Below are 55,514 nucleotides of genomic sequence, written 5' to 3'. Positions count from 1 at the left end.
CCCCGGAAGTCCGCGATGCGCTGGGCTTGAAGGAGGGCGATCCGATCCTGTTTTCCGTCAAGGACGGGCAGGCGGTCATCCGCAAGGCACCGGCCAGCGATACGGCCTACCTGCGCGCGCTCGAAGGCAGCCTGTCCGAATGGTCGTCGCCGGAAGACGACGAGGCCTTCGATGATCTTTGATCGCTGGTCGGTCGTGGTCGTTCCGTTTCCCTTCACCGACCACAGCACATCGAAGCGCAGGCCAGCTCTGGTGTTGTCGTCTGCGGATTTCCAGAGAACACACGGGCATATTGTTTGCGGCATGATCACCAGTGCCGCGCAAAGCGATTGGCATTCAGATGTGATGCTGGAGGCCTATGGCGACGCTGGCCTGAAAAAGCCCTGCAAATTTCGCTGCAAGCTGTTCACACTCCAGGACAATCTCGTGCTTTACGGACTGGGCACCTTGGCGCCGGTCGATCAGGCCGCCGTGACGTTGGCCGTCACGGACCTTCTGCCCCACTGAATCACCATTGCAGACACAAAGGCCGGAACCCTGGCGGGTCCCGGCCTTCGCGTGCGGGGGATCGGGGGCTGTCCCCCGCGGGGGGAGGGTCAGGCCTCCACCGACTCCAGGGTCGGGTAGTCGGTGTAGCCCTTGGTGTCGCCGCCGTAGTAGGTGCTGCCGTCCGGCGTGTTCAGCGCCGCGCCGCGGCGGAAGCGCTCCGGCAGGTCCGGGTTGGCGATGAAGGATTCGCCGAAGCTGACGGCGTCCGCCAGGCCGCTGGCGATGGCCTCCTCGGCCTTGTCCTTGGTGTAGCCGCCGTTGATGATGAAGGGGCCCTTGTAGATCTTGCGCAGCGTCGCCGCCACGTGCGGCGCGCCCTCCGGCGGGGCCATGCGGTTGCCGGGCAGGCCCTCGATGACGTGCAGGTAGGCGAGGCCGAAGGGGTTCAGGACCTCGGCGAGGTGGCTGTAGAGCGCCACCGGGTCGCTGTCGGCCATGTCGTTGAAGGCGCCCGTGGGCGACAGGCGCACGCCGACGCGGTTGGCGCCGATGGCGGCGGTCACCGCCTCCGCGATCTCCAGCAGGAAGCGGCAGCGGTTCTCGATGCTGCCGCCGTAGCGGTCGGTGCGCTTGTTGGTGCGGTCGCGCAGGAACTGGTCGATCAGGTAGCCGTTGGCCCCGTGGATCTCCACCCCGTCCAGGCCGGCGTCGAAGACCGCGCGCTTGGCCGCGTCGGCGAAGGCCTTGACGAGGCCGGCGATCTCGTCCGTCTCCAGGGCGCGCGGGGTGGGGAAGGGCTTCATGCCCTGGCCGGTGTACAGCTCGCCCGCCGCGGCGATGGCCGACGGGGCGACCGGCGCGGCGCCGTTCGGCTGGAACAGCGGGTGCGAGATGCGGCCGACGTGCCAGAGCTGCGCGACGATCCGGCCGCCCTTGCCGTGCACGGCTTCCGCCACGCGGCGCCAAGCGAGCGTCTGCGCGTCCGTGTGGATGCCCGGCGTGTTCGGGTAGCCCTGCGCGGTGTCGTTGACCTGGGTCGCCTCGGTGATGATCAGGCCGGCGGAGGCGCGCTGCGCGTAATACTCCGCCGCCAGGGCGGTGGGGACGTTGCCCTCGCCCGCGCGGCTGCGGGTCAGCGGCGCCATGATGACGCGGTTCGGCAGCTCGATCGCGCCAAGACGCAGGGGCGTGAAGAGATCGGCGTGGCTCATTGGTGCGGTGCCCTCTGGTTCGGTCCGCCCGTTCGACGCGGCGGTTGGTATGTATGCGCATACATACTTGCTACGGAGCCCGCCCTTGTCAAGTATGCGCTTGCATACCTATTATCAAAGAGGCGCGACGCTACGACGCGGCGCCGGGAGCATGGGCCGAGAGCAAGGGTTATGGGGACGCCGACCGTGGACGAGACGACCGCCGACGCACATCGGGACGCTGGCAATTCGGATACCGGTGATGGCTGTTGCGCCGTCGGTCCGGACGCGCCGGTCCGCAAGCGCGACCGGGAGGCGACCAAGGGCGCCCTGCTCGACGCCGCCAAGGCGGTGTTCGCGGAACGCGGCTTCGACGCCGCGACGACCCGCGACATCGCCGGCCGGGCGGGCGTGAACGAGCAGCTGATCCAGCGCTATTTTTCCGGCAAGGCCGGGCTTCTGCTGGCGGTGGTCGAGCGATACGGCCGGGAGGAGGGGAACGGCTGCGACCTGCCGCCGCCGGGCGACGACCTGGAGGCGGAGATCGCCGCCTTCCTGCTGCACCAGCTCCAGCACGCCTGGAAGTGCCGGGACTTCACCAAGGTGGTGCTGGACCGCGCGCTGATCGATCCCGCCATCGCGGAGGAGATGGGGCGCACCCTGTCGCAGAACCGCATCCCGTGCCTGGTGAACCGGCTGGAGACGTTCCGCGACCGGGGCGCCATCGCGGCCGACGCCGATCTCGCCAACGTCGCGGCGGGCATCGCGACGCTCAGCTTCGGACTGGGCTTCCTCGACCAGGTGGTGTTCGGGCGCTGTCCGGAACGGGTGGGCGATGTGGTCCGCACGCTCGCCCACACCATGGCCCACGGGCTGGCGCCGCGCGGCGGCGCCTGAGCGCCGTCCTTACTCGGCAGCGGTCGCCGCGCGGATCCTGTCGCGGCGGGCGAACAGGGCGTCGGCGGAATAGAGCGCCAGTGCCGCCCAGATGCAGGCGAAGGCCATCGCGTGGGACGCGGTGAAAGCCTCCCCATAGACCAGCACGCCCAGCAGCAGCTGGCCCGTCGGCCCGACATATTGCAGCACGCCCAGCGTGGACAGCGTCAGCCGGGCGGCGCCGATCATGAACAGGACCAACGGCACGGCGGTGACCGGGCCGGCCATGACCATCAGAAGGTCCGTGCCGATCCCGTGCATGCCGAAGTTCCCGGTGCCGTTGGCGCTCAGCCACAGCAGGTAGCCGAGCGCCGGCGGGACCAGCAGAGCCGTCTCCACCATCAGGCCGATCATCGGGTCGATGGCCGCCTTCTTGCGCACCAACGCGTAGAAGCCGAAGCTGAGCGCCAGCGCGAACGCCACCCAGGGCACCGACCCGTAGGACAGCACGAGGCTGAGCACGCCGGCCGCCGCGATCAGCACGGCGATCCCCTGCCGGCGCGACAGCCGCTCGTTCAGGAAGGCCATGCCCAACAGGACGTTGATGATCGGGTTGATGTAGTAGCCCAGGCTCGATTCGACCAAGCGGCCGTTGCCGATGGCCCAGATGAAGACGGTCCAGTTGGTGGCGATCAGGGCCGTGGTCACCAGGAAGACGCCCAACCGCCGCCAGCTTCCCACCCCCCGCAGGATGCCGGACAGCCCGCGGGTCGGCAACAGCCAGGCACCGACCAGCACGACGGTCCAGACCACGCGGTGCGCGACGATCTCGACCGCCCCGATGTCCCCCAGCTGCTTGAAGTAGACCGGCGCGAACAGCCCCCAGATCATGAAGGAGCTGAGCGCGGCGACGAAACCCAGGGTGGCGGGGCTGTGCCCGCCGCCTTGCGGCGTGGTGGGGGAGGGGGACTGGGCCATGCACCCCGTTTACCATGGGCGGAGGCACGGCGCGATGCGCGGCCATTCATGCCCGGGCTGCGCGCCGGGAATGGCGCACAACCTATGGGAGGGTGCGCCACCGCGCCCGGAGCGGATCAGCCGCCGCCCCCGCCGCCTCCACCGCCTCCACCTCCGCCGCCGCTGGCACCACCGCCGCCGCTGGCGCCACCGCCGCCGGATGCGCCGCCGGAAGCACCGCCGCCGGCTCCACCGGCTGCGCCGCCCATGCTGCCGGCCCCGGTGCCGCCAGCGCCGGCGTTGCCGGGGCCGGTGCTTCCGGCCGGCGCGGAGGAAGACCCTGTGGACCCGCCGGCGGCACCCGATCCGCCTCCCGTTCCGCCCGCCGTTCCACCTTGGCCCAGGGAGCCGGGGCGCCCGCCGACGCCGATCTCCCGCACCATGCCGCGGGCCTCGCGCAGGCGGTTGAGGCACCCGTCCGTATCGCCACGGCCAGCGGCGGCGCGGGCGTCGTCGAGCATGCCGCGCAGCTTGTTCTTCTGATCGCCGGTCAGGTTCGTTCCGCCACGTGCTCCGGCGATCGGCTGGTCGCCGAGGAACAGGTTGGAGAAGCGCGTGACCTCGTCACGGCAGGCCGACTGGCGTTCCTGCTTCGACGGCTGGGTTTGAGTCTGGCCTGTCTGGGCCTGCCCGGGAACCGGCAGGGCCGCCAGCGCGAGCAGCCCGCCGAGAAGGACCAGCGTGGAAGAGATTCGTTGTGTCATGGCTGGATCCTCCTCTCGCCGGGTGCGCCCGGTTCCGCGTCGGGCGCGGGGTAGACGCCGGCCCGCACCGTTTCGCCGCGCTTGGCCTCCACAGCGGTTGACGGGGGAGCGGTCGCCGCGCCGGTGTTGACGCTGCGCATCGCGGCGGCGGCCGGGCCGAGGTTCCCGGCGCGGGCCCCGTCCGGTTCCAGGATGGCCAGCGCGCGCTCCACCGCGTCCACGCGGGTCAGCGACACCACCACGAGCGCCCCGCCGAGCCGCACCGCCTCGGCGTAGTCGTGCGCCTCGCCGTCGGGCACGCCCCAGCCGGTCAGCAGGGACCACAGCCCGCCATGCCCGTCGTTCGCGCCGCCGAAGCCGCCGTCGAACACCACGTCCACGGTCAGGTCGTCGAACCCGGCGTCGAGCAGCTCGCGGCGCACGGTCTCGGCCTCGCTGCGCTGGTCGTACAGCGCGACGATCGTCTTTCGTGCCATGGGCGGCCTCCCTCAGCGCAGAAGGACGAGCAAAATCGCCGCGATCACGATCGCCGCGACCACCATCAGGACCGTCCGCGACTGCGCGCGCACCGTCCCGGCCCCTTCATAGACGCCCAGCTTGCGCGGGCCCGATCGTCCCATCGCCATGGCACCACCTCCGCCTGTTTTTTGGCCGCCTGTGTTCCGGCCGCCTGCATCCCAGCCGGCCAATTGCCGGTTGTTGTCGGTTGTGGAAAAGGAACACGGGGCGGCGGCGGCCGGTTCCTCCCCAAAGGGTTCCTCCGCAAAGGAAAAGGGCCCCGCCGAAGCGGAGCCCTTTTCAGAACCATCAATGCTTGGTCGTTCAGGCGTTGGCGCCGGTGGCGACGCCCTTGTCGGCCAGCAGCGACTGCAGCTCGCCCGACTCGTACATCTCGCGCACGATGTCGCAGCCGCCGACCAGCTCGCCCTTGACGTAGAGCTGCGGGAAGGTCGGCCAGTTCGAGTATTCCTTCAGACCCTGGCGCAGGCCCGGATCCTCCAGGATGTTGATGCCCTTGAACTTCACGCCGACGGTGCTGAGCACCTGGACGACGGCGGCGGAGAAGCCGCACTGCGGGAAGACGGGCGTGCCCTTCATGTACAGCACGACATCGTTGCCCTTGATGTCCTGCTCGATCCGTTCCTTGACGTTCTGGTCAACCATGTGTCCCGACCTTTTCCGATGTGTGCGTGGCTCGCTGGGTGCTGTTCCAACCGCCGCTTGGCGAATTTCTATTACGCGCCTTCCGGCACGGCGGTCGTCAGGGCCAGCGCGTGCAGCTCTCCGCCCATCTTACCCTGAAGCGCGGCGTAGACCATCTGATGTTGCTGCACACGAGACTTGCCTTTGAAGGCGGCGGACGTGACGAGCGCCGCGTAATGGTCGCCGTCGCCGCGCAGATCCGCGATCTCCACGGTCGCGTCCGGAATGCCTTCCCTGATCAGCTTTTCGATCACCGCGGCTTCCATCGCCATGGCCGTCATCCCGTTCCGTCAAACCCAGGCCCATCCGGGCGTCGCCGGTATAATTAGGCGCGCCGGTTGAGTTTGTCACCGGGGAAGCGTCGACAATCGGTGGAGTGCTTCCTTGGCCGACATCACCCGGCGTTCAGCGCCTCCGCCGCCAGAGGCACCGTGAAGGAGAAGGTCGCGCCCTGGCCGGGGGCGCTGTCGACGCGGATGTGGCCGCCGAGATGCTCGACGATGCGTTTGCAGATGGCGAGGCCCAGGCCGGTGCCCTGCGGCTTGTCGGTCATGGTGTCGCCGACCTGGCGGAAGCGCTCGAAGATGATGGCTTGGTGTTCCGGGGCGATGCCGGGGCCGGAATCGCGGACGGACACGGTGACCTCATGGCCCGCCACGGCGGCGGACACGGTCACCCGGCCGCCGGGCGGGGTGAATTTCGCGGCGTTGGACAGCAGGTTCACCACCACCTGCACCAGCCGGTCGTGGTCGCCGCGCACCGGCGGCAGGTCGGGGGGAAGCGCCACCTCCAGCCGGATCCCGCGGTCGAGGAAGAGCCGGCCGGTCGCCGCCGCCGCCTGTTCCACCGCCGCGCCCAAATCCATGGGGGCCACCTGCCAGTCGATCTCCCCGGCCTCGATTTTCGCCATGTCCAGGACCTGGTTGATCAGGCGGGTCAGGCGCTCGCTCTCCGTGATGACGGTGCCCAGGAACTCCTGCCGCTGCTCCATCTCGATGTCAGGGTGGTCGAACAGGATTTCCGTCAGCGCGCGGATGGAGGTCAGCGGCGTGCGCAGCTCGTGCGTCACGGTGGACAGGAACTCGTCCTTCAGCCGGTCCAGCTCCGTCAGCCGCAGGTTGGCGGCGCGCAGCGCGGCCGAGGCGCGCTCCAGCTCGGCGGTCTTGTGCTCCAGCTGGCGGCTGTACTCGATGACGTGGCTGGTCTCGTCCAGCATGCGCATCAGTTCCGGATAGCTGACCTCGCCCCCTTCGACCGCGGAGGCCAGCGCCACGCGGGCGGAGGCGCCGCCGATGGCTCCGGCGAGCAGCCGCTCCGCCCGGCGGACCAGCTCCGCCCCGGCCCGGCGCCGCGGGTCGATGCCGGCGAAGGCCGTCTCCGCCCGGTGCGGGCCGAGGAAGCGCGCGACGATGCGCTTCAGGTCGCCCACCGTGGCGGTGCCGCGCCACTGCATGTCGTCCACGGGAACACCGGTCAGGGAATTGGCGCCCAGCGACCCGTCGCTGTGCCGGAAGACCTCCACGAAGGCGGTGGCCTGCGCCCGTTCCCCCAGCCCCGGCCGGTCCAGCAGGGACACGACGGCGAAGGCGCCGACGTTCAGCAGCAAGCTCCAGAACAGCGCGTGGGTCAGCGGATCCAGCCCGTCCATCCCGAACAGGGCGTAGGGGCGCAGCAGGCCCACGCCCCAGGGGCCGGCCTCGATGAACGACCCTGGCAGCCAGCCGGACCGGGCGAAGCTGGGCAGCAGCAGCGTGTAGGCCCAGGTCAGGATGCCGGCGGTCAGGCCGGCCAGGGCGCCGCGCCGCGTCGCGCCGGTCCAGTAGATGCCGCCGAGCAGCGCCGGGGCGAACTGCGCCACCGCCGTGAAGGAGACCAGGCCGATGGCGCTCAGCGCGTAGGCAGAGCCGGCGAAGCGGAAATAGGCGTAGCCGAGCATCAGGATCGCCACGATGGCGGCGCGGCGGATGGCCAGCAGGAGCGGCGACAGGTCGTGCAGCCGGTCCAGCCGCGCGCTGCGGGCGCGCAGCAGAAGCGGCATGACGAGGTCGTTGGACACCATGGTGGACAGCGCGATGGCCTCCACGATGATCATGCCGGTGGCCGCGGACAGCCCGCCGATGAAGGCCAGCAGGGCCAGCCAGCCCTGGCCCTCGGCCAGCGGCAGGGCGACCACGAACATGTCCGGGTCAACCGACCCTTCCGGCAGGCGCATCAGCCCGGCCGCCGCCACCGGCAGCACGAACAGGTTGATCAGCAGAAGGTAGAGCGGGAGCAGCCACAGGGCGCGGGTCAGGTGCCGCTCGTCCACATTCTCGATCACCATCACCTGGAACTGGCGCGGCAGGCAGAGCAGCGCTGCGGCGGCCAGCAGCATCGTCGTCGCCCAGGACCCGTCGGCCAGCGCCGGCGCGGCGGTGAACAGGCGCCGGATGTCCGGATCCTCCGCCGCGCGGGCGAACAGGTCGGCGCTGCCGTCGTAGAGCCCCCAGACCACGACCCCGCCCAGAGCCAGGAAGGCCACCAGCTTGACCACGGACTCCAGCGCGATGGCGGCGACCATGCCCTCGTGGTGCTCGGCGGCGTCGATGTGGCGGGTGCCGAAGACGATGGCGAAGGCCGCCATCAGGATCGCCACGTAGAAGGCGTTGTCGAACACCACCGGCAGCGACAGCCCGCCGGTCAGCCCCGACGGATCGGCCCCCGACAGCACGTCGAAGCTGACCGCCACGGCCTTCAGCTGAAGGGCGATGTAGGGCGTCACCCCGATCACCGCGGTCAGCGCCACCAGCCCGCCGAGCCCTTGGCTGCGCCCGTAGCGGGAGGCCAGGAAGTCGGCGATGGAGGTGATGCGTTGCGCCTTGGCGATGCGCAGGATCTTGCGCAGCACCAGCGGCCCCAGAAGCATCAGCAGCGTCGGGCCGAGGTAGATCGGCAGGAAGCCGATGCCCAGCGACGCCGCCCGCCCGACCGACCCGTAGAAGGTCCAGGTCGTGCAGTACACCCCGAGCGAGAGCGCGTACACGTACGGCGACGCGATGACGCTGCGCCCCCCGTCCGCCCGCCGGTCCGCCCACCAGGCGACGGCGAAGAGGAGGAACAGGTAGGCGAAGCTCGCGGCGACGATGGCGGGGCCGGGCATAGGCTTAGGCCCGGGGGGTGGGGTGGGGAGTGGTTGAGTGGGGCCCCCACAAAGTCTTCGCGTTGGGCCCCCACCCTAACCCTCCCCCATCTTCGACGGGGGAGGGAATCTCTCCTCCCCCCGCCGCAGGTGGGGGGAGGTCGGGAGGGGGGCCCAGCGCAACCACGTCCCACATCGCCATCACCCCCGCCCCCCGCGTTCCAGCAGACGTGCCGACAGCGCGATCACCGCGGCCCAGACGCCCAGCACATACACGTACAGCAGCGGAAGCCCGAACAGCGTGTCGCCAGCACCGAAGACGCGCAGCAGCGGCGGGTTGAAGGCGACCAGCGCGAACAGGAACAGGGCGATCAGGCGGTCGGTGCCCGCTTTCGCGGGGGGCGGCGGGGAAGGCGGCGTGTCGGCCGCGCGGCTCAAAAGGCGCGCTCCCGCGCCGCCAGCTCCACGATCATGTTGGCGCCGCGGATGGCGTCGTCGAGCGTGTGGGCGCCGCGCTCCTTCAGCATCTCCACCATGCGCAGGAAGACCGCCGCGGTGACGAGGCTGTCGCCCAGCGCCGTGTGGCGGTCCACCACCTCGATCCCCAGCCGCTCCGCGATGCCGTCCAGCGTGTGGTCGCCGCCCTCGCCCAGCAGCATGCGCGACAGAAGCATGGTGTCCAGCACCGGGCTGTCGAACCGGACCCCCGCCGCCTGTTCCTTCATCTTCAGGAATTTCAGGTCGAAGGCGGCGTTGTGCGCGATCATCACCGCGCCGGAGACGAAGCTGCGGAACTGCGGCAGCACCTTGTCGATGGTCGGCTTGTCGGTGACCATGGCGTCGGTGATGCCGTGGAAGGGGATCGATTCCGGCGGGATGGAGCGCTTCGGGTTGACCAGCGCGTTGAAGGTCTCGCCGGTCAGGATGCGGCCGCCGACGATGCGCACGGCGGCGATCTGGATGATCTCGTCGCCGGTGCTCGGCGACAGGCCGGTCGTTTCGGTGTCGAACACCACGTAGTGGAGCTGGTCGAGCGGCGTGCGGCCAAGCTCGCTGGTCGCCAGCGGCTGGTGCAGCAGGTTGAAGTCGAAGAACTCCGGCCGCGAGGAGCTGCGCGCCGTGGTGTGCGCCGACGGCGGCTTCAGCGCCGGGGGCAGCGGCACGCGCAGGCGCGACCGGCCCTCCTGGCCCTTCACCGGCTCGCTCCACATCGTGCTCTTGTGGTGCTGGAGCACGTCGCCGACGGTCAGGCCGCCCAGTGCGTCCGGCAGCGGGTGGTCGAGCCAGCTGTCCACGATGCCGCTGGGCACCGCCGGCCCCTGCCAGCTGATGTCCAGATAGATCCACTGGCCCTCCGGCTCCACCGACAGGTCGTAGGCGGCGACGGCGGTCAGCGCGTGGACATACTCGATCAGGTAGCCGAACAGGATGACGAGGCTGTAGCTGTCGCCGTGCACCCACTGCGGCAGGCCGGTCAGCGTCACCCCGTACTGCGCCTCCGGACCGACCCGGTGGCGGATCAGGTTGATCAGGTTGTTGGAGTGGATGTCGCTCATCGGCCAGGAGCCGGTGACGACGGTGCGGTATTCCGCGGTGACGTGGGCCAGCCGTTCCGACAGCGTGTTGGAGGACTCCATCAGCGCGGCCTGGAAGGCGGCGCGCTCCTCCGGTCCCAGCTCCGGCGTGTCCTCCAGCGTTTCCAGCACGGCGCGCAGGTTGGCGATGGGCGCGCAGAAGCCTTCCGTCGCCTCGCGCAGCAGCGCGTCGCGCTGGCCGAGCGCCGCCAAGTCGCTGGTGGCGTCGGACAGGGTGATCACATAACCGGTGATGGAGGGCAACGCGTCGGAGCCCTCCGGCGCCTCCTGCAGGATCGCGCTCATGCGGCCGGCCAGCAGGATGCGGCCATCCGTGGTGGCGCCGACGAACTGGGCCGTGGTGCCGTGCTCGTGGTTGACGTGGCGCCCTTCGCGGACGCGCAGGGTCAGCCGCTCCAGCGTGTGGGTCACCGGCTCCGCCACCACAAAATGCAGCAGCGAGCGGCCGAGCCCCAAGTCGCCGGTCAGGTGCAGGATGTCCAGGGCTGTCTGGTTGTACAGCAGGATCTGGTGCTTCAGGTTGCAGACCAGCACGCCCTCGTGCAGGTCGCGCAGCACGGCGGCCAGCCGGGTCTTCTGCTCCTCCGCCTTGGCGGTCGATTCGGCGACGGCGCGGGCGGTATCGCGGCGGGCGGCGGCGAGCTTGTCCGACAGGTCGTTGATCGCCCGGGCCATGGGGACGAGGTCGCCGTAGCGGGCCAGCGGCACGCGGGCACCCATCCGGCCGTCCGCAGAGCCGTGCGCGATCAGCCCGGCCTCGCGGCTCAGCGTTTCCGACGCGCGGAGCAGGTGGCGGTCGACCGCCCACCACAGGCCCCAGACGCCCGCCGTCACCGCGGCGGTCATCACGACGGCGTAGGTGACGAAGGGGTCCTCGGACCCGGCGTTGTGCAGGGCCACCGCGGCGCCGATCGACAACAGCGGCAGGCCGAAACCGACGGCGCGGAAGGCCAGCGGGATGATCCGGCGAGGTGGCGACGCGCTCTGCGCGGACGCCGGAACCGCCTGCGCGCTCTCCGCCGGGACCGTCACGGCGCGGCCTCCGGTTCCAGGTACTTGCGGACCGTGGCGACGAGGTCGCGGGTCGAGAAGGGCTTGGTGACGTAGTCGGTGGCGCCCAGCGCCATACCTTTCTGCCGCTCCACGTCGCGGCTCTTGGCCGTCAGCATGATGATCGGAAGGTTCCGGTGGGCCGGGTTGGCGCGCAGCGACTGGCAGACGTCGAAGCCGTCGCGCTTGGGCATCATCGCGTCCAGCAGGATCAGGTCGGGCGGGCTGGCCTCCACGGACTGGAGCGCCTCCTCCCCGTTGCGGGCGATGCGGACGTCGAAGCCCGCCTTCTGCAACAGGACCTGAAGGGACAGGACGATGCTGGGCTCATCGTCGGCGACCAGGATGGTCGGCTTCATAACAGGGCTTCCTCCGATTCACCGGTCTGTTGCGCCGGTTTTGTTCGTTGTCGCGCTTTGTTTGCTTTTTGCTAAGCGTGCCCGATCAAAACCATGTTAGCGGCAAGGATAACGGCAGATCAAGACGAAGCCCGCCCGCAATACCGAAATTGCGGACGGGCCGGTCATTGAGAAAGAAGCGGAAATAACGGGGAAGAGACAGTTTGTCGCAGGCGCGGAACCACTCCGCGGCGTCTTCAGCGCGTCCCGACCACCAGGGCCGGAAGTCCCATCCTTGCCTTGAGCGAATCGGCGGCACGCTTTGCCGTTGCCCGGTCGGCGTAGCCGCCGACGCGCACCGCGTGCCAGGACCGCTGCTCCGCGTCGGTCCAGTCCACCACCTGGGCGGTGTAGCCGCTGTCGCGCAGCCGGCGCAGCAGGGCGTCGGCGTTGTCCGCGATCTGGAAGGTGCCGACCTGCACCGCGAAGTGCCCGTCCGGAACGGAGGGAACGGCCGGCGGCGTCAGCACGACCGGCTTGGGAGCCTGCGGCGGTGCGGCGGGGGGCGGCGCCGACGCGGACGGCTTGGCGGGCGCACGGGCCGGCGTCTTGGGGGCCAGCATGGCCTGGAGTTCGGCGGTTTCGGCCGGCTTGGCGGCCGGGACCGGCTTTGCCGGCTCCTCCGCCGGAGCGGGCAGCGGTGTCGCGGCCCTCGCGGGCTCCGGAGCGGCGGGCGCCGCAAGGGGCGCCGCAACGGGCGCGATGGTCGCCGTCGGCGGTTCGACCGGGGCGGCGGCCTGCGGGGGCTCCGGCGTCTTCAGGGCCGGGAGCGGCGTCTGGGGCAGGGCGACCGTGGGCGGTGCCGGGGCGACGAGCGGAGCGGCGGCCGGGGCCGGGGTGGCCGGCGCCGTGGAAACGGGGGCGCGGGCGATCAGCGGTTCGGGTTGTGCCGCGGGGGTGCGCGTCAGCGCGGGCGAGGCGCCGCCGGGGGCTGTGGTGGAGGGCGCGGCCGCGATCAGGGGCGGCGGCGCGGGCGGTGGGGCGTCGGCGCCCTGGTCGAAGATGACGATGGCGGCGCCGATGCCGGCGGCGGCGACCAGCGCCGCGGCGATCTTGCCGACCGGCAGATGCCGCTCCGCCTTCGCGTCGGCCTCGTCCTCCAGGACGGCGACGTCGTCGGCCGGGTCGGCCCTCAAGTCTTCGTTGAGGACGCGCAGAAGCTTGGCGATGTCATTGCTGTCCGCCTGGGTGGCCGGCTGGGCGGCCGATTGCGGGGCCGGCGCGGCGTCGCCCGCCTTCTTGCCGGCGGCCTTCATTTCGTCCTTGAACGTCACGGCGCAGCCCGCACCCCTGCAATTTCATTTCAACGGCCGAACGTCGCGGCCCGAACGGGCTACGACGCGGGTTGTAGCCCTTCTACTGTATTTCGGTGTTCGTTCAAACGGTCCTGCGACACCGTGGCGTGAGAAAGTTGTGGCTTTGCGCTGTTTCGGCTCCGATCAGGCCGATTTCCGGTAAGGATGTTCGGCCATCCAGTGCCGGGCGATGTCCAGGCGGGTGGCGATCCACACCCGGTCGTGCCCGCGGATGTAATCCAGGAACCGGGCCAGCGCCGCCGCGCGCCCCGGCCGTCCGACCAGTCGGCAGTGCAGCCCGACCGACATCATCTTCGGCTGGTCGGCGCCCTCGGCGTACAGCACGTCGAAGCTGTCCTTCAGGTAGGCGTAGAACTGGTCGCCGCTGTTGAAGCCCTGGTTCGTCGCGAAGCGCATGTCGTTGGCGTCGAGGGTGTAGGGCACGATCAGCTGCGGCCGGCCGAACTGGTCGTCCCAATAGGGCAGGTCGTCGGCGTAGCTGTCGGCGTTGTAGACGAATCCGCCTTCCTCCGACACCAGCCGCCAGGTGTTCGGGCTGCACCGCCCCAGATACCAGCCGAGCGGGCGGGAGCCGGTGACGCGCGTGTGGATGTCGATGGCGCGGTGCATGTGCTCCCGCTCCACCTCCTCCGGCAGGTGCTGGTAGTCGATCCAGCGGTAGCCGTGGGTGGCGATCTCCCATCCCGCGTCCAGCATGGCGCGGACGGCGTCCGGGTTGCGTTCCAGCGCCATGGCGACGCCGTAGACGGTGACGGGCATGGTCCGCTCGGTGAACATCCGGTGCAGCCGCCAGAAGCCGGCGCGGGCGCCGTATTCGTAGATCGACTCCATGTTCATGTGCCGCATGCCCGCGATGGGCTGGGCGCCGACGATCTCCGACAGGAAGGCCTCCGACGCGGCGTCGCCGTGCAGGACGCAGTTCTCGCCGCCTTCCTCGTAGTTGATGACGAACTGCACCGCCACCCGCGCACCGCCCGGCCAGTTGGCGTGGGGCGGCCGGGAACCGTAGCCGATCAGGTCGCGCGGGTAGCGTTCGGTCATGCGGGGACTCCGATGGCGGGCCAGAGATGGACGGTGGAAGGGCGGGATCGTTGTCTAGGAGGCCGAGGTCTTCTCGGCGGACTTGTCGGCCCCGGGTGTTGCGGCGGCGTCCGGCACTTGGTGGCGCAGGATCAGCGGGGCCTGCAGCGCGCTGAACAGAAGCGTCAGCGGCATGATGCCGAACACCTTGAAGTTCACCCAAGCGTCGGTGGTCATGGTGCGCCACACCGCCTCGTTCAGGGCGGCCAGCAGCAGGAAGAACCACGCCCAGCGGATGGCCAGCGTGCGCCAGCCCGCGTCGTCCAGGGTCAGGACCGTGCCCAGGATGTGCTTCAGCACGTTGCGCCGGGTCAGGTGCGCCGCGAACAGCACGGCGGCGAACAGCAGGTTGACCAGGGTCGGCTTGATCTTGATGAACAGGTCGTCCTGCAGCCACAGCGTCAGCCCGCCGAACAGCAGGACGAAGCCCGCGCCGACCACCGGCATGATCGGCACCTTCCGCTCGAAGTGCCAGGAGATCAGGACCGCCAGCGTGGTGGCGACCATGAAGACCCCCGTCCCGGCCATGATGCCGGCCTGGGAGTTGGCGATGAAGAAGGCGGCCAGCGGGCCGGCTTCGATCAGCAGTCGGGCGTACTGGTTCATGGTCCTGACATAGACCGATCCGCGGCGCGGATAAAGGGGGAAGCGGTGGGTGGGGACCTCCCCCCTCGGCGGGCCATCCGTTCTCGCACGCAGATCCCTTTCCTTTCTTGCGGAGAGCGACTACCACTTTGGTCATCCCGCATAAGGCGAGAAAGGCAGGGGGCGTCACACCCATGGAAGCGACCGAAGTCAAGGACATGATCGACGAGGCCGTGGAGCGCGAGCACGTGAAGGAGAAGGGCTCGAAGACCTCCACCGCCATCTACATCTCCGTCCTGGCCGCCGTCCTGTCGGTGGTCAGCGTGATGGGCTCCAACGCCAGCAAGGAGATGATGGCGAGCGCCATCGAGGCGTCGGACACCTTCGCCTACTACCAGGCCAAGACGCAGCGCCAGGTCAGCCTGCGCCTTGCCGCCGACCAGCTGGAGCTGCTGACCGACGGGATGCCGGACGCGATCCGCTCGAAGGCCGAGGCGAAGATCGCGGAATACCGCAAGAACGCCGACCGCGCCGACTCCCCGACGGAGGACAACAACCGCCAGTCCCTGATCGCCAAGGCGCGCGACGCCGAGCACCGGCGCGACCACGCCGCCGCGCAGGACCCCTATTTCGACTTCGCCGAGGCGCTGCTGCAGATCGCCATCGTGCTGGCCTCGGTCTTCGTGATCACCGACATGGCGCTCATCCTGCTCGCCAGCCGCATCCTGGGCGCCGTCGGCGTCCTGCTGGCGCTCGACGGCATCACCCAGTGGATCCCGCTGCCGTTTTTGTGAGGCGTGCATCCCGTAGGTCGGGTGGAGCGCAGCGCAACCCGACACACGTCGCCATGTCGGCAGTGTTGGGTTGCGCTGCGCTCCACCCAACCTACGACGCCACGAAACGTCAGAACTGGTAGGAGACGCGCAGGGAGCCGTAGTTGGTGTAGGACTTCTGCCCCTCGAACTCCGGCGACAGGAAGTTCTGGGCGTAGGTGACGCCGAAGCGGCCGTAGCGCAGGGACACGCCCAGCTGGAAGGCGGCGACCAGCGGATTCTTGTTCACCGACCGGCTGTCGCGGAAGGTGTTGCCGTCCAGGAAGATGTTGCGGGCGATGGCGCGCCCCTCCGCGCTGGCGTAGACGTACCAGGCGAACTCCGGCCGGCCGGCCCGCGCCTCCGTCGTGTCCTGGTAGGGGATGCTCATGGACGGGCGCATGATCAGCGCGCCGACCGGGGCCGGCATGTTGCCGCCCAGCCGCAGCGTCGCCCCTGCCCCGGCGAAGGTCAGCACATTACCGACGCTGCCCGCGACGTGCGGGCTGAGGTCCACCTCGAAGGGGCCGACGGTCCTCGGGCGCTCGTCGCGCCAGACATGCTCGTAGCTGAGGATGAGGCCGGGCTCGTTGTGCAGCTGGTAGCCCCAGCCCTCCGGCTTGCGGGCGCCCGGCACGATCTTGTGGACCGCCTTCTGCGTCTGCTCCGCCAGCGAGGCCGGCCCGACCACGCCGAGGTCCAGGTCGAAGCGGTCCACCTGCCGCGGCGCCTCCGCGATCACCGACAGACGGCCGTAGAGCCAGCCGGCGAAGGGCCGGTCGGTCGGGTCCGGGTTGCGCTTGGTGATGTCGCTCGGCGAGTACATGTTCTGGCCGATGGCGAAGCCGTAGCGCCGCACGCCGCCGGGCTCGATCCAGGGCACGAGGTTGGCCAGCCAGTCCAGGTTGCCATAGGTCGGCTTGTCGCCGGTGACGTAGTAGAACTGGAAGCCGTTGGTGTAGTAGCGGTCCGTCCCGCCGCCGAACAGGTCGTTGTCGATCCACGCGCCGATGCTGGGGCCGGAGCGCGGAGTCGTCCCCTCTTGGGAGGTCCCGTCCTGCGCGGTGGCCGGACCCGCCGCCGATCCCGCCGCCACACCCAGGGCAAGGACGCCCACCGCACGCCAAAGGCACCGCACGTTCATTCCCTCATTCGCTCCGCTCGTTGCGTCGCAACGCAACATGGAGCGTCGGCGCGGTTTTGCGCCTACCCGTTCGGGGGGAGGGAATGATCACTTACGAGCCAAGCGTCCAATTCATCCTTGGGGAGCGGATCGAAGAAGCTGTCGGTGACGGCGAATTCGCCCCGTGCGACGCCGGGTTGACGGTCGGGCGGAGGGGCGATGGCGGGCTCTTGGTCCGTCGTTTGGGGCTTGGTCACTGGAACGCGGCCTCCGCGAGGCTGCGCAGCTTGCGGGAATGCAGGGTCTCCATGCCGTGCTCGCGCAGCAGTTCCATGGCCAGCACGCCGATCTTCAGGTGCTGGTCGACCCGCTCGCGGTAGAAGCGGTCGGCCATGCCCGGCAGCTTCAGCTGGCCGTGCATCGGCTTGTCCGACACGCAGAGCAGCGTGCCGTAGGGAACGCGGAAGCGGAAGCCGTTGGCGGCGATGGTGGCGCTTTCCATGTCCAGCGCGATGGCGCGGCTCTGGCTGAAGCGCATCAGCGGCTCGCGGTGGTCGCGCAGCTCCCAGTTCCGGTTGTCGATGGTCGCCACGGTGCCGGTGCGCATGATGCTCTTCAGCGCGTAGCCGGACAGGCCGGTGACCCGCTCCACCGCCGTCTCCAGCGCGCGCTGCACCTCGGCCAGCGCCGGGACGGGCACCCAGGTCGGCAGGTCGGCGTCGAGCACGTGGTCGTCACGGACATAGCCGTGTGCCAGCACATAGTCGCCGAGCCGCTGCGAGCTGCGCAGCCCCGCGCAGTGGCCCAGCATGATCCAGGCGTGCGGGCGCAGCACGGCGATGTGGTCGGTGATGGTCTTGGCGTTGGACGGGCCGACGCCGATGTTGACCAGCGTGATGCCGTTCCCGTCCGGCCGGGTCAGGTGGTAGGCCGGCATCTGCGGCATGCGCGGCGGCTTGGACCCGTTCACCGGCACGTCGCCCAGGTTGCGGTTGTGGGTGACGATCTCGCCGGGTTCCACGAAGCGGTCGTACTGGCGGCGGTAGGTGGCGAGGTCCGGGTCGGCGGCGGGCTCCATGATCTCCCGCGCCATCCGGATGAACTCGTCCACGTAGAACTGGTAGTTCGTGAACAGGATGAAGTTCTGGAAGTCCTCCGGCGCCGTCGCCGTGTAGTGGCGCAGCCGGTGCAGCGAGAAGTCCACGCGCGGGCCGGTGAACAGCGCCAGCGGCTTCACCGCGTCCAGCGCCGCCTCGTAGGTGCCGTTGACGATGGTGTCGTCCATGCGGGCGAGGTCGGGCAGGTCGAACAGGTCGGGCAGGGTGGCCAGCCGCTCCGGCGTCAGGTCGCCCTCCACATGCATGCCGTTGGGGAAGGCGAAGTGGATGGGGATCGCCTCGTCGCTGACGCCGACCTCCAGCGGAACGCCGTGGTTGCGCAGCAACAGCGTGAACTGCTCCCGGTAATAGCGGTCGAACAGGTCCGGTCGGGTGAGCGTCGTGGAATAGGTGCCGGGCCCCTCGACGAAGCCGTAGGACAGCCGCGTGTCCACCGCCGCCGCCGACGCGGTGCTGAGCTTCACGTAAGGATAGCCGGCCTGGCAGCGCTTGTGGTCGTCCACGCCGCGCGTGAAGGCGGCGAAACGGTCGCGCAGGTAGGCGGTGTTGCGGCCGTAGATGCTCCGCACCGCGTCGAGCACGGCGTCGGGGCTGTCGAAAGTGCCGATGGGGCCGGATGGCAGGGGCGTGATCGGATCGGTCATGCCTTTACAATGGGGTCCGCCCCTGCCGGGCGGAAGGGGCGCGCAATCGGTCAGGGGTCTTTGGGAGGATTGTTACGCTCAAGCTCGCGCACCAGCGCTTTGAACGCCTTTGGTTGGCGTTTCATAATGGACTTAAGTTCCACCTTAAGCTCGTTCAATCGAATTTTTGCTTGTTCATTTTTAGTATTTTCAATCTCTTGCCATAGATCGCAAGCGATTTTCAAGACTTTTTCATCAGATGTGAGAGAGTTAAAATCTCCTTGAGCTGTTGATAGTCTCTCTTTTGCAATAACATTTATGGCATCCAGGATGGTGCCGATTTGCTTCCCATAGCTTGCTTCCTTAAGGACGGCTTTTTCAATGGATGGAGACGAGGAATTTGTTTCGTTTATATTGACAATCGTCCCCAGGTTCCAGTCGGGATTGATTGCCTGATCGAGATACTGAGGAGCCAACGCGAGTATTGGGAACCAACCACCCCGCCTTTTTGGGGTCCAGAAGCTCATCCAAAATTCGAACACCGGTGCATACGGGTTCGTCATGACGTCCTCCCTGAAGCCGCGCGCCGTTCATCCGCCTATGTCGCATGGACAGAGGCGGATGTATCGGATTTGCTATGGTCAGGACATTGCGCCATATGTCGCGCCTAGATTGCGCACGTCTGCGAGACATTCGCGTCGGATGAGTCGCGGCCGCTACGCGTCCAACCCCATGAGAGAGCGTGAGAACTGCTCGGCGTCGAAGGGGCGCAGGTCGTAGACGCCTTCGCCGACGCCGATGGCGTGGACCGGCAGCTTGAACTTCTCGGCCAGCGAGACCAGCACGCCGCCGCGGGCGGAGCCGTCCAGCTTGGTCAGGATCAGGCCGCTGACGTTGACCATGTCGCGGAAGACCTCGACCTGGCTGTGCGCGTTCTGGCCGGTGGTGGCGTCGAGAGTCAGCAGGGTGGTGTGCGGCGCCGTCTCGTCCAGCTTCTTGATGACGCGGACGATCTTGCGCAACTCCTCCATCAGGCCGGTCTTGTTCTGAAGGCGGCCGGCGGTGTCGATCAGCAGGACGTCCACGCCCTCGCGCCGCGCCTGCTCCAGCGCGTCGAAGGCCAGGCCGGCGGCGTCCGTGCCGGTGTCGCGGGCGACCACCGGGCAGCCGGTGCGCTCGCCCCAGATCTTCAACTGGCTGACCGCGGCGGCGCGGAAGGTGTCGCCGGCGGCCAGCATCACCGTCTTGCCTTCGGCGCGCAGCTGGCGGGCCAGCTTGCCGATGGTCGTCGTCTTGCCGGTGCCGTTGACGCCGACCACCAGGATCACGTGCGGTTTCAGCGCGGGGTTGATCTCCAGCGGCTTGGCAACCGGGCCGACGATCTTCGCCACCTCCGCGGCGAGCGTGGTCTTCACCTCCTCCGGCGAAACCTCCTTGCCGAAGCGGGTGCGGGCCAGCTCCGCCGTCACCTTGGCGGCCGTGGTCGGCCCCAGGTCGGCGGTGATCAGCAGCTCCTCCAGTTCCTCCAGCGCCTCGTCGTCGAGCTTGCGCTTGGTGAAGATGCCGGTGATGCCCTCCGTCAGCTTGGAGGAGGACTTGGACAGCCCCTCCTTCAGGCGGGCGAACCAGCCCTTCTTCGGCTTCTCCTCGTCGGCGGCGAGTGCGGCGACCGGTTCGGCAGCCGCGTCCTCCTCCGCGTCGGATTCGGCCTCGGCGGGAACGGTTTCCGGCTCGTCCTCGCGCTCCTCCGGCTTGCTCGGCGGGGCGAGGGGCGGGGGAGGGGGCGTCTCGACGGCCGGCGGCGGGGGCAACTCCGGTTCCGGCAGCGGTTCGGGTTCCGCAGGCTCGACGGCGGCCGGTTCTGGCGCCGGCTCGGGCGCGGGCGGTTGCTGGACGGCGGGCTGCTGCTCGTCCTTGCGGGCTTCTTCTTCGGGCTTCTTGCGGCCGAACCAACGCAGGATCATGGGAGGTCCACTGTCGTCAAAAGGGTGTCAAAGGAGCGTGCCGGTCAGCTTGCCGTCCCGCACGCCGGTCACCACCGCACGCTGGATGGAGCCGGCGGGCAGCGGCGTGCCCAGGCGGATTTCGGCGAAATGCTCCGTGCGGCCCAGGTCTTCCTTCTCGACCAGCACGGAGACCTCGTGGCCGACCAGGGCGGCCAGGGTGCGGGCCTCGGCTTCTGCGCCCGCCGCGCGCAGCCGGGCCGCGCGCTCCTTGCGGACGCCGCCGTCGACCTGCGGCATGCGGGCGGCCGGGGTGCCGGGGCGCGGGCTGTAGGGGAAGACGTGCAGCCAGGTCAGCCCGCACTCCTCGACCAGCCGCAGCGTGTTCTCGAACATCTCCTCGGTTTCCGTGGGGAAGCCGGCGATGAAGTCGGCGCCGAAGGCGATGTCGGGGCGAAGGCTGCGGACCTTCTCGCAGAATGCGATGGCGTCGGCGCGGCTGTGCCGGCGCTTCATGCGCTTCAGGATCATGTCGTCGCCGGCCTGGAGCGACAGGTGCAGGTGCGGCATCAGCCGCGGCTCGTTTTCGATCAGGCGCCAGAGGTCGTCGTCGATTTCGATGCAGTCGAGCGAGGACAGGCGCAGCCGCGGCAGGTCGGGCACCAGCGCCAGCAGGCGGCGCACCATCTGGCCCAGCGTCGGGGTCCCGGGCAGGTCCGGGCCGAAGCTGGTGATGTCCACGCCGGACAGCACCACCTCGTTGTAGCCGGCCTTGACCAGCGCCTGCACCTGCTCCACCACCGCGCCGATGGGGACGGAGCGCGAGGGGCCGCGCCCGTAGGGGATGATGCAGAAGGTGCAGCGGTGGTCGCAACCCTGCTGGACCTGGATGAAGGCGCGCGCGCGGTCCTCGAACCCGCCGACCAGATGGCTGGCGGTCTCCTTGACCGACATGATGTCGTTGACCAGCACCTTCTCGGCCGGCGGCAGGCCCCAGCTTTCAGGCTGGAGCTTCTCCTGGTTGCCCAGGACCTGGTCCACCTCCGGCATGGCGCCGTAGCGCTGCGGGTCGATCTGCGCGGCGCAGCCGGTCACCACGATGCGCGCGTCCGGCCGTTCCCGCCGCAGCTTGCGGATGGTCTGGCGTGCCTGCCGCTCGGCCTCCGAGGTCACCGCGCAGGTGTTGACGATGACGACGTCACCCAGCCCCGCGTTGCGGGCATGGGTGCGCATCACCTCGGATTCGTAGGTGTTCAGGCGGCAGCCGAAGGTGACGATCTCCGGCTCGTTCGACAGGGTCTCGCTCATGCTCACTCAGCCTAGCCGGCCGGCACCAGATCCGGCGACAGGCGCCCGGAGAAGCTCAGGGCGATCGGGCCGGTCATCAGGACGGTGCCGTCCTCCAGCCACTCGATGGTCAGGGTGCCGCCGTCCAGGATCACGTCGGCCTTGCGGCCGGTCAGGCCACGCCGGGCAGCGGCGACCGCCGTCGCGCAGGCGCCGCTGCCGCAGGCGCTGGTGATGCCGGCGCCGCGCTCCCACACCCGCATGCGGATTTGGGTGGGCGACAGCACCTGGGCGAACTCGACGTTGGTGCGTTCCGGGAAGGCCGGGTGATGCTCGAACACCGGGCCGACCTCCGCCAGGGGGACGGCGTTCACGTCGTCCACGAAGAAGACGGCGTGCGGGTTGCCCATGTTGACCGCGACCGGCCCATTGAAGCCGCCGTGCGCGACGTCGACGCGCAGCGTGTCGTCTGGCCCGGCCAGCGGGATCTGCGCCCAGTCCAGCCGCGCCGGGCCCATGTTCACGGTGACGCGGCCGCCATTGGGGCCGTTGTCGGCGCGGAAGGATTCCAGGATGCCCGCCCGGGTTTCGAAGGCGACGCGCTCCGCCCCCGATTCCTCCATAAGCAGCCAGCCGACGCAGCGGGACGCGTTGCCGCAGGCCGCGGCTTCCGACCCGTCGGCGTTGCGGATGCGCATGAAGGCCGCCGTGCCCGCCGTCTGCGCCGGTTCCAGCACGATGAACTGGTCGCAGCCCACCCCGGTCCGGCGATCGGAAATGGCACGCACCTCGGCCTCGGCCGGCGTGTAGGGCGTCTGGCGGGCGTCGATCACGACGAAATCGTTGCCGAGCCCATGCATCTTCAGGAATTCGCGCGTCATAGCCGCCGTTATATGGCGATGTGGCACGCGGAGTCCATGGCCGCTCCGGCGCGCGCGGCACAGAGTTGCAAAAAGCCGCGCGCCCCGTACCTCGGCCCACCCATCACCACGCCTTGGCGGGCTCCTCGGCCACGGCCGGGTTGCCGTCGGGGAGGACGATCTCCAGCGCGTCGATCACGTCGTGGAGGGTATCCTGGACATGCGCCCGCGGCGGCGTGCCGCCCGTGCGCTCCCAAGCCTCCACGTCCCATTGCTGGGCGCCGAGCGGAGCGTCCGGCAGGGTGAGGATCCGGTCGGCAACGATGGTGTCGTAGGGTTTCTTCGCTTGCGACAACGCGACCAGTACGGTGATCGACACGGCGATTCCGGCGATCCAGGCCCACAGCACGTCGCCATTCGTCATGGCGTCCTCCCCGGTCCCTGTTCGGGACCCAGCGGCATGGGGTATCGGTCCCGACGACTCTCGGACTTTTCTCGGCGGTGCACAATCCACCTTCGGACCATGCACCATCCGGCCAGGGGATGAGGGAGGAAGGCGTCAAGCCCCCTTGAAGACCAGATGCTTGGAGGCCGCGAAGTTCAGGAACATGCCGGCGACGGAGCCGGCGGCGACGGCCAGGAACGGGTGCGCCTGCACCACCGGCAGGGTGCTTTCCAGCCCGACCGACACGGCGTAGTTCACCACGCCGCCGACGGCGTTCGCCGCGACGAACTTGGCCCACTGGCGGTGCAGCGGATCGTCCCCGGCGCCGCGGAAGGTGAAGGCGCGGTTGAGGGCGAAGGTCGTGGAGGCGGCGGCCAGGAAGGCGGGGACGCGGGCGGCGAAGAATTCCAGCCCGGCGCCGAAGACCAGCGCGTAGACCACCGCCGTGTCGACCGCGAGGCCGATCACGCCGACGATGCCGAACTTGCCGAACTGGCAGGCGAGCCGGCCGAGCCGGCTGTCCAGCATGGCGTCGAGGACGCCGCTCATCAACGGGCCGCCAGGGGATTCGCGGCCGGACGGTGGGGATGCATGCCCGGCGCGGGAATGGACAGGTAGTGCATGCGCTTGGCCTCGCGGCGGCCGTGCGTCACCGTGTCCAGGATCAGGCCGCAGGTCAGGCTGAGGAAGGCGAGCAGCATCAGCCCCATGGACAGGACCGCCGTCGGCAGGCGCGGCACCAGCCCGGTGTGCAGGAAGGTGGTGACCACCGGCCAGGCGAGGGCCACCGCAACGGCGGCGAGCAGGGCGCCGAAGGCCCCGAAGAAGGGCAGGGGCCGCTCCTCCTTCACCAGGTTCACGATGGTGCGCAGGATGCGGACGCCGTCGCGGATGGTGTTCAGCTTGCTGTGCGAACCGGGCGGCCGGTCCTTGTAGGGCGTCTTGATCTCGGCGATGGGCATGCGCAGTTCCAGCGCGTGCACGGTCAGCTCCGTCTCCGTCTCGAAGCCGCTGGCCAGCGCCGGGAAGGACTTGATGAAGCGCCGCGAGAAGACCCGGTAGCCCGACAGCATGTCCTGGATGCGGTCGCCGAAGATGCCCGCGACCATGCCGGTCAGCAGCTTGTTGCCGAAGCGGTGGCCCGGCCGGTAAGCCTTGACGATGTCGGTGACGCGGGCGCCGTTGACCATGTCCAGCTGGTCCTCCCACAGCCGCTGCACCATCAGCGGGGCCGAGGGGGCGTGGTAGGTGTCGTCGCCGTCGACCAGCACGTAGACGTCCGCCTCGATGTCGGAGAACATGCGGCGCATGACGTTGCCCTTGCCCTGCAGGGGCTCGCGGCGGACCACCGCGCCGGCGGCCTTCGCCACCTCCACCGTTCGGTCGGACGAGTTGTTGTCGTACACGTAGATCGTGGCGTCGGGCAGGGCCGCCCGGAAGTCGCGCACGACCGAGGCGATCGCCGCCTCCTCGTTGTAGCAGGGGATCAGCACCGCCACGACGGGGGCCGACGACGGGTCCGGCGTCTGGACGGGGGCGGTGCCGGGCTCCGCGACGGGAAAGACGGCGGGGCGATCGATGGTGGAGACGGTCATGGGCTTGCGCTTCGGAACGGTGCGGATGACAGGATAAACACCACAAAACAGTCTTTTAATCCACCGGTACCCGCTCCACGGAGCACAGGTTCAGCGGTTCGCCGAGATTATTGGGGATAACCCGACAGGCGCCCTGGTCCACCCGCAAGCCCAGCAGCAGCGCCGCCTCGGCGGCGCCGGCCGTGTCGGGGATGGTGCTGAGCATCAGGAAACGCCCGTGGTGCGCCCCAACTTTGTCCTTGAGCAGCGCAAGGTAGCCGTTTCCGACCGAATCCGGCTGCAGGAAGTTGGACTGGATGCGCACGAACGGGATGCGCGGCGGGAAGGCCGGGATGACGTGGGAGATCGCCCAGTAGCCGCCCATCAGCACCATCGTGTGGTCCGGATCCTCGATGGGCGGCACCTCCGCCTCGACCCAGCGGTCGCTCCAGGCGACACGCCCCCAATCGGCCGGCCGCACCGTCGCCTGGACCAGCAGCAGCAGGACGGCGGCCACCACCACGGCGCCGCGGCGCGGCACCGGCAGCAGGCCGGCCGCCATGACGATGGCCAGCGGCGCCAGGATCTCCAGCGGCACGAGGTAGCGGTAGATGCAGAACATGACGACCCACAGCGCGTACATCACCGCCATGGCCGTCAGCAGGTAGCGGGTGGCGGCCCTATCGGCGAGGGTGGCCGGGCCGTGTTGCAGCCGGGATCCCTTGCCCAGCAGGGCCAGCGCCGCCGCCACCGGGACCAGAACGAACAGCACCAGGATCCGCAGGTCGAGGAAGGCAACCTCGCCCACCTTCAGCGGCGCAAAGGTGAAGAAGAAAGGAAAGAGGATCCGCTCCAGCGTGGAGGCCGGGAAGAAGCCGACGTTGACGTAGTCGGAGATGGCGGCGAAAGGGGACTTGAAGATGTGGTTCATGTGCGGGAACACCGGGTTCCCGTAGTCGTGCCACAGGTGCGCCATCCAGAAGCCGCCGAAGAGGGCGAGGCCGCCCAGAACGCCGACGCCGAAGAAGAAGGACAGCCACAGCCACCGCCAGGGGCGCGTCGGCAGAACCAGGAAGGCGAGGCACAGGCCGACCGCGTAGATCACGCTGGGATTCTTCAGCCCCATGGCCGCACCGGCCATCAGCCCGGCGGCACCCACCCGCAGGAAGGCGCCGCGCGCCCGCCCGCCGATCAGGCGCGGCAGGCCGCACAGCACCACGGCGAGCGCGCCCAGCACCCCCAGGCTGACCATGTTGTCGTGGAAGGTGGTGCCGAGCAGCCCCAGCGTCCCGCCGCCGAGCCCGCCCATGACCGCCAACCCCGCCGCGATGGCCACCCGCTGCCCCTCGGTGCCGATGCGCAGCGTGGCGCGGGCGATCAGGAACAGAAGCGACAGGTTCAGGCCCTGCAACGCGCTCCAGACGAACCCAGCGACCGGGGCCGGCAGGTGGTTGGCCAGCAGGAAGAAGGGGACGTCCAGCAGCGGGTTGTAGAAGCTGGGCATCTGCGCCGGCAGCATGTCCTGGCCGAGGCGGCCGGTCAGCAGGGCGTAGGCGTTGTACCAGTGGTAGTTCCGCAGGTCCCAGTTGGCGTCCATGCCCAGCGCCAGCCCCAGCAGGCCGTACAGCAGCGGGGCGAGCAGGAGGAACGCGGCGGAGGCCCGGCGCGCGCGGCGGCCGCTCGAAGGCGGGGCGAAAGGCGGGAGCGGCATGGAAGCGGGAGAGTCCTGGCGGTTGGTCGCCCCTTGGTAGGCGAGGGGCGCGCCGTCTTCAAGGCCGCGCTGCTGTGGCAAAGCTGTGCTGGGCGCCGTGGTGGAACCGGCCATGGGAAACTTCGTTGCGTCCAAGTGTGTTCCGGGATGCGGAATCGCGTTGCGCGCGCGGCGATTGCGGCAAGCTTCCTCTGGCAATGGCGGGACGGGTCTGCTATTCACCGGAACTCCGCATGCACACGCTTGCGCCTCTTTGCGCGACAGGATTCTGGCGATGGAAAAGTTTACGGTTCTCACCGGCGTTGCTGCGCCGCTGCCGATGATCAACGTCGACACCGACATGATCATTCCGAAGCAATTCCTGAAAACCATCAAGCGGACCGGGCTCGGCAAGCATCTCTTCGACGAGATGCGCTACACCCAGGACGGCCAGGAGATCGGGGACTTCGTCCTCAACAAGCCGGCCTACCGCAGCGCCAAGATCCTGGTGGCGGACGAGAATTTCGGCTGCGGCTCCTCGCGCGAGCATGCGCCGTGGGCGCTGGCGGATTTCGGCATCCGCTGCATCATCGCACCGAGCTTCGCGGACATCTTCTTCAACAACTGCTTCAAGAACGGCATCCTGCCGATCAAGCTGCCGAAGGAGCAGGTGGACCTGCTGCTCGACGACGCGTCGCGCGGGTCCAACGCCATCGTCTCGGTCGATCTTGATCGCCAAGAGATCACCGGTCCGGACGGCGGCAAGATCACGTTCGAGGTCGATCCGTTCCGCAAGCACTGCCTGCTGAACGGCCTGGACGACATCGGGCTGACGCTGCAGCAGGCCGCGGTCATCGACAGCTTCGAGGCCAAGCAGCGCGGCGGCGGCCAGCCCTGGCTGTGGGGCTGATCAAACCAACCGCGACCTGCGGGTCTAGCGCTTTGGGAAGGCTTCCCCTGCGCCGGGCCCGCCGTTAGACATTCTCGATGAAGTCTCCAGATGGGGAGTGCGTGCGCCATGCCCGCCAATAAGAAGCTTCTGTTTTTGCCAGGTGATGGAATCGGTCCCGAGGTGATGCGTCAGGTGCGCCGGGTCATCGACTGGCTCGACCGCAAGCGCAACATCACGTTCGACGTCACCGAGGGGCTGGTCGGCGGTGCGGCCATCGACGCCTACGGCGTGCCCCTGAAGGACGAGACGCTGGCCGACGCGCTGGCCGCGGACGCGGTGATGCTGGGCGCGGTCGGCGGCCCGAAGTGGGACAACCCGTCGGACTACACCAAGCGCCCGGAAGCCGGCCTGCTCTCGCTCCGCAAGGAGCTGGGGCTGTTCGCCAACCTGCGCCCGGCGGTCGTGTTCGACGCGCTGGTCGACGCCTCGACCCTGAAGCCGGAGGTCATCAAGGGCCTCGACATCATGATCGTGCGCGAGCTGACCGGCGGCGTCTATTTCGGTGAGCCGCGCGGCATCACCGACATCGGCAACGGCGAGCGCCGCGGCGTCAACACCCAGGTCTACACGACCAGCGAGATCCGCCGCGTCGCCCGCGTGGCCTTCGAGCTGGCGCGCAAGCGCAACAACAAGCTCCACTCGATGGAGAAGGCCAACGTGATGGAATCGGGCCTCCTGTGGCGCCAGGAAGTCACAAAGCTCCATCAGGAGGAGTTCTCCGACGTCACGCTGGAGCACATGTACGCCGACAACGGCGCCATGCAGCTGCTGAAGAACCCCAAGCAGTTCGACGTGATCGTCACCGACAACCTGTTCGGCGACATCCTGTCGGACGAGGCGGCGATGATGACCGGCTCGCTCGGCATGCTGCCGTCGGCGTCGCTGGGCGCGCCGGACGCCAACGGCCAGCGCAAGGCGCTGTACGAGCCGGTGCACGGCTCCGCCCCGGACATCGCCGGCCGCGACCTCGCCAACCCCTGCGCGACCCTGCTGTCCTTCGCGATGTGCCTGCGCTATTCGTTCAACATGGACGAGGAGGCGAAGCTGCTGGAGCGGTCGGTGCAGAACGTGCTGTCCGGCGGCATGCGCACGGCGGACATCATGGCGCCGGGCATGGCCCGCTGCTCCACGACCGTCATGGGCGACTCGATCCTGCGCGAGTTGGAGAAGATCGCGTCCTGATCGCCGCTCGCCTGAGAAGGCGATTTTGCAGAATCGCCTGATCGGGCGAGGACAAAAAGAAAAGCCCCTTTCCCGATGCGGGAGAGGGGCTTTTTCGTTTCGGCGGTCAGTCGCCCTCGCCGGGCCCGGCGGTGGCTCCGCGTCCGCCGTGACTCGCCTGTCCGCCTTTCCGGCCGGCTTCGGCCGCGAGCGACGGGTTGCGGGAGAAGCTGCGCGAGGATGCCGGTACGCTTCGTCCGCCCTTTCGGCCCGCCTCCGCGGCGAGTTCCGGATTCTTCGAGAAACTGCGCTTATCCGCCGGCACGCTTTCACCGCCCTTGCTGGCGATCTGACGTTGCCGGTCGCGATCCATCGACGCGAAGCCGCGGTTCGACGTGCGCCCGTTGTCCTTCGAGGCCATGTTTAACCTCCACCTCTGCCACGTGCTTGAAACCGGGCAAGCCGCAAGTTGGTTCCCGAACGAAAGGGCGCGAATCGTCGGGCATGGGGCAGCCGGAGGTGGCAGGCCGCGGCGGAGCCCTTCGCGCGGTGCGGGAAGTCGTTCGCTGTGCGGATTTTCCGTGTAAAGGCAAGGTTAGTTCGGGCGTTTGTGGCCTGATCTATGCAAAGCCTGAGCATCGGTGCTAATCAATGGCAATGAACATTGCCGGAGGGCTCGCGAAATGCTCAAAACCTCAGCGCTCGGGCTGTCGCTCAACTCCAAGGGAGCAACAAAAGTGACCGGAACTGCTTCGCACAGTGCGTTTGATAACGTGCAGGGGCAGGTTTTCGGGATCATTATGACCGCTTTCGGCATTTCGCTGCTGCACGCGGCAGGTTTGATCACCGGGCAGGCAGCCGGCCTGTCCTTCGTGATCTCCTACGCGACCGGGGCCGACTTCGGCCTGGTGTTCTTTCTGGTGAACCTGCCCTTCTACGCCCTGGCGGTGGCGCGCATCGGCTGGCGCTTCGCCGCCCGCTCGCTGGTCGCCGTCACCTCCATCTCGCTGCTGTCGGCGGTGTTCCCGCGGGTGATGAGCTACGACCTGTTGGAGCCGCACGTCGCCGCGGTGCTGGCCGGCTTTTGCGTCGGCATCGGCGTGATCGGGCTGTTCCGCCACGGGTCCAGCGGCGGCGGCGTGGGCATCCTCGCCTACTACATCCAGGAGAAGACCGGCTTCCGCGCCGGATGGATCCAGGCGATGTTCGACGTGGTGATCTTCGCGCTGGCCGTCTTCGTGATCGACGGCAAGGCGCTGCTCGCCTCCATGCTGGGGGCGGCGGTGCTGAACGCCTTCGTGTCCTTCAACCACCGGGCGGACTGGTACGTCGCCCGGTGATGGAAGGCGTGAAGGAGCGCCTTATCCCTCCAGCGCCAGGATCGCCGCGGCCATGGCGACCACGCGCTTGGCGTTCTCGACGTGCAGGTTCTCCACCAGCTTGCCGTCCACCAGCACGACGCCCTTGCCCTCCGCCGACGCGGCGGCGTGGGCGTCGATGATGCGGTGGGCGAAGGCGATCTCGTCCGGGTCGGGGGCGAAGGCCTCGTTGCAGGCGGCGATGGTCTTGGGGTGGATCAGGGTCTTGCCGTCGAAGCCCAACTCCCGCCCCTGGCGGCAGGAGGCGGCAAAGCCCTCGTCGTCGTTCAGGTCCAGATGCACGCCGTCGAGGATGGCAAGGCCGTAGGCCCGCGCCGCCAGCAGGCAGAGGCCGAGGCTGGTGATCATCGGCAGCCGGTCGCGCGTGTGGGCGGCGTGCAGGTCCTTGGCGAGGTCCGACGTGCCCATGACCAGCCCGCCGAGCTTCGGCGACGCGCCCGCGATCTCCTTCGCGTTCAGCATGCCGAGCGGCGTTTCCATCATGCACCAGATGGTCTGGCTGTCGGGCGAGCCGTTGGCGCGCAGCACCACCTCCGCCTGGCGGACCATGTCGGCGCTCTCCACCTTCGGCAACAGCACCGCGTCGGCCCCGCTGGAGGCCGCCATGACGAGGTCGTCATAGCCCCAGGGCGTGTTCAGCCCGTTGGTGCGCACCACCAACTCCCGCCCGCCGTAGCCGGCGGCGGCGATGGCCTGCTTGATCGTGGCGCGGGCGGTGCCCTTGGCGTCGGGGGCGACCGCGTCCTCCAGATCGAGGATCAGGCCGTCGGCGGGCAGGGTCCGCCCCTTCTCCAGGGCGCGGGCGTTCGATCCCGGCATGTAGAGCACGCTGCGGCGCGGGCGGGCGGTGGCGGCCATGGCGTTTCCCCTTCCTTGCTTTTTCGGCTTGGGATTTTCGGCTTGTTCGGAGCGGGCAGGATTAACCGCGCGAGGCCCGTCTGTCCATGCGGCGCTGCGCGTCCGGGAAAGGCTGCCCTGCGCGGAGTTCGCTGCATTGCGAACTGTGGGCGGTTTACCATTCGGCTTCCACCGCCCGGCCTCCACCGCTTAGGCTTTCCCGCATGAAGACCGTCATCTCCATTCAATCCCACGTCGCGTACGGCTATGTCGGCAACCGGGCCGCGGTTTTCCCGCTGCAACGGCTGGGCATCGACGCCATCGCGGTGAACACGGTGCAGTTCTCCAACCACACCGGCTACGGCGAGTGGACCGGGCAGGTCTTCTCGGCGGAGCACATCGCCGACGTGCTGGATGGCATCGCCGCCCGCGGCGTGCTGCCGAAGTGCCACGCGCTGCTGTCCGGCTACATGGGCGACGTGGGCCTGGGCCAGGTGATCGTGGAGACGGCGGCGCGGCTGAAGGCCGCCAACCCGCGCGCGGTCTACGCCTGCGATCCCGTCATGGGCGACGTCGGGCGCGGCTTCTTCGTGCGGCCCGGCCTGCCGGAGTTCATCAAGGAGCACGCGGTCCCCGCCGCCGACCTGCTGACCCCGAACCAGTTCGAGCTGGAGTATCTGGCCGACCGCAAGGTGGAAACGCTGGAGGACGCGCTGGCCGCCACCGCCGCCCTGCGCGCGCGCGGGCCGCGGCTGGTGCTGGTCACCAGCCTGACGCGCAGGGATGCCGCCCCCGACAGCATCGAGATGCTGGCCGACAACACCGACGGCGCCTGGCTGGTCTCCACGCCGCGCCTGCCGCTGGACCCGCCGCCCAACGGCTCCGGCGACGCGGTGGCCGCGCTGTTCCTCGCCCATTACCTGAAGAACTACGACCCCGCCCACGCGCTGGAGCAGGCGGCGGCGGCCATCTACGCGATCTTCCTGACCACCCGCCGGCTCGGCACGCGCGAGCTTGCGCTGGTCGCCGCGCAGGACGAGTTCGTCAACCCCACCCACCAGTTCCGCGTCACGCGCGTCCGGTGATATCGCGCGTTACGCGCGTCCGGTGACAGCGCGCACCGGGTTCAACAGGGAAAACAGAATGCGAATTTGTGTCTACGCCGGGTCCAACCCCGGCGCCAACCCGGCCTATGGCGACGCGGCGGAGCGGTTCGGCCGTCTGCTGGCGGAGCGCGGCATCGGCCTCGTCTACGGCGGCGGGCGCACCGGGCTCATGGGGCGGGTCGCCGACGGCGCGCTGGCGGCCGGCGGCACGGTGACCGGCATCATCCCGCAGTTCCTGATGGACAAGGAGGTCGGCCACCTGGGCCTGCAGGATCTGCGGGTCGTCGGTTCCATGCACGAGCGCAAGGCGCTGATGGCGGAGCTGGCCGACGGCTTCGTGGCGCTGCCCGGCGGCATCGGCACGCTGGAGGAGATCTTCGAGGTGTGGACCTGGGCGCAGCTCGGCCGCCACGACAAACCCTGCGGGCTGCTCAACGCCGCCGGCTTCTACGACGGGCTGGTGGGCTTCCTCGACCACGCGGCGGGGGAGCGCTTCATGCAGGCCAAGCACCGCGGCATGCTGATCGTCGAAGACAGCGCCGAGACCATGCTGGATGCCATCGCCGCCTACCGCCCGCCGGTCGTGGAGAAGTGGCTGGACAAGTCCCGGACCTGAGGAGGCTAGAACACCATTCTGCGCTCAGCGGCCGTTCCGGCTCATGTGCGTCGGTACGGAGGCGCCGGAGCCGGTGGGCTGCGACCCGCCGCCGAAGGGGCCTCCGCCCGCGAGCGCGTGCATCAGGGAATTCCAGTCGCGGCGGAACTGCGTCCCGAAGTCGGTTCCGCCCTTTTGGGCCGGGCGCGCCGGGCGGACCACCTGGGACGCCCGAGCGGTGGTCTTGGCCTTGGCGGCGCGGGTCTCCGCGCGGACCGTTTTCACAGGCGGGGCCGGTTTGCGGCCCGGGATGGGGGCCGCGGGAGCCGTGACCACCGGCGGTTCGCCGGACCGCGAATTCCGGGAAAAGGCGTCCTGGCACAGGCCCTGGTCCCGCGCCTGGTCGAGGTCGCCCCCCTCCAGCAGCCAGCAGTCGACATTGCCCGCATCCGCCCCGAAGCTTCTCCCCGAGGCGCCCGCCGTGGCCGCCACGAGGAGCGCCAGCATCAGTGCGCCGCGCCGGACCCGCCCTGGCATCTCCCGCCGCCTCCATCGCCGTTGATCCCATTCCAGGAATACAACGCAAGGCGGGAAAACTTCTTCAACGCGAAGCGGGAGTAGACCGACATCGCCGTGGTACCCCCGGCGGCGTCAGGTCAGGTGCTGCTGGCGCAGATAGTCCTCGGACTGCATCTCCATCAGGCGGCTGACGGTGCGTTCGAACTCGAAGGCGTGGGTGCCCTCGGGGTAGAGGCGTTCCGGCGGGCCGTCGGCGGCGACGACCAGGTTCACTTTGTGCTCGTAGAGGGCGTCGACCAGAGTCATGAAGCGCTTGGCCTCGTTGCGCAGCTCGTCCTTCATCGTCGGCACGTCGTGGATCAGCACGGTGTGGAAGTGCGTCGCGATGGCGATGTAGTCGGCGGCGCCCAGCGGTTTGCCGCACAGGCTCCAGAAGTCGACGAGCGCCACGCATTTGGCGGCGCGGGCGATCTCCACCCGGCGTCCCTGCACCAGCAGGTGCGTCGGCTCGCCCGGGGCGCCGTCGGTCAGGGTGGCGAAGGTGTCATTGATGCGGCGGTCGGTGTCCGGGCCCAGCGGCCAGAAATAGACGGGCTTGCCCTGCAGGCGGTCCAGCCGGTAGTCGGTCGGTCCTTCCAGCGCCAGGACGTCCAGCTTCTCCTTCAGCAGCGCGATGAAGGGCAGGAACAGCTCCCGCTGGAGCCCGTCCTTGTAGAGCATGTCCGGCGGCCAGTTGGAGGTCGCAACCACCACGACGCCCAGGTCGAACAGGTTGGTGAACAGCCGGCCCAGGATCATCGCGTCCACGACGTTGGTGACGTGGAACTCGTCGAAGCACAGAAGCCACGCCTCCTCGGCCAGCGCGCGGGCCAGTTCCGGCAGCGCGTCGTCGGCGTCCTTCCCCCTGGACTTGCCCGACTGGCGGTGCTGGTGGATGCGCTCGTGCACCTCCAGCATGAATTCGTGGAAATGGACGCGGCGCTTCCGGTCCACCGGGGCGGTGTCGAAGAACAGGTCCATCAGCATGGACTTGCCGCGGCCGACGCCGCCGTAGAGGTACAGGCCCTGCGGCGCCTCCACCGGCTCCGGCCGCGGGCGGCCGAGGCCGAAGCGTTCCAGCCAGCCCGCCTTGGCGCCGCCGCCGTTGGTGGCCGGCTGCGGGCGGTAGCCCTGCAACGCCTTGTAGAGGCTCTGCAGCTTCTCCGCGGCCAGTTCCTGGTCGGGGTCCGGGCGCAGCGTGCCGGTGCCACGGCGGGCGCGGTAGAGCGAAAGCGGTCCGTCAGACATGGAAGCGGGTTCCGGGGATGCAGGTCTTGGAGGGTGGCCTTCGGTGGAGGAAGACCTGTTTTAGGTAGCGGATGCGCCGCCGCAGGGCAACGGGCCGGGCATTGCCCGGCGGGCAGGGCAGGCGCCCGCCAAGCGGTCACCCCCTGCGTCTTGTACCGCCGGGCGGCGTCGGCATAAAGGGACAATCGCGCGTGGGCGGCGGTTCCGGAGCCCTGTCCGGGCGGTTAAACTTCCGTTATGCATTTCGCGCGAGAGTGACGCCGGAGATCATCGACCCGTTTCCCTTTTTGATCCCGTCCAGGCCCCCGCTGCGGGTGGGGCCGCGTGCCTAGGAATCCACCGCCGCCATGGTCCACCCGCATCCCGGCCGCCCCGTGACCCCGCCGTCCCAAGCCGTTGACCAGCCCCCGCACGCCCTGGGTCGCGGTGTCGTGCGGCGCGCCCTTCACGCGTTCGGGTCGGTCCGCTTCCTGATGCGCGCGTCTGGCCTGACCTTCATCGCGGTGGTGAACGCGATGATCGCCTACGGCGTCTGGCAGCACCATCGGGAGGCGGTCGGCGCGGCCGAGCGCGCCACGCGCAACCTGGCCCTGGTCCTGGACGAGCAGGCGGGGCGCACCGTGTCGGGCGTCGACCTGCTGCTGACCGACCTGCTGACCCTGCTGGACGTGCACCCGGACGGGCGAAGCCGGGGCAGCGCCGCGATCCACGAGCTGCTGCGCGCCCGCCGCGCCGCGCTGGCGCCGCTCGCCGGTCTGGTGGTGGTGGACGAGACCGGCGTCACGCTCCACCATTCCGCCGATACGAATCCGCCGGACGTCGCGGTGGGCGATCGGTCCTATTTCGCCGTCCATCGCGATGGCGCCGCTCCAGCCGACGCCATGGCGCCGCAAGGGCTCTTCGTCGGGCCGCCCATAGCCAGCCGGGCTTTCCCCGGCACCAGCGTCATCCCGATGAGCCGCCGCTGGACCCGTCCGGACGGGCGGTTCGGCGGCGTGGTCGTGGCCATGCTCAATCCCGCGCAGCTCGGCACCAGCCTGGAGGCCATGGGGGGTGGCGGAGACGGCACGGCGACGCTGGCGCTGCGCGACGGATCGGTCCTGCTGCGGCGGCCGGCGGACAAGCCGGCCGACAAGCCCGACAGCAGCCCGGCGCGGCTCGACGGCTGGGCGGAGATCCAGCCGCTGCTGTCGGCGGGCCGGGAGGGTACGCTGCACACGGCTCTGCCCGGCGACGGGCGCCCGGGCATCGTCAGCCTGCGCCGCGGCCGGACGCACCCCTTCGTCGTGATCACCGCCGTGGCGCAGGCCGACGCGCTGGCCGAATGGCGGCGCGACAGCGCGGTCTGGACGCTGATGGCGCTGGGCATGACCGCGGTGATCGCCCTGCTGACCATTCACGTGGAGCGGCAGCAGGCGCGCCGCGACCAGGACCAGGTGAGGCTGGCGCGCGCGTCGCGCCGCATCCGCGGCATCCTGGATTCCATGGTGGACGCCGTGGTGACCATCGACGCCCACGGCCGGATCGAGACCTTCAACCCGGCGGCCGAGCGCATGTTCGGCCACGCCGAGGCCGAGGTGCTGGGGAAGAGCGTCAACCTGCTGCTGCCCGAACCGATGCATGCCGATCACGACCGCAGCATGGCCGGCTATCGTCCGGATGCGGGCTCGCGCATCATCGGCAGCGACCGCGAGGTGCTGGCCGTCCGCCGCGACGGCTCCACCTTCCCGATCACGCTCGCGGTCAGCGCCGTGCGCTTGGAGGGGCGTTTGGAGGACGAGGCCGGGTCCAGGGGCGAGGAGGGTGGCCAATGCGTCTTCGTGGGCGTCATCCGCGACATCACGAAGCGCAAGCAGCAGGAGGCGGAACTGCTCGCCTCCAAAAGCCAGGCGGAGATGGCCAACCGCGCCAAGTCCGAGTTCCTGGCGAACATGAGCCACGAGCTGCGCACGCCGCTGAACGCCATCATCGGCTTTTCGGAAATCCTGGACAGCGAGTTCTTCGGCAAGCTGAACGACCGCCAGAAGGCCTGCGCCAAGGACATCCACGACAGCGGCAAGCATCTGCTGGACATCGTCAACGCGGTGCTCGACATGTCGAAGATCGAGGCCGGCCGCTACGAGCTGACCGAGGAGGTCGTCGATCCCGCGGAGGCGCTGGCCCAATGCCTGATGATGGTCCGCGACCGCGCCCAGGACGCGCGGGTGGACCTGCGGAACGGCATCACCGACGGCCCCGCGGGTGAATTGCCGGCGGTCTGGCTGGACCGCCGGGCCTTCAAGCAGGTCGTGCTGAACCTGCTGTCCAACGCCGTGAAGTTCACCCCGGACGGCGGCCGCGTCACCCTGTCCGCCCGGGTCGAGGAGGACGGAAGCCTGGCCGTGTCGGTGGCCGACACCGGCATCGGCATCGCGCCGGAGTTCATGGAGCACCTGTTCCAGCCCTTCCGCCAGGCCGACAACACCGTGTCCCGCACCTTCGAGGGCACCGGGCTGGGCCTGTCGATCTCCAAGAACCTCATGGAGCTGCACGGTGGTTCGCTGAGCTGCGCCAGCACGCCGGGCATCGGCACCACCATGACCGCGCGCTTCCCCGCGGAGCGGATCGTCAAGCCGGGCGAAACGGAGGCGCTGGTGGTCGCCGCGCTGTCGTGAGGGCGGGGCCCTTATCAGGGCGATTGCACTTGAAATCCCTCTCCCGTCCCGGGAGAGGGAAGGGACCCGCGCGAAGCGTGGGAAGGGTGAGGGTCTTCCAAGGATCAGCGACTTGATCCTTGTCGGCACCCTCACCCGGCCCTTCGGGCCACCCTCTCCCGGGACGGGAGAGGGATCTGGCGCCAAATGCGATAGCCCTGGGGCCCTTATTGCCCGGCCTTGAGTCTACCCGGCCGGGGCGCTACATTTTAAAGCAGGTGGCGACGTCTGTAAGGGATGCCGGGTAGCCTTCGGGTCCGTGGGGCGTGCTTCTCTCCCCAGTCGCCACCTATCTGTTTCTGGCGGGGCGGACCAAGCGCCCGGATTGGCTGAATTTAGCGATCTGCCGCTTGTTGGATCGATGGAAGGTCAGCAAATAGACCTCCCGGCGGTCCATGGTGGTTTTGAGGGACGCCAGCCACCATTCCTTTTCAAGGCAGGCCACCACGACGTGGCGCTCGCGGTCCGTCCGGACTTCGCCGTCATCCAGCACGGCTTGCAGGCAGGCGAAATCCTCCGCGGTCCAGCCGTGCTTCTTGTGTGAGTCCCGCGTTTCCGAGGACAGGAATACGCACGTCGTCTTGGCGCCGAGTTGCGCCTGGATGTCGGTCGGCAGGCGGGCGACGACCGTGATGCCGGAGGAGTCGGAGTCGAGGAATTCCTGCACGGGACCACCGCGGCATCCGGTTGCGGACGGCCGGCCAAAGAAAAGGCGCCTTGCGGCGCCTTCAGGAGACCGGAAACCCGAGGCTTCCGGAAAGCGGGTGCGGAAGGGGCGTGCCCTTCCGCTTCCCTTTAAGATCGAACCTTAAATCACACGTCCAGCAGCAGGCGGCGCGGGTCCTCGATGCACTCCTTGATGCGCACGAGGAAGGTGACCGCTTCCTTGCCGTCGATGATGCGGTGGTCGTAGGACAGGGCCAGGTACATCATCGGGCGGATCTCGATCTTCCCGTTGACGACGACCGGGCGCTCCTGGGTCTTGTGCATGCCCAGGATGGCCGACTGCGGCGGGTTGATGATCGGGGTCGACATCAGCGAGCCGTAGACGCCGCCGTTGGAGATGGTGAAGGTGCCGCCGGTCAGCTCGTCCATGGACAGCTTGCCGTCGCGGCCCTTCTTGCCCAACTCACCGATCTTCCCCTCGATGTCGGCGAAGCCCATCTTGTCGGCGTCGCGGACGATCGGAACGACCAGACCCTGCGGCGTGCCGACGGCGACGCCGATGTCGTAGTAGTTCTTGTAGACGAGATCGGTGCCGTCGATCTCGGCGTTGACGGCCGGGATCTCCTTCAGCGCCTGGATGGCGGCCTTCACGAAGAAGGACATGAAGCCGAGCCGCACCTTGTGGCGCTTCTCGAAGTAGTCCTTGTACTCGTTGCGCAGCGCCATGACGTTGGTCATGTCCACCTCGTTGAAGGTGGTCAGCATAGCGGCGCTGTTCTGGGCCTCCTTCAGGCGCTCCGCGATGCGCTGGCGCAGGCGGGTCATGCGGACCCGCTCCTCCTGCGCGGCGCGCGGGCGGTCGCCGGCGGTGCCGGCGGTCCACTGGTACTTCTGCGGGGCCGGCGCAGCGGTCGGCGCAGCGGCGGGGGCCGCCGGCTTGGCGACGTGGTCGATCACGTCGCCCTTGGTGATGCGGCCGTCCTTGCCGGTGCCGGCGATCTTCGACGCGTCGAGGCCCTTCTCCTCGACCAGCTTGCGGGCGGCCGGGCCGGCGTCGGCCAGCGCCGCCACCGAAGCGCCCGCCGGAGCGGGGGCGGCCGCGGCGGCCGGAGCCGGGGCAGCAACCGCGGCCGGAGCGGCGGCGGCCGGGGCCGCGGCGGCGACCGCACCCTCGCCGATGATGCCGAGCAGGGCGGCGACGCCGACGTTGGAGCCTTCCGGAGCGACGATCTCGGCCAGCGTGCCGGCGGCCGGCGCGTTGACCTCAAGCGTGACCTTGTCGGTCTCCAGCTCGACCAGCGGCTCGTCGGCGGCGACCGGCTGGCCGACCTGCTTCAGCCAACGGGCGACGGTGGCCTCGGAGACCGACTCGCCCAGCGTGGGGACCTTGATTTCGGTAGCCATTTGTTCCTCTTGATCTTTCTTGTTCTACGCTTGGGCGTGGGGTCAGCGGATGGTCAGCGCGTCTTCCAGGAGCTTCGCCTGCTCCTGGTTGTGGCGCTTCAGCAGGCCGGTGGCCGGCGACGCAGCGGCGATGCGGCCGACGTAGCTGGGGCGGCGCGCCTTGTGCTCGATCGACATCAGGGCGCCTTCCAGACGGCGGTCGACGAAGGCCCAGTAGCCCTGGTTCTCCGGCTCCTCCTGGCACCACACGACCTCGGCGTTCGGATAGCGGGCGAACTCCTCGGTCAGGGCGGAGCGGGGGAACGGGTAGAGCTGCTCCAGGCGGATGATCGCCACGTCCTTGATGCCGCGCGCCGTGCGCTCCTGCAGCAGGTCATAATAGACCTTGCCGGTGCAGACCACGATGCGGCGAATCTGCTCGGCCGGCAGCAGATCGGCCGGGGCCGTCTCGCCGATCACCCGGCGGAAATGCGAGCCCTCGGCCAGCTCCGACAGGTTGGAGATGCACAGCTTGTGGCGCAGCAGCGACTTCGGCGTGAACAGGACCAGCGGCTTGCGGAACGGCCGGCGAACCTGGCGGCGGAAGGCGTGGAACAGGTTCGCCGGGGTCGTCAGGTTGCAGATCTGCCAGTTGTCCTCGGCCGACATCTGCAGGAAGCGCTCCGGACGGGCCGAGGAGTGCTCCGGACCCTGGCCCTCGTAGCCGTGCGGCAGCAGCAGCACGAGGCCCGACATGCGCAGCCACTTCGACTCGCCCGACGAGATGAACTGGTCGATGATGGTCTGGGCGGTGTTGGCGAAGTCGCCGAACTGCGCCTCCCACAGCACGAGGCTGTGCGGCTCGGCCAGCGAGTAGCCGTACTCGAAGCCGACGACGGCCGCTTCGGACAGCGGGCTGTCGTGCACCTCGAACGGGCCCTGGTCGGCGCGCAGGTGGTTCAGCGGGATGTACTTGTTCTCGTTGTTCTGGTCGTACATCACCGCGTGGCGGTGCGAGAAGGTGCCGCGGCCGGAATCCTGGCCCGACAGGCGGACGCCGTTGCCCTCGACCAGCAGCGTGCCGTAGGCGAGCGCTTCGGCCGTGGACCAGTCGATGCCCTCGCCGGTCTCCAGCGACTTCTTCTTGGCCTCCAGCTGGCGGGCGATCTTGGAGTTTATCGCGAAGTCCTTCGGGTACTCGCAGAGCTTGAAGCCAACCTCCTTGAGCACGTCGAGCGCCACGCCGGTGTTGCCCTTGCGCTCGTCGTCGGTCTTGGCGGCCTCCAGGCCCGACCACTTGCCTTCCAGCCAGTCGGCCTTGTTCGGCTTGAAGGAGTTGGCGGCCTCGAACTCGCCTTCCAGCTTCTTCATGAAGTCCTGGACCATCTGGTCGGACTCGGCCTGGGTGAGGACGTTCTCCTCCACCAGCTGCTTGGAGTACAGTTCGCGCGTGGTCGCGTGGGCGCGGATCTTCTTGTACATCAGCGGCTGGGTGAAGCCCGGCTCGTCGCCCTCGTTGTGGCCGTGGCGGCGGTAGCAGACCATGTCGATCACGACGTCCCGCTTGAACTTCTGGCGGAACTCCGTGGCGATGCGGCTGATGTGGACGACCGATTCCGGATCGTCGCCGTTCACGTGGAAGATCGGCGCCTGCACCATCTTCGCCATGTCGGAGCAGTAGACGCCCGACCGCGAGTAGGTCGGGTTCGTCGTGAAGCCGATCTGGTTGTTGATGATGAAGTGCATGGTGCCGCCGGTGCGGTAGCCGCGCAGCTCCGACAGGCCCAGCGTCTCGGCCACGATGCCCTGGCCGGCGAAGGCGGCGTCGCCGTGGATCAGCACGCCCATCACCTGCTCGCGCTCCAGGTCATGGCGCTGCGCCTGCTTGGCGCGCACCTTGCCCAGCACGACCGGGTTCACCCACTCCAGGTGCGAGGGGTTGGCGGTCAGCGACAGGTGGACGATGTTGCCGTTGAAGTCGCGGTCCGACGAGGTGCCCAGGTGGTACTTCACGTCGCCCGAGCCCTGCACGTCCTGCGGGCTGGACGGGTTGCCCTGGAACTCCGAGAAGACGGCGGCGAAGGGCTTGCCCATGAAGTTGGTCAGCACGTTCAGGCGGCCGCGGTGGGCCATGCCGACGACGACTTCCCGGAGGCCGAGCTGGCCGCCGCGCTTCAGGATCTGCTCCAGCGCGGGGATCATCGACTCGCCGCCCTCAAGGCCGAAGCGCTTGGTGCCGGTGTACTTCAGCTGCAGGAACTTCTCGAAGCCCTCGGCGGCGATCAGGCGCTCGTAGATGGCGCGCTTGCCGTTCACCGTGAAGTCGGTGTGGTTGCGCCCGCCCTCGATGCGCTCCTGGATCCAGGCCTTTTCTTCCGGGTCCTGGATGTGCATGAACTCGACGCCGATGTTCCCGCAATAGGTCTTCTGCAGGATTTCCAGGATCTGGCGCAGCGACGCCGATTCCAGGCCCAGCGAATAGTTCAGGAAGATCGGGCGGTCCATGTCGCCCGGCCCGAAGCCGTAGGTCGCCGGATCAAGCTCCGGGTGCGGCTCGCGCTTTTCCAGCTGCAGCGGGTCGAAATGCGCGTTCATGTGGCCGCGCACGCGGTAGACGCGGATGAGCATCAGGGCGCGGATGCTGTCCAGCGTGGCCGCGCGCAGCTGCTGGTGGCTGATGCCGCCGTACACCTGCTGGGTGTGGGCGACCAGCGCGCCGTTGCCGTTGGCCGGGGCGGGGGCCGGCGCCTCGAACGAGGCCGCGACGGGGTCCAGCGTGCCGTTGCCCAGACCGTCCTCCAGGCCCCAGGAGGGGCCGTTCAGCTCGGTGAGCACGGCGCGGGAGTCGTCGTCCAGCTCCTTGAAGAAGCCGTTCCAGCTCGGATCCACCGAGGAGGGGTCCTTCAGGAAGCGCGCGTACAACTCCGCAACATATTCGGCGTTCGAGCCGAACAGGAACGAGGTCTTCTCCAGATTGACCGACATGTCATTGCCTCGGGCGTTTCGCCCGGTTCCCTCTGAGTGTTTTTATTCGTCCCCGCCGGGGGCAAACGGCCCTTGGATCCCATTGTTCGCGGGATCCAAGGGCCGCCGGACCCGTGACAGGGCGTGCGGGGGAGCAAGTCCCCCGCCTTTGCCTGCCTAAATCAGCCCTTGAAGACCTTGAGCATGGTGGAACCCAGGCTGGCCGGGCTGTCGGCGACGGTGATGCCGGCCGACTTCATGAACTCGATCTTGAAGTCGGCGGTGTCGTTGCCGCCGGAGATCACGGCACCCGCGTGGCCCATGCGGCGGCCCGGAGGCGCCGTGCGGCCGGCGATGAAACCGACGACCGGCTTCTTGGTGCCGGAGTCCTTGATGAACTCCGCACCCTTGACCTCGGCGTCGCCGCCGATCTCGCCGATCATGATGATGCCCTCGGTCTCCGGGTCCTTCAGGAACAGCTCCAGGCTGTCCACGAAGTTGGTGCCGTTGACCGGGTCGCCGCCGATGCCGATGCAGGTCGTCTGCCCCAGGCCCGCCGCCGTGGTCTGCGCCACCGCCTCATAGGTAAGCGTGCCGGAGCGCGAGACAATGCCGATCTTGCCGCGCTTGTGGATGTGGCCCGGCATGATGCCGATCTTGCACTCGTCGGGCGTGATGATGCCCGGGCAGTTCGGCCCGATCAGCCGGGTCTTGGAGTTGCCGAGCGCGCGCTTGACGCGGACCATGTCCAGCACCGGGATGCCTTCGGTGATGCAGACCACCAGCGGGATCTCGGCGTCGATCGCCTCCAGGATGGCGTCGGCCGCAAACGGCGGCGGCACGTAGATGACCGAGGCGTTGGCGCCGGTCTTCTCGACCGCGTCGGCCACCGTGTCGAACACCGGCAGGTCGAGGTGCTTGGTGCCGCCCTTGCCCGGGGTGACGCCGCCGACCATCTTCGTGCCGTAGGCGATCGCCTGCTCCGAATGGAAGGTGCCCTGGGCTCCGGTGAAGCCCTGGCAGATCACCTTCGTGTTCTTATCGACGAGAACAGCCATCTTACGCGGCCTCCTTCACGGCCTTGACCACCTTTTCGGCGGCATCGGCGAGGTTGTCGGCCGACAGGATCGGCAGACCGGACTCGCTGAGGATCTTCTTGCCCAGGTCGACGTTGGTGCCTTCCAGGCGGACGACCAGCGGCACGTGCAGGTGCACCTCGCGGGCGGCGGCGACCACACCCTCGGCGATGACGTCGCAGCGCATGATGCCGCCGAAGATGTTGACCAGGATGCCTTCGACGTTCGGGTCGGACAGGATCAGCTTGAAGGCCGCGGTGACGCGCTCCTTCGTGGCGCCGCCGCCGACGTCGAGGAAGTTGGCCGGCTCGCCGCCGTACAGCTTGATGATGTCCATGGTGGCCATCGCCAGGCCGGCGCCGTTCACCATGCAGCCGATGTTGCCGTCGAGCTTGACGTAGTTGAGGCTGTGCTTGGCCGCCTCGATCTCCGCCGGATCCTCTTCGGCCTCGTCGCGCAGCTCTTCCACGTCCTTGTGGCGGAACAGCGCGTTGTCGTCGAAGCTCATCTTGGCGTCGAGCGCCAGGATGTCGCCCGAACCGGTGACGATCAGCGGGTTGATCTCGACGATGGCGCAGTCCAGGTCCACGAAGGCCTGGTAGGCGGCGACGATGAACTTGGCGGCGGCCGAGACCTGCTTGCCCTCAAGGCCCAGCGCGAAGGCGACCTTGCGGGTATGGTAGCCCTGGATGCCGGTGGCCGGGTCGACGGCGACCTTGACGATCTTCTCCGGCGTGTTGTGGGCGACCTCTTCGATCTCCATGCCGCCTTCGGTGGAGGCGATGATGGTGACGCGGCCGGTCGCGCGGTCGGTCAGCAGGCCGAGGTACAGCTCCCGCTTGATGTCGGCGCCTTCCTCGACGTAGATGCGCTTGACTTCCTTGCCCTCGGCGCCGGTCTGCTTGGTGACCAGGACGTGGCCCAGCATCTCGCCGGCGTTCTTGCCGACCTCTTCGATGGACTTGACGACGCGGACGCCGCCCTTGCCCTCGGGGTTGTCCTTGAAGCGGCCGGCGCCACGGCCGCCCGCGTGGATCTGCGACTTCACGACCCACACCGGGCCGCCCAGCTCGCGGGCCACGGTCTCGGCTTCCTGAGGCGTGTAGGCGACGCCGCCGCGGGGAACCGCGACACCGTACTTCTTCAGCAGGCCTTTGGCCTGGTATTCATGGATATTCATCGGGCGTCCATCTGTTTTTTTGGTCGGCTGACGATGGGCGGAATAAGAGCAGGCGTTTCCTGCATGCCGGCGCGCAAAGGCGAAAGACCATGGAAAGGCTTACGCCCTTTGGCGCGCAGGACCGCGGTTACTGTATCACCCGGGACGGACGGTGCAATCGCCCGTCCCGGGCAATAAAGCCGCAGGCCGTCAGCAGACAGAAAACAGGCCGCCTTAGGAGGCGGCCTTCTCTGCCTGCTGCTTCTTGACCACCTCGACGAGCTGCTTCACAGCGTCGACCGAGTGGTCGAACATCTTCTTCTCTTCGGCGGAGAGGTCGATCTCGATGATCTTCTCGACACCGCCGGCGCCGATGATCGTCGGGACGCCGACGTAGAGGTCGTTCTGGCCGTACTGGCCGGTCAGGTAGGCGGCGACCGGAACGACGCGCTTCTGGTCCTTCAGGTAGGACTCGGCCATCTGGATGGCGGAAGCGGCCGGGGCGTAGAAAGCCGAGCCGGTCTTCAGCAGCTTGACGATCTCCGCACCGCCGTCGCGGGTGCGCTGCACGATGGCGTCCAGCTTCTCCTGCGTGGTCCAGCCCATCTTGACCAGGTCCGGCAGCGGGATGCCGGCGACGGTCGAGTAGCGGACGAGCGGGACCATGGTGTCGCCGTGGCCGCCCAGCACGAAGGCGGTGACGTCCTCGACGGAGACCTTGAACTCGTCAGCCAGGAAGTAGCGGAAGCGGGCCGAGTCGAGCACGCCGGCCATGCCGACCACGCGCTCCGGCGGCAGGCCGGAGGCCTGCTGAAGCACCCACACCATCACATCCAGCGGGTTCGTGATGACGATGACGAAGGCGTTCGGGGCGTACTTCTTGATGTTCTCGCCGACGGTCTGGCAAACGCCGGTGTTGATGCCGATCAGGTCGTCGCGGCTCATGCCCGGCTTGCGCGGCACGCCGGCGGTGACGATCACGACGTCGGCGCCCTCGATGACCGAGTAGTCGTTGCCGCCGCTGAGCTTGGCGTTGAAGCCTTCGACCGGGGAGGTTTCGGCGAGATCGAGGGCCTTGCCTTCCGGCATGCCTTCCGCGATGTCGAACAGGACGACGTCGCCGAGTTCCTTCTGAGCAGCGAGCAGAGCCAGCGTGCCGCCAATCTGGCCGGCGCCGACGAGCGCAATCTTCTTGCGAGCCATGGAGCGTTCCCTAAGCGTGAGCGTCCCCCATTCAGCGGAGGACAGAACCGATTGAGTTTAGCGTCCTAGGGATCCAGCGCCCTGAGATTTCGAGGCCGGTTCCTAGCGCGATTCCGCGCCGAGGGCAAGCGTGACCGCAAGCACGGGCGTGGAACTCAGCATCGATTACGGCGAATGGCGGGAACCGCAAACAGGAATTTGGCGTTCGGCGGTCGATCCGCTACACTTTTCACGCTTTGATGACGATTGTTCCAAACGGGAGATTCCGAGCATGAGCCGCTTCGCACCGGCCTTTTTCCTGTCCACCGTCCTGGCGCTCGGCGGTGGCGGCGCGGCGCTGGGACAAACCGTCGCAGACTATGACGCAGCGCTGGCCAAGGCCCCGGTCATCGACGCGCAGCCGCCGGTCGCGCTGTCCTACTGCCGCGTCGTGATGAACTACACCTTCACGTCGATCCCGTCGGGCGAGCGCAGCGGCATCGTCGCGCCGCTGTGGGCCTTCAGCCAGGGCACCAACCCGGAGATCGCCCGCAAGCGTGAGATCTGCGAGCAGGTCCGCCAGCAGGCGGTGATCCAGTTCGACGCCGGCACCGGGGAGGAGATCGTCACCCCGCCGAAGATGACCGACACCAACGCCAACCCGCCCTACAACCCCGACCTCTACGGCCCGGCCGGCGGCCCGCGTGAGCCGATGCCGGGCGACCGCCGCTCCCGCCGCCCCGCGGGGATCATTCCGCAGCAGTAATCGGGCCGCAGCAGTAAGCAGCCGGTTCGGCGGGGTGCGGTCCCTCACTGCACCCCGTACAGCGCGAGGTGCCGGACCATCTCGGCCGGCGAAAGCGGGTAGGCGGTGCCCTGCCGCGCGTTCAGCACCGCGCGCGGCGGGATGGCGGCGGCGCGCGCCTGCACCTGCATGGCGCAGCGCATGGAATAGCCGGCGCGCCAGACCAGGGCCGTCACGGCGCGCGGGTCGCCCGACGCCAGGATGTCGTCCACCGCCGTGGGATGGACGACGGCGCGCAGGGCCAGGGCCGCGCGCACGAAATCCAATTCGTCCCAGGACAGGGCGTCGCCCAGCACCGTCTCGTCGAGCCCGTCCTGGCCATGCAGGCGCAGGGCGCGGCGCTGCGGCGACTCGGCGGCGTCGCGTTCCTCGACCCAGTCCACGCGGCGTCGGGTGACGGCGGCGACCTCCGCCGCGGTGGCGGCGTCGACGTCGGCGCGGGTGCGCAGCAGCTCCAGGACCGAGGCGTCCACCACGTCGGCGAGGCGGAGGAGCAGGCGCCGGGGCAGGGCGGGGCGGCGGGCCAGCCGTTCCTGCCAGTCCCGGGGCCTGCCGGCCGAACCCTCGACCAGCGCCTCCAGCGTGTCCTCCGGGATGATGGCGCCGTTGTTGTCCAGCAGGACGCCGGTCGCCTCAGGATCGCCCGTGCCGACGATGGCGGAGGACACCGGGCCGCTGACCCGGTCGCGCTGGGCGATGGCCGTCAGCGCCCAGCCCGCGGGGTGGGTGGCCACGATGTCCAGCAGGTCGTCGTCGGTCAGGCCGGCGCAGTAATGCAGGATCGGCTCCGCCACCGACCGCTCGACGTCGCGGGCGAGCGCCCGCACGACCGAGGGCGGCGCGCAGGCGACGTCCTTCATGGCGGTGGCGAGCGCCGCGCGCACGTGGGTGACGTGGTCGCGGGTCAGCTGCTCCAGCGCGCGCAGAACGACCGTGGTAACGGTGTCGTGGTCGTCCGGCGGCAGGTCGGGCAACAGGCGGCACAGCTTGCGCGCCAGCAGGACCCGGACGCTCGCGTCGCCCATGCCGGCCAGCCGCGATTCGACCAGGGCCGTGCCGACCCGCCGGCCGACCGCGGTGGGGGAGGGGCGTGGCGGCGGGGAGGCCTCGAACAGGTAGTCCAGCAGCTCTGGCGCGACCCCGTCGTCGGAGTCCCGCGCGGTGCCGTCTTCATCGGGATCCGGCGCGCCCGCCGGCCCGGGCCGCGCCGCGCTGGCCTTGCGCGACTGCATCGGACCATCCAACGCCACGCCGGTTAACGGGGCGCTAATGCGCCGGCCGGCGGCCGGATTTTGTCACCGCGGGGGATTCCAGGGCAGAGGATTCCGGGCAGAAAAAAAGGCCGCTGCCCGTGAGGGCGCGGCCTTTGAGAGTTTAGGGAGGAAACGCACTGCAAAAGCAGTAACGAGAGAGATATTAGTACGCGGAACCCCGCGATGGTAATACCAAGTTGGTATTGGTGCAGTGCAGCGTATGCATGGCGAAGGCGGAATAAAATGTTGTTTGCACACGGTCTGGGCAGGAATTCGCCGGTTTGCACGATGCGGGGCAGGGATGTCGATTGATGGAAACACGAACGATCAAAGCCTGGCATTGTTGCGGTCGAAACGAGGACACAGTGAACTCTGGACGGCACGTCTGGGAAGTCTTCCGAAAACGCCACAGGCCGGCGTTTCGGCCGGCCTGTGGTTGCGCCGTCAGACGGCGAGTTTCTCGCGGATCAGCGCCCTGGTCTCCTCCAGGCCGTAGAGCTGGATGAAGGAGCCCATGCGCGGCCCGGTGGTCTGGCCCAGCAGCACCTCATAGAGCGCCTGGAACCAGGCGCGCAGTTCGGTGAAGCCGTGCTCCTTGCCGACCGCGAAGACCTCGTTCTGGATGACGTCGCCGGCGGCGTCGGCGGGCACGGTCTCCAGCCGCTTCAGCAGATCCTCCAGCGCGGCGCGCTCGGCGTCGGTGGGGGCGCGGTACTGCTTCGTCGGCTTCACGAGGTCCTGGTAGTAGCGGACGGCGTAGCCGACCAGCTTGTCCAGGAAGGGGCTGTTCTCCGGCGTCGCCTCCGGCGCGTAGCGGCTGATGAAGCCCCACATCACGTCCTTCGTCTCGGCGTTCGCCGCTCCCGCCAAGTTCAGCAGCAGGTTGAAGGACACGTCGGAGCGCACCGCCGGCGCCGTGCCGTTGTGGATGTGCCAGGCCGGGTTCTCCAGCGCCTTGGCCGGCTCCTCCACCGGCAGCTTGGCGACGAAGGCCAGGTATTCGTCCACCGCGCGCGGGATCACGTCGAAGTACAGGCGCTTGGCCGACTTCGGCTTCTGGAACATGTACAACGCCAGGCTCTCCGGCGGGGCGTAGGCCAGCCATTCCTCCATGGTCAGGCCGTTGCCCTTGGACTTGGAGATCTTCTGGCCCTTGTCGTCCAGGAACAGCTCGTAATTGAAGCCCTCCGGCGGGGTGCCGCCGAGGATCTTGACGATCTTGCCGGCCAGCTCCGCGGACGGGATCAGGTCCTTGCCGTACATCTCGTAGTCCACGCCCAGCGCGTACCAGCGCATGCCCCAGTCGGGCTTCCACTGCAGCTTGACGTGGCCGCCGGTGACGGGGACCTCGACCTTCTTGCCGTCCTCGTCCTGGAAGACGATGGTGCCGGCGTCCACGTTGCGCTCCAGCACCGGAACCTGGAGGACGCGGCCGCTGGAGGGGGAGACGGGCAGGAACGGGCTGTAGGTCTGCTGACGCTCCTCGCCGAGCGTCGGCAGCATCACCGCCATGATCTCGTCGTAGTTGCGCAGCACGCCGAGCAGAGCCTCGTCGAAGCGGCCGGACTTGTACCAGTCGGTGGAGGACTGGAACTCGTAGTCGAAGCCGAAGCCGTCGAGGAAGGCGCGCAGCCGCGCGTTGTTGTGCGCGCCGAAGCTCTCGTGCGTGCCGAACGGGTCGGGGACCTGGGTCAGCGGCTTGCCGAGGTTGGCGGCGACCATCTCCTTGTTCGGGATGTTGTCCGGCACCTTGCGCAGGCCGTCCATGTCGTCGGAGAAGCAGAAGAGCTTCGTCGGGATGTCGCTCATCCGCTGGAAGGCCTGGCGGACCATGGTGGTGCGCGCCACCTCGCCGAAGGTGCCGATGTGCGGCAGGCCCGAGGGGCCGTAGCCGGTCTCGAACAGGACGTAGCCTTTGGCCGGCGGCGCTTTCGCGAAGCGCGCGACGAGTTTGCGCGCCTCCTCGAACGGCCACGCCTTCGCCTGCAACGCCAGTTCCCGCTCGCCGGTCATGGTAGAGCCCCTTCAAACTCGTAATCTGTGGGAAAGCCAGGGACCCTAGGGCGGACGAGGCCGTCCGTCAACCGCCGGTCGATGCGGCGGCGGCCGTCGCCGGGCGCCGGATGCGACGTTTGAAACGCTGTGAAACACGAAACGCGGTGATGTTTCATTCGGGTGGCGGGGCTGCTGGGTTGGTGAGGGAAGGGAATGTAATCCTACAGATCGGGCGCGGGATTGGCAAGGCGGGCGTTCGCGGACACGAGCCCATACCGTTACGACGTTGATCGCACTTGCCCAAACGGAAAGGAGCGCGCAGATCCGGGTGGGGAATGTTCCCGTCGAGGACCGGAATGAGCTGGCTCTATCTGACCGTCGCCATCGTTTTCGAGATCGTCGGCACCGTGTCGATGAAGATGTCCGAGGGCATGACGCGCCTGTGGCCGAGCGTGGCGGTGGTGGCCTGCTACGTCGTGGCCTTCGCCATGCTGGCCCAGGCCCTGAAGGAGATCGAGGTCGGCGTCGCCTACGCCATCTGGTCGGCCGTGGGCACCGCGACCATCGCCGCCATCGGCATCTGGGTCTTCGGGGAGCAGGCCAGCCTGCTGAAGCTCGCGGGCATCCTGCTGATCGTCGCGGGGGTGGTCAGCCTGCGGATGGCGGGCGGCGGGGCGTGAGCCTCGACGCGCGCCTTCGCCTTTCCGTCATGGAACAACCCGTCAGTGGAACACTTCGAGGCCGGCCGGCAGGTGCGCCGGCTTCTTGCCGCGGAGCATCTGCTCGATCGCCTTGATGCCGGTCATCATGGTCGTTTCCGAAATGGGCTTGGTCATGGAGCCGAGCGCCACGTCGCGGCCGGAGCGTGCCCGCTCCCCGTCGCTGCTGATGAACACCACGGGCAGGCCGTAGCGCTTGTGCAGCACGCGGGCGCAGTCCAGTCCCGAGGACTGTCCTTCCAGGTTGATGTCCATCAGAACCAGGTCGATCCGCCCGCCGTGATCGGCGCGCATGACCTCGGCCGTCGAGGCGAAGGGCCCGACCACTTGGTGGCCGCAGAACCGCAAAACCGTTTCGACGGACAACGCCGCCAGGGCGTCGTCCTCCACAATCATCACCTTCATCAGGAATCTCCCGCCTCTGACCTTCCGACTTATCGCGTCGGCGTTGTTGACAGCGAACAGGCTGGGATCCCAGCCGTTCCGGGATCTCGGGAGAGATTTCGAGGGGAGTCACCACTTTTGGTCGATGGTGGGGCAACCAGGACGATTTGACCGTGCTTGTGGCTGGGCGTGGCGCAGGGCAATTGCACTTGAAATCCCTCTCCCGTCCCGGGAGAGGGAAGGGACCCGCGCGAAGCGTGGGAAGGGTGAGGGTCTTCCAAGGATCAGCGACTTGATCCTTGTCGGCACCCTCTCCCGGGACGGGAGAGGGATTTGGCGCCAAATGCGATAGCCCTGGGGCGTACCGTTGTCCGGATAACAGGGTTTGCTATATTCTGTTATCGGGCGCATTCCGTCGTCAAAGCCCGTCATCGAGGGTTGAGCCATGAACGTATCCCTGACTCCGGAACTCGAACGGCTGATCGAGCAGCGCGTCGCGAGCGGTCAGTACACCTCGGCGAGCGAGGTGATGCGAGAAGCGTTGCGCCTGTTCTTCCGGTATGACGAATCGCGGTCCCGGGAAATCGACCGACTCAACCAGCGGATCGCCGAGGGGCTTGCCCAGCTGGACCGCGGCGAGGCTATCCCCGCCGAGGAGGCGCGCCGCCGCACCAAGGAGCGGATCGCGGCGCGGCGCAAGGCCAAGCGGGCGGACTGACCATGTCCTATTCGGTCGCACCGCTCGCCCTCGACGATCTCGATGATATCCATGCCTATGTTGAGGACGTCGATGATGAAGCTGCGGCCGATGAACTCATTGATGAACTCTACAACGCGTTCGAGCGCATCGGTGCCAATCCAGGCTTGGGACACCGTCGGCGGGACTTGACGGATTTCGACGTTTACTTCTGGACGGCACTCAAATGGTACGCGGTGATTTATCGGAAAGGCGACCCTATTGAAGTCGTTCGGGTCATACCCTGGCGCCGCATGGAGCCGGTCCTGCTGACGCCTGCGGGCGGTCTGTGGATGTGACATTCATCACGCGAAGGCAGGTGTGCGTCAGGACGGAAAGTCGCAGGGAGCCGGGGTGAAATTCCAATTTGGACATGGCAGCATGCCCATCTGCAATTCCCCGGTGAAGCGATGCCCATACCCGACTTCCAGACATTCATGTTACCCGTTCTCAAAGCCGGAGCGGATGGAGAAGTCCGGACGACGCATGTTGCCGGGCAGGTCGCTGATGCGTTTGGGCTCTCTGACGAAGAAAAATGTCAGCTCCTCCCGAGCGGCAAGCAGCGCATTGTGGACAACAGAGTGCATTGGGCTCGTACGTTTTTGGCCAAAGCTGGTCTCGTTCAAGCGACGAAGCGTGGCCATTACAAGGCGACCGAGCTCGGTTTGCAGATCCTGTCGCAGAACCCTGCCCGTATTGACAACAAGTTTCTGGATCAGTTTCCCGGTTTTCGGGAATTTCGCTATGGAAACTCACCGGAAAGCCCCGAGATTGTGGCGGTTGCCGGTGCCGATGAAGACCAAACGCCTGATGAGATCATGCGCTCTGCCTTCAAGCAGGTGGAAGCGGCGTTGCGCGGCGAAATTCTCAGTCGGATTTTGGCCGGGCCTCCAAGCCTTTTTGAGCAGGTTGTGGTGAAGCTGCTGCTGGCAATGGGCTACGGCGGGTCGGTCGACGATGCTGGAAGGGTGCTCGGTAAATCCGGCGACAACGGGGTCGACGGTGTCATCGACCAAGACGCGCTTGGATTGGATCGCGTTTACGTTCAGGCCAAGCGCTATCGTCCAGGAAACAATGTTGGCGCAGGGGAGATCCGCGATTTCTTTGGAAGCCTTGACCACTTTAAGGCTTCCAAAGGTCTGTTTGTGACCACTTCAAGCTTCAGTCCGTCAGCGCGGGATACTGCGGAACGTTTGAGCAAAAGAATAGTGCTGATCGACGGCGAGCAGCTTGCGCAGCTGATGATGCGATACAACGTCGGTTGTCGAGTGGAGGACACTCTGTACTTGAAGAAGATCGACGAAGACTTTTTCCTTGAGTAGTTGTCGCCGCAGTCCGCCAGCCTGTCCCCCTCTACGATCGCCGCGCGCCGGTATGGTCCTGTGTATCCGCAATCGAAAGAGCGGGAAGGGGCGGGCGCGCAGACGCCGGCCCCTTCCCTTGTGCGCTCATCAACCGACGACGTTGTCGTTGGCGTCGTAGTAGGTGACGGTGTGTCCGCACATGCCGAACGCGGACCAAGCAAGTTGCTCAGCCTCACTCCGGCCTATGTTGAAGCGATCGAATGATTGGAACTCGCCGCACAGGAATCCGAAGTTTCCCGAAAAATGAACTCTGGCGTACCGCGTGCCGTCGGCCGCGTCGACGTTTGCCTTCGGGTTCTCCGGTATCTCCGTTTCAGAAATCAGCTTGTAATCAACCCCATGCCATTCGGCAGTCTGTTGTTCTTCGTGCATTGCGCGATCTCCTGTCGGTCAATATCGCATAGGTTTTTCGACCCAATCAATTTGAGACATTAGCGAGGAAAAGTCATTTGGCAAAACAGCCGCTGGGCTGCTCGGGGAAGCGGCGCTTCGACGCATCGAACCCCCTGTGATCGGCGGGCGCGCCGATGGGCGTGGGGGCGGATGTTCCGGGGCGGCCCCGACATCCCCTACCGCGCGCACTCCGCCAGCCCGTCCCGTTCCACGATCGCCATGCGCCGCTCGATGATCCCGGCGCGCCGTGCGACGTAGGCGCCGGGCGGATTCGGGGACCATTTGCGGGGGCTCGGCAGCACGACGGCGAGGAGGGCGGCCTCGCGGCGGGTCAGGGCCGAGGCGGGCTTTTTGAAATGGTGGCGGGCGGCGGCCTCGGCGCCGTAGACGCCGTCGCCCCATTCGATGCTGTTCAGGTAGACCTCCAGGATGCGGCGCTTGGGCCAGAGCTGCTCGATCAGCAGGGTGAACCAGACTTCCACGCCCTTGCGGGTCCAGCTGCGGTCGGGCCAGAGGAAGGCGTTTTTCGCCGTCTGCTGGCTGATGGTGCTGCCGCCGCGCAGGCGGGCGCCCTCCTCGTTGTCCTCGAAGGCGCCCTCGATGGCCGCCCAGTCGAAGCCGCCGTGGCCGCAGAACAGCGTGTCCTCCGACGCGATCACCGCGCGGGCGAGATGCGGGGAGATGGCGGAGAGCGGCACCCAGTCGTGCTCCAGCCCGGCGCCCCCCGCGGCGCGGATCAGCATCAGGGGCGTGGCCGGCACCGGCACGAAGCGGTAGAGCGCCGCCCAGCCGACGCTGAAGGCCGCCAGTCCCAGGGCCAATGCCACCAACCAGCGCAGGATGCGCCGTATCGAAAACCGCATGCCGTCAAGCTCCGACCGTGGGCGGGGCGCCACTGTCGGGCGATGGGGGCCGTAAGGTCAACATGGGCTTGCTGGACGAGCTTGTTCCTCGCATTGGCGGGCCGGGGGCCTCTATACTGCGCCGCATGGATCCGACCTTCGCGCCGCCTCCCCCCTCCTTCAGGCTCGACGACGCGCCCGCGCTGGTGGCCGGCGCGCGGCAGGTCGTGCTGCTGACCGCCGACGGCGAGGTGGAGGAGCTGTCGCCCGCCGCCGCGGCGATGCGGGTGCGCCGCCAGCCGCCTCTGGTCTGTCATGCGCGGGCCATGGCGCGGCGGCTGGGGGTGGAGCCCTTCACCGCCTTCGACGTGCTGGAGCTGTTCGCCTTCGTGAAGCCGGCGACCTTCTGCGTGCCGACCCCGCGCGGGCTGGCGGAGGCGCTGGACCTGCCCATCCCTGACGGGCTGGACGCCGACGCGCTGGCGCTGCAACGGGCGGTGCGGCGGCTGCTCGGCCTGCTGGGGTCGCCGGGGCGGGAGGAGGCGTCCGATCCCGTGGCCTTCGCCTGGGAGATGGGGCGGGCCGGCTGGCCCTGGGCGCCGGCCGTGCTGGCCGCGCTCGGCAAGCCGGACGGGCCGGAGAAGGGGGCCGGACGCTCCGGCCTGCGCGTCTGGACGCGCATCAAGGAATGGCAGGACGGCCCGCCGGAGCCGCCGCCCGCCCACCACCCGGTGGAGCCCGACGAGGCGCGCCGGCGTCTGGCCGAGATGCTGTCGGCGAGCGTGCCCGGCAAGGTGGCGGAGCCGCGGCCGCAGCAGGCCGACTACGCCAGCGCCGTGTCCGCCGCCTTCGCCCCGCGCACCGCCCCGGATACGCCGAACGTGGTGCTGGCGGAGGCCGGGACGGGCGTCGGCAAGACTCTCGGCTATCTCGCGCCGGCCACGGTGTGGGCGGAGAAGAACGGCGGGACGGTGTGGATCTCCACCTACACCCGCAACCTCCAGCACCAGATCGACGCGGAGCTGGACCGCCTCTACCCCGAGCCGGCGACCAAGGCGCGCAAGGTCGTGCTGCGCAAGGGGCGCGAGAACTACCTGTGCCTGCTGAACCTGGAGGAGGCCGTGCGCGGCATGCCCATGCAGCCGCACAACTCGGTGGGGATCGGGCTGATGGCGCGCTGGGCCGCGGCGACGCGCGACGGCGACCTGACGGGCGGCGACTTTCCGGGCTGGCTGGTGGACATCGCCGGGCGGGCGCGGACCCTGGGCCTGGCCGACCGGCGGGGGGAGTGCATCTATTCGGCCTGCGACCACTACGCCCGCTGCTTCATCGAGAAGAGCGTGCGGCGCGCCCGCAAGGCCGACGTGGTCATCGCCAACCACGCGCTGGTCATGGTGCAGGCGGCGCTGGGCGGGGGCGAGGAGCCGACGCTGCCCAGCCGCTACGTCTTCGACGAGGGGCACCATGTCTTCGACGCGGCCGACGGCGCCTTCGCCGGGCACCTGACCGGGCGGGAGACGCAGGAGCTGCGGCGCTGGCTGCTGGGGGCGGAGGAGGGGCGCAGCCGCGCCCGCGGGCTGAAACGCCGCATCGAGGACCTGATCGCCAGCGACGACCGCGCGCAGGAGCTGATGGACGCCGTCATGCTGGGCGCCCGCGTGCTGCCGGCGGAGGGCTGGGGGGCGCGGCTGTCCGCCGACAACCCGCAGGGGGCGACGGAGAAGTTCCTGCTGATGGCGCGCCGGCAGGTCTACGCGCGGACGGCGGGGCAGGGCGGGCCCTACAGCCTGGAGGCCGACAAGGCCTACCCGGTGGACGGGCTGCTGGAGGCGGCGGAGGCGCTGGAGGGGGCTCTGGTGCGGCTGGCGGAGCCGCTGGCGGGCTTGGCGAAGCGGCTCGCCGCGCGGCTGGAGGACGAGACGGCGGAACTGGACAGCGACCAGCGCCGGCGCATCGACGCCATGGCCC

At 68.5% G+C, this 55,514-nt stretch carries 55 protein-coding genes (2 of these 55 cut by a window edge); 16 read left to right on the top strand and 39 right to left on the bottom strand.

What is annotated here, in order from left to right; genetic code table 11:
* Together J2851_RS14625 and J2851_RS14620 are read left to right on the top strand one after the other, a co-directional pair.
* A protein-coding gene (locus tag J2851_RS14625) for an AbrB/MazE/SpoVT family DNA-binding domain-containing protein (protein WP_209767017.1) crosses the window boundary here: on the top strand, positions 1-182 show its 3' portion. Its footprint begins 43 nt before the window's first position; the window shows 182 of its 225 coding nt (coding positions 44-225); its start codon lies beyond the left edge, outside the window; it ends in the stop codon at positions 180-182.
* Positions 172-507: a type II toxin-antitoxin system PemK/MazF family toxin gene (locus J2851_RS14620; protein WP_209767016.1), complete on the top strand. Its 336-nt coding sequence runs from the start codon at positions 172-174 to the stop codon at positions 505-507. Before J2851_RS14625 ends, J2851_RS14620 begins: the two co-directional genes overlap by 11 nt.
* An 89-nt stretch (positions 508-596) precedes the next feature.
* Here J2851_RS14620 and J2851_RS14615 read toward each other — a convergent pair whose 3' ends face one another.
* Positions 597-1,700, bottom strand: coding sequence for an alkene reductase (locus J2851_RS14615; protein WP_209767015.1), 1,104 nt, complete (start codon positions 1,698-1,700; stop codon positions 597-599).
* A gap of 171 nt (positions 1,701-1,871) precedes the next feature.
* On the opposite strand from J2851_RS14615, the gene J2851_RS14610 reads away from it, so the two are divergent.
* Positions 1,872-2,576, top strand: coding sequence for a TetR/AcrR family transcriptional regulator (locus tag J2851_RS14610; protein WP_209767014.1), 705 nt, complete (start codon positions 1,872-1,874; stop codon positions 2,574-2,576).
* Between the two features lie 9 nt (positions 2,577-2,585).
* Here the strand turns inward: J2851_RS14610 and rarD are convergent, their stop codons facing one another.
* The 13 genes from rarD to J2851_RS14545 all read right to left on the bottom strand — a co-directional run bounded on the left by rarD (position 2,586) and on the right by J2851_RS14545 (position 14,642).
* A complete protein-coding gene (gene rarD / locus J2851_RS14605; RefSeq protein ID WP_209767013.1) occupies positions 2,586-3,533 on the bottom strand; it encodes an EamA family transporter RarD in 948 nt (315 codons plus the stop codon).
* Positions 3,534-3,649: 116 nt separating this feature from the next.
* Positions 3,650-4,276, bottom strand: a complete 627-nt coding sequence (locus tag J2851_RS14600) for a hypothetical protein (protein ID WP_209767077.1) — start codon at positions 4,274-4,276, stop codon at positions 3,650-3,652.
* Complete coding sequence (locus J2851_RS14595; protein WP_209767012.1) at positions 4,273-4,752, bottom strand: hypothetical protein; 480 nt, start codon at positions 4,750-4,752, stop codon at positions 4,273-4,275. The genes J2851_RS14600 and J2851_RS14595 overlap by 4 nt, the downstream gene beginning before the upstream one ends.
* 12 nt (positions 4,753-4,764) lie before the next feature.
* Positions 4,765-4,902: a hypothetical protein gene (locus J2851_RS14590; RefSeq protein ID WP_209767011.1), complete on the bottom strand. Its 138-nt coding sequence runs from the start codon at positions 4,900-4,902 to the stop codon at positions 4,765-4,767.
* 196 nt (positions 4,903-5,098) lie between these two features.
* On the bottom strand, positions 5,099-5,440 hold the full coding sequence (gene grxD, locus J2851_RS14585; protein WP_209767010.1) for a Grx4 family monothiol glutaredoxin: 342 nt from the start codon (positions 5,438-5,440) through the stop codon (positions 5,099-5,101).
* Positions 5,441-5,511: 71 nt separating this feature from the next.
* Positions 5,512-5,751: a BolA family protein gene (locus tag J2851_RS14580; RefSeq protein WP_188260931.1), complete on the bottom strand. Its 240-nt coding sequence runs from the start codon at positions 5,749-5,751 to the stop codon at positions 5,512-5,514.
* A 122-nt stretch (positions 5,752-5,873) separates the two neighbouring features.
* Positions 5,874-8,618 carry a sensor histidine kinase gene (locus J2851_RS14575; protein ID WP_209767009.1) on the bottom strand — a complete coding sequence of 915 codons (2,745 nt, stop codon included), beginning with the start codon at positions 8,616-8,618 and terminating at the stop codon, positions 5,874-5,876.
* 180 nt (positions 8,619-8,798) lie between these two features.
* Positions 8,799-9,035 (bottom strand): hypothetical protein, encoded by a 237-nt coding sequence (locus tag J2851_RS14570; RefSeq protein WP_209767008.1) that lies wholly within the window; start codon positions 9,033-9,035, stop codon positions 8,799-8,801.
* Positions 9,032-11,224: a 3'-5' exonuclease gene (locus tag J2851_RS14565; protein WP_209767007.1), complete on the bottom strand. Its 2,193-nt coding sequence runs from the start codon at positions 11,222-11,224 to the stop codon at positions 9,032-9,034. The genes J2851_RS14570 and J2851_RS14565 overlap by 4 nt, the downstream gene beginning before the upstream one ends.
* The gene (locus tag J2851_RS14560; RefSeq protein ID WP_209767006.1) at positions 11,221-11,601 is read right to left on the bottom strand and encodes a response regulator transcription factor; all 381 of its coding nucleotides are present in this window, start codon (positions 11,599-11,601) and stop codon (positions 11,221-11,223) included. Before J2851_RS14560 ends, J2851_RS14565 begins: the two co-directional genes overlap by 4 nt.
* Before the next feature lie 236 nt (positions 11,602-11,837).
* Complete coding sequence (locus J2851_RS36555; RefSeq protein ID WP_209767005.1) at positions 11,838-12,914, bottom strand: SPOR domain-containing protein; 1,077 nt, start codon at positions 12,912-12,914, stop codon at positions 11,838-11,840.
* 165 nt (positions 12,915-13,079) lie between these two features.
* Positions 13,080-13,997: an allantoinase PuuE gene (gene puuE, locus J2851_RS14550; RefSeq protein WP_209767004.1), complete on the bottom strand. Its 918-nt coding sequence runs from the start codon at positions 13,995-13,997 to the stop codon at positions 13,080-13,082.
* 54 nt (positions 13,998-14,051) lie between these two features.
* Positions 14,052-14,642 (bottom strand): septation protein A, encoded by a 591-nt coding sequence (locus tag J2851_RS14545; protein ID WP_209767003.1) that lies wholly within the window; start codon positions 14,640-14,642, stop codon positions 14,052-14,054.
* A 173-nt stretch (positions 14,643-14,815) separates the two neighbouring features.
* On the opposite strand from J2851_RS14545, the gene J2851_RS14540 reads away from it, so the two are divergent.
* Positions 14,816-15,415 carry a DUF4337 domain-containing protein gene (locus tag J2851_RS14540; protein WP_209767002.1) on the top strand — a complete coding sequence of 200 codons (600 nt, stop codon included), beginning with the start codon at positions 14,816-14,818 and terminating at the stop codon, positions 15,413-15,415.
* Positions 15,416-15,524: 109 nt separating this feature from the next.
* Here J2851_RS14540 and J2851_RS14535 read toward each other — a convergent pair whose 3' ends face one another.
* The 10 genes from J2851_RS14535 to J2851_RS14490 all read right to left on the bottom strand — a co-directional run bounded on the left by J2851_RS14535 (position 15,525) and on the right by J2851_RS14490 (position 26,231).
* Positions 15,525-16,577 (bottom strand): lipid A deacylase LpxR family protein, encoded by a 1,053-nt coding sequence (locus tag J2851_RS14535; RefSeq protein WP_209767001.1) that lies wholly within the window; start codon positions 16,575-16,577, stop codon positions 15,525-15,527.
* A 232-nt stretch (positions 16,578-16,809) separates the two neighbouring features.
* Positions 16,810-18,318: an AMP nucleosidase gene (locus J2851_RS14530; protein WP_209767000.1), complete on the bottom strand. Its 1,509-nt coding sequence runs from the start codon at positions 18,316-18,318 to the stop codon at positions 16,810-16,812.
* Between the two features lie 50 nt (positions 18,319-18,368).
* Positions 18,369-18,860, bottom strand: a complete 492-nt coding sequence (locus J2851_RS14525; protein WP_209766999.1) for a hypothetical protein — start codon at positions 18,858-18,860, stop codon at positions 18,369-18,371.
* Between the two features lie 153 nt (positions 18,861-19,013).
* A complete protein-coding gene (gene ftsY / locus J2851_RS14520; protein ID WP_209766998.1) occupies positions 19,014-20,261 on the bottom strand; it encodes a signal recognition particle-docking protein FtsY in 1,248 nt (415 codons plus the stop codon).
* Positions 20,262-20,288: 27 nt separating this feature from the next.
* Positions 20,289-21,548 (bottom strand): tRNA (N(6)-L-threonylcarbamoyladenosine(37)-C(2))-methylthiotransferase MtaB, encoded by a 1,260-nt coding sequence (gene mtaB, locus J2851_RS14515; RefSeq protein WP_209766997.1) that lies wholly within the window; start codon positions 21,546-21,548, stop codon positions 20,289-20,291.
* 11 nt (positions 21,549-21,559) lie between these two features.
* The gene (dapF, locus tag J2851_RS14510; protein WP_209766996.1) at positions 21,560-22,408 is read right to left on the bottom strand and encodes a diaminopimelate epimerase; all 849 of its coding nucleotides are present in this window, start codon (positions 22,406-22,408) and stop codon (positions 21,560-21,562) included.
* A gap of 103 nt (positions 22,409-22,511) precedes the next feature.
* Positions 22,512-22,811, bottom strand: coding sequence for a hypothetical protein (locus J2851_RS14505; protein ID WP_209766995.1), 300 nt, complete (start codon positions 22,809-22,811; stop codon positions 22,512-22,514).
* A gap of 135 nt (positions 22,812-22,946) precedes the next feature.
* Entirely contained in the window at positions 22,947-23,381 is a 435-nt protein-coding gene (locus J2851_RS14500) for a GtrA family protein (RefSeq protein WP_209766994.1), read from the bottom strand.
* Positions 23,381-24,427: a glycosyltransferase family 2 protein gene (locus tag J2851_RS14495; protein WP_209766993.1), complete on the bottom strand. Its 1,047-nt coding sequence runs from the start codon at positions 24,425-24,427 to the stop codon at positions 23,381-23,383. Before J2851_RS14495 ends, J2851_RS14500 begins: the two co-directional genes overlap by 1 nt.
* 55 nt (positions 24,428-24,482) lie before the next feature.
* A complete protein-coding gene (locus J2851_RS14490) occupies positions 24,483-26,231 on the bottom strand; it encodes a hypothetical protein (protein ID WP_246500654.1) in 1,749 nt (582 codons plus the stop codon).
* 160 nt (positions 26,232-26,391) lie between these two features.
* Here J2851_RS14490 and leuD point away from each other — a divergent pair, with 160 nt between their 5' ends.
* Together leuD and leuB are read left to right on the top strand one after the other, a co-directional pair.
* The gene (gene leuD / locus J2851_RS14485) at positions 26,392-27,006 is read left to right on the top strand and encodes a 3-isopropylmalate dehydratase small subunit (protein ID WP_209766992.1); all 615 of its coding nucleotides are present in this window, start codon (positions 26,392-26,394) and stop codon (positions 27,004-27,006) included.
* 108 nt (positions 27,007-27,114) lie between these two features.
* Positions 27,115-28,230, top strand: a complete 1,116-nt coding sequence (leuB, locus tag J2851_RS14480) for a 3-isopropylmalate dehydrogenase (RefSeq protein WP_209766991.1) — start codon at positions 27,115-27,117, stop codon at positions 28,228-28,230.
* A 106-nt stretch (positions 28,231-28,336) separates the two neighbouring features.
* Here the strand turns inward: leuB and J2851_RS14475 are convergent, their stop codons facing one another.
* The gene (locus tag J2851_RS14475; protein WP_209766990.1) at positions 28,337-28,630 is read right to left on the bottom strand and encodes a con-10 family general stress protein; all 294 of its coding nucleotides are present in this window, start codon (positions 28,628-28,630) and stop codon (positions 28,337-28,339) included.
* A gap of 316 nt (positions 28,631-28,946) precedes the next feature.
* Here J2851_RS14475 and J2851_RS14470 point away from each other — a divergent pair, with 316 nt between their 5' ends.
* A complete protein-coding gene (locus J2851_RS14470; RefSeq protein WP_307419612.1) occupies positions 28,947-29,549 on the top strand; it encodes a YitT family protein in 603 nt (200 codons plus the stop codon).
* 21 nt (positions 29,550-29,570) lie between these two features.
* On the opposite strand, the gene J2851_RS14465 is transcribed toward J2851_RS14470, so the two are convergent.
* Positions 29,571-30,446, bottom strand: a complete 876-nt coding sequence (locus J2851_RS14465) for an HpcH/HpaI aldolase/citrate lyase family protein (RefSeq protein ID WP_209766988.1) — start codon at positions 30,444-30,446, stop codon at positions 29,571-29,573.
* A 203-nt stretch (positions 30,447-30,649) separates the two neighbouring features.
* Between J2851_RS14465 and pdxY the strand changes: the two genes are divergently transcribed.
* Positions 30,650-31,510 carry a pyridoxal kinase PdxY gene (gene pdxY, locus J2851_RS14460; RefSeq protein WP_209766987.1) on the top strand — a complete coding sequence of 287 codons (861 nt, stop codon included), beginning with the start codon at positions 30,650-30,652 and terminating at the stop codon, positions 31,508-31,510.
* A 58-nt stretch (positions 31,511-31,568) separates the two neighbouring features.
* Complete coding sequence (locus J2851_RS14455) at positions 31,569-32,147, top strand: LOG family protein (RefSeq protein ID WP_209766986.1); 579 nt, start codon at positions 31,569-31,571, stop codon at positions 32,145-32,147.
* A gap of 24 nt (positions 32,148-32,171) precedes the next feature.
* Here J2851_RS14455 and J2851_RS14450 read toward each other — a convergent pair whose 3' ends face one another.
* Complete coding sequence (locus J2851_RS14450) at positions 32,172-32,663, bottom strand: hypothetical protein (RefSeq protein ID WP_209766985.1); 492 nt, start codon at positions 32,661-32,663, stop codon at positions 32,172-32,174.
* A 114-nt stretch (positions 32,664-32,777) separates the two neighbouring features.
* Positions 32,778-33,932 carry a cell division protein ZapE gene (zapE, locus tag J2851_RS14445; RefSeq protein ID WP_209766984.1) on the bottom strand — a complete coding sequence of 385 codons (1,155 nt, stop codon included), beginning with the start codon at positions 33,930-33,932 and terminating at the stop codon, positions 32,778-32,780.
* A 431-nt stretch (positions 33,933-34,363) separates the two neighbouring features.
* On the opposite strand from zapE, the gene J2851_RS14440 reads away from it, so the two are divergent.
* The gene (locus tag J2851_RS14440) at positions 34,364-36,586 is read left to right on the top strand and encodes a sensor histidine kinase (protein WP_307419607.1); all 2,223 of its coding nucleotides are present in this window, start codon (positions 34,364-34,366) and stop codon (positions 36,584-36,586) included.
* Positions 36,587-36,914: 328 nt separating this feature from the next.
* On the opposite strand, the gene J2851_RS14435 is transcribed toward J2851_RS14440, so the two are convergent.
* From J2851_RS14435 to mdh, 6 genes are all read right to left on the bottom strand, one after another.
* Entirely contained in the window at positions 36,915-37,292 is a 378-nt protein-coding gene (locus tag J2851_RS14435) for a hypothetical protein (protein ID WP_209766982.1), read from the bottom strand.
* Positions 37,293-37,438: 146 nt separating this feature from the next.
* Complete coding sequence (gene odhB / locus J2851_RS14430) at positions 37,439-38,695, bottom strand: 2-oxoglutarate dehydrogenase complex dihydrolipoyllysine-residue succinyltransferase (RefSeq protein WP_209766981.1); 1,257 nt, start codon at positions 38,693-38,695, stop codon at positions 37,439-37,441.
* A gap of 42 nt (positions 38,696-38,737) precedes the next feature.
* Positions 38,738-41,659, bottom strand: coding sequence for a 2-oxoglutarate dehydrogenase E1 component (locus J2851_RS14425; RefSeq protein WP_209766980.1), 2,922 nt, complete (start codon positions 41,657-41,659; stop codon positions 38,738-38,740).
* 161 nt (positions 41,660-41,820) lie between these two features.
* Positions 41,821-42,696: a succinate--CoA ligase subunit alpha gene (gene sucD / locus J2851_RS14420; RefSeq protein ID WP_209766979.1), complete on the bottom strand. Its 876-nt coding sequence runs from the start codon at positions 42,694-42,696 to the stop codon at positions 41,821-41,823.
* 1 nt (position 42,697) lies between these two features.
* On the bottom strand, positions 42,698-43,894 hold the full coding sequence (gene sucC, locus J2851_RS14415) for an ADP-forming succinate--CoA ligase subunit beta (RefSeq protein WP_209766978.1): 1,197 nt from the start codon (positions 43,892-43,894) through the stop codon (positions 42,698-42,700).
* Between the two features lie 213 nt (positions 43,895-44,107).
* Entirely contained in the window at positions 44,108-45,076 is a 969-nt protein-coding gene (gene mdh, locus J2851_RS14410) for a malate dehydrogenase (protein WP_014241628.1), read from the bottom strand.
* A gap of 271 nt (positions 45,077-45,347) precedes the next feature.
* On the opposite strand from mdh, the gene J2851_RS14405 reads away from it, so the two are divergent.
* Positions 45,348-45,821 (top strand): hypothetical protein, encoded by a 474-nt coding sequence (locus J2851_RS14405; protein WP_209766977.1) that lies wholly within the window; start codon positions 45,348-45,350, stop codon positions 45,819-45,821.
* A gap of 44 nt (positions 45,822-45,865) precedes the next feature.
* Here J2851_RS14405 and J2851_RS14400 read toward each other — a convergent pair whose 3' ends face one another.
* Together J2851_RS14400 and J2851_RS14395 are read right to left on the bottom strand one after the other, a co-directional pair.
* Entirely contained in the window at positions 45,866-47,092 is a 1,227-nt protein-coding gene (locus tag J2851_RS14400) for a DUF2336 domain-containing protein (RefSeq protein WP_209766976.1), read from the bottom strand.
* Between the two features lie 465 nt (positions 47,093-47,557).
* On the bottom strand, positions 47,558-49,126 hold the full coding sequence (locus tag J2851_RS14395) for a lysine--tRNA ligase (RefSeq protein WP_209766975.1): 1,569 nt from the start codon (positions 49,124-49,126) through the stop codon (positions 47,558-47,560).
* A gap of 338 nt (positions 49,127-49,464) precedes the next feature.
* On the opposite strand from J2851_RS14395, the gene J2851_RS14390 reads away from it, so the two are divergent.
* A complete protein-coding gene (locus J2851_RS14390; protein WP_209766974.1) occupies positions 49,465-49,788 on the top strand; it encodes a DMT family transporter in 324 nt (107 codons plus the stop codon).
* Between the two features lie 42 nt (positions 49,789-49,830).
* Here the strand turns inward: J2851_RS14390 and J2851_RS14385 are convergent, their stop codons facing one another.
* Positions 49,831-50,232 (bottom strand): response regulator, encoded by a 402-nt coding sequence (locus tag J2851_RS14385; RefSeq protein WP_209766973.1) that lies wholly within the window; start codon positions 50,230-50,232, stop codon positions 49,831-49,833.
* Positions 50,233-50,656: 424 nt separating this feature from the next.
* On the opposite strand from J2851_RS14385, the gene J2851_RS14380 reads away from it, so the two are divergent.
* The 3 genes from J2851_RS14380 (at position 50,657) to J2851_RS14370 (ending at position 52,269) form a co-directional block, all read left to right on the top strand.
* A complete protein-coding gene (locus J2851_RS14380; protein ID WP_209766972.1) occupies positions 50,657-50,929 on the top strand; it encodes a type II toxin-antitoxin system ParD family antitoxin in 273 nt (90 codons plus the stop codon).
* A gap of 2 nt (positions 50,930-50,931) precedes the next feature.
* Positions 50,932-51,246, top strand: coding sequence for a type II toxin-antitoxin system RelE/ParE family toxin (locus tag J2851_RS14375; RefSeq protein WP_209766971.1), 315 nt, complete (start codon positions 50,932-50,934; stop codon positions 51,244-51,246).
* A gap of 111 nt (positions 51,247-51,357) precedes the next feature.
* Positions 51,358-52,269, top strand: coding sequence for a restriction endonuclease (locus J2851_RS14370; protein WP_209766970.1), 912 nt, complete (start codon positions 51,358-51,360; stop codon positions 52,267-52,269).
* 129 nt (positions 52,270-52,398) lie between these two features.
* Here the strand turns inward: J2851_RS14370 and J2851_RS14365 are convergent, their stop codons facing one another.
* Together J2851_RS14365 and mtgA are read right to left on the bottom strand one after the other, a co-directional pair.
* Positions 52,399-52,683: a hypothetical protein gene (locus J2851_RS14365; RefSeq protein ID WP_209766969.1), complete on the bottom strand. Its 285-nt coding sequence runs from the start codon at positions 52,681-52,683 to the stop codon at positions 52,399-52,401.
* A gap of 197 nt (positions 52,684-52,880) precedes the next feature.
* Positions 52,881-53,567, bottom strand: a complete 687-nt coding sequence (mtgA, locus tag J2851_RS14360) for a monofunctional biosynthetic peptidoglycan transglycosylase (RefSeq protein WP_209766968.1) — start codon at positions 53,565-53,567, stop codon at positions 52,881-52,883.
* 125 nt (positions 53,568-53,692) lie between these two features.
* Here mtgA and J2851_RS14355 point away from each other — a divergent pair, with 125 nt between their 5' ends.
* A protein-coding gene (locus J2851_RS14355; protein ID WP_209766967.1) for an ATP-dependent DNA helicase crosses the window boundary here: on the top strand, positions 53,693-55,514 show its 5' portion. The gene runs 944 nt beyond the window's last position; 1,822 of the gene's 2,766 nt are visible here — the first part of the coding sequence; its start codon is at positions 53,693-53,695; the stop codon falls past the right edge of the window.

The sequence above is a fragment of the Azospirillum rugosum genome (genome assembly GCF_017876155.1).
In the GTDB taxonomy this organism is placed as follows: Bacteria; Pseudomonadota; Alphaproteobacteria; order Azospirillales; family Azospirillaceae; genus Azospirillum; species Azospirillum rugosum.
This window is presented reverse-complemented; position numbering and strand designations above follow the sequence as displayed.

Coding starts and splice junctions, on each gene's coding strand:
- J2851_RS14620 (WP_209767016.1), top strand. CDS start 172: ATGATCTTTGATCGCTGGTCGGTCGTGGTCGTTCCGTTTCCCTTCACC.
- J2851_RS14615 (WP_209767015.1), bottom strand. CDS start 1,700: ATGAGCCACGCCGATCTCTTCACGCCCCTGCGTCTTGGCGCGATCGAG.
- J2851_RS14610 (WP_209767014.1), top strand. CDS start 1,872: ATGGGGACGCCGACCGTGGACGAGACGACCGCCGACGCACATCGGGAC.
- rarD (WP_209767013.1), bottom strand. CDS start 3,533: ATGGCCCAGTCCCCCTCCCCCACCACGCCGCAAGGCGGCGGGCACAGC.
- J2851_RS14600 (WP_209767077.1), bottom strand. CDS start 4,276: ATGACACAACGAATCTCTTCCACGCTGGTCCTTCTCGGCGGGCTGCTC.
- J2851_RS14595 (WP_209767012.1), bottom strand. CDS start 4,752: ATGGCACGAAAGACGATCGTCGCGCTGTACGACCAGCGCAGCGAGGCC.
- J2851_RS14590 (WP_209767011.1), bottom strand. CDS start 4,902: ATGGCGATGGGACGATCGGGCCCGCGCAAGCTGGGCGTCTATGAAGGG.
- grxD (WP_209767010.1), bottom strand. CDS start 5,440: ATGGTTGACCAGAACGTCAAGGAACGGATCGAGCAGGACATCAAGGGC.
- J2851_RS14580 (WP_188260931.1), bottom strand. CDS start 5,751: ATGGCGATGGAAGCCGCGGTGATCGAAAAGCTGATCAGGGAAGGCATT.
- J2851_RS14575 (WP_209767009.1), bottom strand. CDS start 8,618: ATGCCCGGCCCCGCCATCGTCGCCGCGAGCTTCGCCTACCTGTTCCTC.
- J2851_RS14560 (WP_209767006.1), bottom strand. CDS start 11,601: ATGAAGCCGACCATCCTGGTCGCCGACGATGAGCCCAGCATCGTCCTG.
- puuE (WP_209767004.1), bottom strand. CDS start 13,997: ATGACCGAACGCTACCCGCGCGACCTGATCGGCTACGGTTCCCGGCCG.
- J2851_RS14545 (WP_209767003.1), bottom strand. CDS start 14,642: ATGAACCAGTACGCCCGACTGCTGATCGAAGCCGGCCCGCTGGCCGCC.
- J2851_RS14540 (WP_209767002.1), top strand. CDS start 14,816: ATGGAAGCGACCGAAGTCAAGGACATGATCGACGAGGCCGTGGAGCGC.
- J2851_RS14535 (WP_209767001.1), bottom strand. CDS start 16,577: ATGAACGTGCGGTGCCTTTGGCGTGCGGTGGGCGTCCTTGCCCTGGGT.
- J2851_RS14530 (WP_209767000.1), bottom strand. CDS start 18,318: ATGACCGATCCGATCACGCCCCTGCCATCCGGCCCCATCGGCACTTTC.
- J2851_RS14525 (WP_209766999.1), bottom strand. CDS start 18,860: ATGACGAACCCGTATGCACCGGTGTTCGAATTTTGGATGAGCTTCTGG.
- ftsY (WP_209766998.1), bottom strand. CDS start 20,261: ATGATCCTGCGTTGGTTCGGCCGCAAGAAGCCCGAAGAAGAAGCCCGC.
- mtaB (WP_209766997.1), bottom strand. CDS start 21,548: ATGAGCGAGACCCTGTCGAACGAGCCGGAGATCGTCACCTTCGGCTGC.
- dapF (WP_209766996.1), bottom strand. CDS start 22,408: ATGACGCGCGAATTCCTGAAGATGCATGGGCTCGGCAACGATTTCGTC.
- J2851_RS14505 (WP_209766995.1), bottom strand. CDS start 22,811: ATGACGAATGGCGACGTGCTGTGGGCCTGGATCGCCGGAATCGCCGTG.
- J2851_RS14500 (WP_209766994.1), bottom strand. CDS start 23,381: ATGAGCGGCGTCCTCGACGCCATGCTGGACAGCCGGCTCGGCCGGCTC.
- J2851_RS14495 (WP_209766993.1), bottom strand. CDS start 24,427: ATGACCGTCTCCACCATCGATCGCCCCGCCGTCTTTCCCGTCGCGGAG.
- J2851_RS14490 (WP_246500654.1), bottom strand. CDS start 26,231: ATGGCCGGTTCCACCACGGCGCCCAGCACAGCTTTGCCACAGCAGCGC.
- leuD (WP_209766992.1), top strand. CDS start 26,392: ATGGAAAAGTTTACGGTTCTCACCGGCGTTGCTGCGCCGCTGCCGATG.
- leuB (WP_209766991.1), top strand. CDS start 27,115: ATGCCCGCCAATAAGAAGCTTCTGTTTTTGCCAGGTGATGGAATCGGT.
- J2851_RS14475 (WP_209766990.1), bottom strand. CDS start 28,630: ATGGCCTCGAAGGACAACGGGCGCACGTCGAACCGCGGCTTCGCGTCG.
- J2851_RS14465 (WP_209766988.1), bottom strand. CDS start 30,446: ATGGCCGCCACCGCCCGCCCGCGCCGCAGCGTGCTCTACATGCCGGGA.
- pdxY (WP_209766987.1), top strand. CDS start 30,650: ATGAAGACCGTCATCTCCATTCAATCCCACGTCGCGTACGGCTATGTC.
- J2851_RS14455 (WP_209766986.1), top strand. CDS start 31,569: ATGCGAATTTGTGTCTACGCCGGGTCCAACCCCGGCGCCAACCCGGCC.
- J2851_RS14450 (WP_209766985.1), bottom strand. CDS start 32,663: ATGCCAGGGCGGGTCCGGCGCGGCGCACTGATGCTGGCGCTCCTCGTG.
- zapE (WP_209766984.1), bottom strand. CDS start 33,932: ATGTCTGACGGACCGCTTTCGCTCTACCGCGCCCGCCGTGGCACCGGC.
- odhB (WP_209766981.1), bottom strand. CDS start 38,695: ATGGCTACCGAAATCAAGGTCCCCACGCTGGGCGAGTCGGTCTCCGAG.
- J2851_RS14425 (WP_209766980.1), bottom strand. CDS start 41,659: ATGTCGGTCAATCTGGAGAAGACCTCGTTCCTGTTCGGCTCGAACGCC.
- sucD (WP_209766979.1), bottom strand. CDS start 42,696: ATGGCTGTTCTCGTCGATAAGAACACGAAGGTGATCTGCCAGGGCTTC.
- sucC (WP_209766978.1), bottom strand. CDS start 43,894: ATGAATATCCATGAATACCAGGCCAAAGGCCTGCTGAAGAAGTACGGT.
- mdh (WP_014241628.1), bottom strand. CDS start 45,076: ATGGCTCGCAAGAAGATTGCGCTCGTCGGCGCCGGCCAGATTGGCGGC.
- J2851_RS14405 (WP_209766977.1), top strand. CDS start 45,348: ATGAGCCGCTTCGCACCGGCCTTTTTCCTGTCCACCGTCCTGGCGCTC.
- J2851_RS14400 (WP_209766976.1), bottom strand. CDS start 47,092: ATGCAGTCGCGCAAGGCCAGCGCGGCGCGGCCCGGGCCGGCGGGCGCG.
- J2851_RS14395 (WP_209766975.1), bottom strand. CDS start 49,126: ATGACCGGCGAGCGGGAACTGGCGTTGCAGGCGAAGGCGTGGCCGTTC.
- J2851_RS14390 (WP_209766974.1), top strand. CDS start 49,465: ATGAGCTGGCTCTATCTGACCGTCGCCATCGTTTTCGAGATCGTCGGC.
- J2851_RS14385 (WP_209766973.1), bottom strand. CDS start 50,232: ATGAAGGTGATGATTGTGGAGGACGACGCCCTGGCGGCGTTGTCCGTC.
- J2851_RS14380 (WP_209766972.1), top strand. CDS start 50,657: ATGAACGTATCCCTGACTCCGGAACTCGAACGGCTGATCGAGCAGCGC.
- J2851_RS14375 (WP_209766971.1), top strand. CDS start 50,932: ATGTCCTATTCGGTCGCACCGCTCGCCCTCGACGATCTCGATGATATC.
- J2851_RS14370 (WP_209766970.1), top strand. CDS start 51,358: ATGCCCATACCCGACTTCCAGACATTCATGTTACCCGTTCTCAAAGCC.
- J2851_RS14365 (WP_209766969.1), bottom strand. CDS start 52,683: ATGCACGAAGAACAACAGACTGCCGAATGGCATGGGGTTGATTACAAG.
- mtgA (WP_209766968.1), bottom strand. CDS start 53,567: ATGCGGTTTTCGATACGGCGCATCCTGCGCTGGTTGGTGGCATTGGCC.